This is a genomic window from Bacillus sp. XT-4 (assembly GCF_050864245.1).
GTDB classification, from domain to species: Bacteria; Bacillota; Bacilli; order Bacillales; family Bacillaceae; genus Bacillus; species Bacillus altitudinis.
In genome coordinates this window covers 782602-840272 of sequence record NZ_JBPAFI010000001.1, presented here as the reverse complement: position 1 = coordinate 840272, position 57671 = coordinate 782602, and the positions used below count along the sequence as shown (strand labels likewise).

The 57671-nt window shown below is 41.4% G+C and carries 56 protein-coding genes and 2 other annotated features; of the genes, 46 read left to right on the top strand and 10 right to left on the bottom strand.

All coding sequences use genetic code 11. From position 1 onward, the window contains the following. Positions 1-85: 85 nt before the first annotated feature. Together ACRRMM_RS04400 and ACRRMM_RS04395 are read right to left on the bottom strand one after the other, a co-directional pair. Positions 86-1528 (bottom strand): DEAD/DEAH box helicase, encoded by a 1443-nt coding sequence (locus ACRRMM_RS04400; protein WP_428828556.1) that lies wholly within the window; start codon positions 1526-1528, stop codon positions 86-88. 116 nt (positions 1529-1644) lie between these two features. After that, a complete protein-coding gene (locus ACRRMM_RS04395; protein ID WP_017358281.1) occupies positions 1645-2448 on the bottom strand; it encodes an NAD kinase in 804 nt (267 codons plus the stop codon). 447 nt (positions 2449-2895) lie between these two features. Between ACRRMM_RS04395 and sppA the strand changes: the two genes are divergently transcribed. The 14 genes from sppA to ACRRMM_RS04325 all read left to right on the top strand — a co-directional run bounded on the left by sppA (position 2896) and on the right by ACRRMM_RS04325 (position 16263). Further along, positions 2896-3897 carry a signal peptide peptidase SppA gene (gene sppA, locus ACRRMM_RS04390; RefSeq protein ID WP_008343134.1) on the top strand — a complete coding sequence of 334 codons (1002 nt, stop codon included), beginning with the start codon at positions 2896-2898 and terminating at the stop codon, positions 3895-3897. 14 nt (positions 3898-3911) lie between these two features. Then, complete coding sequence (locus ACRRMM_RS04385; RefSeq protein WP_113747101.1) at positions 3912-4436, top strand: RDD family protein; 525 nt, start codon at positions 3912-3914, stop codon at positions 4434-4436. Between the two features lie 100 nt (positions 4437-4536). Further along, positions 4537-5244, top strand: coding sequence for a DUF2953 domain-containing protein (locus ACRRMM_RS04380; RefSeq protein ID WP_428828555.1), 708 nt, complete (start codon positions 4537-4539; stop codon positions 5242-5244). 14 nt (positions 5245-5258) lie between these two features. Then, positions 5259-5711, top strand: a complete 453-nt coding sequence (ytfJ, locus tag ACRRMM_RS04375) for a GerW family sporulation protein (protein ID WP_007501733.1) — start codon at positions 5259-5261, stop codon at positions 5709-5711. 112 nt (positions 5712-5823) lie between these two features. Beyond that, positions 5824-6324 (top strand): thiol peroxidase, encoded by a 501-nt coding sequence (gene tpx / locus ACRRMM_RS04370; protein WP_007501731.1) that lies wholly within the window; start codon positions 5824-5826, stop codon positions 6322-6324. A gap of 88 nt (positions 6325-6412) precedes the next feature. Beyond that, positions 6413-7387 carry a class I SAM-dependent methyltransferase gene (locus tag ACRRMM_RS04365; RefSeq protein ID WP_007501729.1) on the top strand — a complete coding sequence of 325 codons (975 nt, stop codon included), beginning with the start codon at positions 6413-6415 and terminating at the stop codon, positions 7385-7387. A gap of 229 nt (positions 7388-7616) precedes the next feature. Next, the gene (locus tag ACRRMM_RS04360) at positions 7617-8801 is read left to right on the top strand and encodes an acetate kinase (protein ID WP_007501728.1); all 1185 of its coding nucleotides are present in this window, start codon (positions 7617-7619) and stop codon (positions 8799-8801) included. A gap of 99 nt (positions 8802-8900) precedes the next feature. Next, a complete protein-coding gene (locus ACRRMM_RS04355) occupies positions 8901-9416 on the top strand; it encodes a MogA/MoaB family molybdenum cofactor biosynthesis protein (protein WP_212356771.1) in 516 nt (171 codons plus the stop codon). A gap of 172 nt (positions 9417-9588) precedes the next feature. Further along, positions 9589-10800: an argininosuccinate synthase gene (locus ACRRMM_RS04350; RefSeq protein WP_008343148.1), complete on the top strand. Its 1212-nt coding sequence runs from the start codon at positions 9589-9591 to the stop codon at positions 10798-10800. Beyond that, the gene (argH, locus tag ACRRMM_RS04345; RefSeq protein ID WP_272511778.1) at positions 10797-12170 is read left to right on the top strand and encodes an argininosuccinate lyase; all 1374 of its coding nucleotides are present in this window, start codon (positions 10797-10799) and stop codon (positions 12168-12170) included. The genes ACRRMM_RS04350 and argH overlap by 4 nt, the downstream gene beginning before the upstream one ends. Before the next feature lie 118 nt (positions 12171-12288). Next, on the top strand, positions 12289-13194 hold the full coding sequence (locus ACRRMM_RS04340) for a phosphotransferase (RefSeq protein WP_432450792.1): 906 nt from the start codon (positions 12289-12291) through the stop codon (positions 13192-13194). A gap of 95 nt (positions 13195-13289) precedes the next feature. Beyond that, positions 13290-14045: an SDR family oxidoreductase gene (locus ACRRMM_RS04335; RefSeq protein ID WP_283931043.1), complete on the top strand. Its 756-nt coding sequence runs from the start codon at positions 13290-13292 to the stop codon at positions 14043-14045. Between the two features lie 67 nt (positions 14046-14112). Then, positions 14113-14796, top strand: coding sequence for a metal-dependent hydrolase (locus tag ACRRMM_RS04330; protein WP_035391153.1), 684 nt, complete (start codon positions 14113-14115; stop codon positions 14794-14796). A 144-nt stretch (positions 14797-14940) separates the two neighbouring features. Beyond that, a complete protein-coding gene (locus tag ACRRMM_RS04325) occupies positions 14941-16263 on the top strand; it encodes a CBS domain-containing protein (protein WP_060781274.1) in 1323 nt (440 codons plus the stop codon). A gap of 201 nt (positions 16264-16464) precedes the next feature. Here ACRRMM_RS04325 and ACRRMM_RS04320 read toward each other — a convergent pair whose 3' ends face one another. After that, positions 16465-16767, bottom strand: coding sequence for a YtpI family protein (locus tag ACRRMM_RS04320; protein WP_008343164.1), 303 nt, complete (start codon positions 16765-16767; stop codon positions 16465-16467). 147 nt (positions 16768-16914) lie between these two features. Here ACRRMM_RS04320 and ACRRMM_RS04315 point away from each other — a divergent pair, with 147 nt between their 5' ends. Then, positions 16915-17856: a DHH family phosphoesterase gene (locus ACRRMM_RS04315; protein ID WP_432450791.1), complete on the top strand. Its 942-nt coding sequence runs from the start codon at positions 16915-16917 to the stop codon at positions 17854-17856. Positions 17857-17905: 49 nt separating this feature from the next. Here the strand turns inward: ACRRMM_RS04315 and ACRRMM_RS04310 are convergent, their stop codons facing one another. The 3 genes from ACRRMM_RS04310 to ACRRMM_RS04300 form a co-directional block, all read right to left on the bottom strand. Then, entirely contained in the window at positions 17906-18091 is a 186-nt protein-coding gene (locus tag ACRRMM_RS04310; protein WP_008346082.1) for a hypothetical protein, read from the bottom strand. A gap of 109 nt (positions 18092-18200) precedes the next feature. Further along, positions 18201-18704, bottom strand: coding sequence for a sporulation membrane protein YtrI (ytrI, locus tag ACRRMM_RS04305; protein WP_007501718.1), 504 nt, complete (start codon positions 18702-18704; stop codon positions 18201-18203). Next, a complete protein-coding gene (locus tag ACRRMM_RS04300; RefSeq protein ID WP_007501717.1) occupies positions 18701-19042 on the bottom strand; it encodes a YtrH family sporulation protein in 342 nt (113 codons plus the stop codon). The genes ytrI and ACRRMM_RS04300 overlap by 4 nt, the downstream gene beginning before the upstream one ends. Before the next feature lie 137 nt (positions 19043-19179). Here ACRRMM_RS04300 and dnaE point away from each other — a divergent pair, with 137 nt between their 5' ends. The 7 genes from dnaE to ACRRMM_RS04265 all read left to right on the top strand — a co-directional run bounded on the left by dnaE (position 19180) and on the right by ACRRMM_RS04265 (position 29609). Continuing rightward, positions 19180-22515: a DNA polymerase III subunit alpha gene (gene dnaE, locus ACRRMM_RS04295; RefSeq protein ID WP_428828552.1), complete on the top strand. Its 3336-nt coding sequence runs from the start codon at positions 19180-19182 to the stop codon at positions 22513-22515. A gap of 141 nt (positions 22516-22656) precedes the next feature. Continuing rightward, on the top strand, positions 22657-23889 hold the full coding sequence (locus ACRRMM_RS04290) for an NAD(P)-dependent malic enzyme (RefSeq protein WP_007501712.1): 1233 nt from the start codon (positions 22657-22659) through the stop codon (positions 23887-23889). 305 nt (positions 23890-24194) lie between these two features. Continuing rightward, positions 24195-25070, top strand: coding sequence for an acetyl-CoA carboxylase, carboxyltransferase subunit beta (gene accD, locus ACRRMM_RS04285; protein ID WP_008346077.1), 876 nt, complete (start codon positions 24195-24197; stop codon positions 25068-25070). Further along, positions 25055-26032, top strand: coding sequence for an acetyl-CoA carboxylase carboxyl transferase subunit alpha (gene accA / locus ACRRMM_RS04280; protein ID WP_017358272.1), 978 nt, complete (start codon positions 25055-25057; stop codon positions 26030-26032). The genes accD and accA overlap by 16 nt, the downstream gene beginning before the upstream one ends. 339 nt (positions 26033-26371) lie before the next feature. Next, positions 26372-27331, top strand: coding sequence for a 6-phosphofructokinase (gene pfkA / locus ACRRMM_RS04275; RefSeq protein WP_017358271.1), 960 nt, complete (start codon positions 26372-26374; stop codon positions 27329-27331). A 27-nt stretch (positions 27332-27358) separates the two neighbouring features. Beyond that, positions 27359-29119 carry a pyruvate kinase gene (gene pyk, locus ACRRMM_RS04270; protein ID WP_008346071.1) on the top strand — a complete coding sequence of 587 codons (1761 nt, stop codon included), beginning with the start codon at positions 27359-27361 and terminating at the stop codon, positions 29117-29119. Between the two features lie 100 nt (positions 29120-29219). Beyond that, the gene (locus ACRRMM_RS04265; protein WP_268438398.1) at positions 29220-29609 is read left to right on the top strand and encodes an FxsA family protein; all 390 of its coding nucleotides are present in this window, start codon (positions 29220-29222) and stop codon (positions 29607-29609) included. Between the two features lie 24 nt (positions 29610-29633). On the opposite strand, the gene ytvI is transcribed toward ACRRMM_RS04265, so the two are convergent. Continuing rightward, entirely contained in the window at positions 29634-30752 is a 1119-nt protein-coding gene (gene ytvI, locus ACRRMM_RS04260; RefSeq protein ID WP_217816497.1) for a sporulation integral membrane protein YtvI, read from the bottom strand. Positions 30753-30852: 100 nt separating this feature from the next. Between ytvI and ACRRMM_RS04255 the strand changes: the two genes are divergently transcribed. The 20 genes from ACRRMM_RS04255 to ACRRMM_RS04160 all read left to right on the top strand — a co-directional run bounded on the left by ACRRMM_RS04255 (position 30853) and on the right by ACRRMM_RS04160 (position 53521). After that, positions 30853-31317 (top strand): DUF441 domain-containing protein, encoded by a 465-nt coding sequence (locus ACRRMM_RS04255; protein ID WP_007501699.1) that lies wholly within the window; start codon positions 30853-30855, stop codon positions 31315-31317. A gap of 375 nt (positions 31318-31692) precedes the next feature. Next, on the top strand, positions 31693-32811 hold the full coding sequence (gene citZ / locus ACRRMM_RS04250; protein ID WP_050943591.1) for a citrate synthase: 1119 nt from the start codon (positions 31693-31695) through the stop codon (positions 32809-32811). Positions 32812-32957: 146 nt separating this feature from the next. After that, the gene (gene icd, locus ACRRMM_RS04245; RefSeq protein ID WP_008346060.1) at positions 32958-34229 is read left to right on the top strand and encodes an NADP-dependent isocitrate dehydrogenase; all 1272 of its coding nucleotides are present in this window, start codon (positions 32958-32960) and stop codon (positions 34227-34229) included. A 34-nt stretch (positions 34230-34263) separates the two neighbouring features. Beyond that, positions 34264-35202 (top strand): malate dehydrogenase, encoded by a 939-nt coding sequence (mdh, locus tag ACRRMM_RS04240; protein ID WP_008346058.1) that lies wholly within the window; start codon positions 34264-34266, stop codon positions 35200-35202. A gap of 392 nt (positions 35203-35594) precedes the next feature. Next, positions 35595-36323, top strand: coding sequence for a response regulator transcription factor (locus ACRRMM_RS04235; RefSeq protein WP_007501691.1), 729 nt, complete (start codon positions 35595-35597; stop codon positions 36321-36323). Next, the gene (gene pnpS / locus ACRRMM_RS04230; protein ID WP_217816498.1) at positions 36316-38058 is read left to right on the top strand and encodes a two-component system histidine kinase PnpS; all 1743 of its coding nucleotides are present in this window, start codon (positions 36316-36318) and stop codon (positions 38056-38058) included. Before ACRRMM_RS04235 ends, pnpS begins: the two co-directional genes overlap by 8 nt. Before the next feature lie 254 nt (positions 38059-38312). After that, on the top strand, positions 38313-40952 hold the full coding sequence (polA, locus tag ACRRMM_RS04225; protein WP_342493053.1) for a DNA polymerase I: 2640 nt from the start codon (positions 38313-38315) through the stop codon (positions 40950-40952). Between the two features lie 25 nt (positions 40953-40977). Further along, positions 40978-41811, top strand: a complete 834-nt coding sequence (mutM, locus tag ACRRMM_RS04220) for a DNA-formamidopyrimidine glycosylase (RefSeq protein ID WP_007501686.1) — start codon at positions 40978-40980, stop codon at positions 41809-41811. Between the two features lie 174 nt (positions 41812-41985). Then, a complete protein-coding gene (ytaF, locus tag ACRRMM_RS04215) occupies positions 41986-42618 on the top strand; it encodes a sporulation membrane protein YtaF (protein WP_007501684.1) in 633 nt (210 codons plus the stop codon). Between the two features lie 13 nt (positions 42619-42631). Further along, complete coding sequence (coaE, locus tag ACRRMM_RS04210; protein WP_428828551.1) at positions 42632-43237, top strand: dephospho-CoA kinase; 606 nt, start codon at positions 42632-42634, stop codon at positions 43235-43237. A 172-nt stretch (positions 43238-43409) separates the two neighbouring features. Then, entirely contained in the window at positions 43410-44432 is a 1023-nt protein-coding gene (locus ACRRMM_RS04205; protein WP_008346043.1) for a glyceraldehyde-3-phosphate dehydrogenase, read from the top strand. Between the two features lie 235 nt (positions 44433-44667). Then, a complete protein-coding gene (gene speD / locus ACRRMM_RS04200; RefSeq protein ID WP_003216492.1) occupies positions 44668-45048 on the top strand; it encodes an adenosylmethionine decarboxylase in 381 nt (126 codons plus the stop codon). 185 nt (positions 45049-45233) lie between these two features. Next, a complete protein-coding gene (locus ACRRMM_RS04195) occupies positions 45234-45620 on the top strand; it encodes a cytosolic protein (protein WP_052320465.1) in 387 nt (128 codons plus the stop codon). 4 nt (positions 45621-45624) lie between these two features. Continuing rightward, positions 45625-46083 carry a transcriptional regulator NrdR gene (gene nrdR / locus ACRRMM_RS04190; RefSeq protein WP_003216720.1) on the top strand — a complete coding sequence of 153 codons (459 nt, stop codon included), beginning with the start codon at positions 45625-45627 and terminating at the stop codon, positions 46081-46083. A 99-nt stretch (positions 46084-46182) separates the two neighbouring features. Beyond that, complete coding sequence (locus ACRRMM_RS04185; RefSeq protein ID WP_250026752.1) at positions 46183-47604, top strand: replication initiation and membrane attachment family protein; 1422 nt, start codon at positions 46183-46185, stop codon at positions 47602-47604. A gap of 17 nt (positions 47605-47621) precedes the next feature. Next, positions 47622-48551, top strand: a complete 930-nt coding sequence (gene dnaI, locus ACRRMM_RS04180) for a primosomal protein DnaI (protein ID WP_008346034.1) — start codon at positions 47622-47624, stop codon at positions 48549-48551. Positions 48552-48583: 32 nt separating this feature from the next. Next, on the top strand, positions 48584-49222 hold the full coding sequence (locus ACRRMM_RS04175) for a TVP38/TMEM64 family protein (protein ID WP_268439221.1): 639 nt from the start codon (positions 48584-48586) through the stop codon (positions 49220-49222). 60 nt (positions 49223-49282) lie between these two features. Continuing rightward, positions 49283-50152 carry a putative sporulation protein YtxC gene (gene ytxC, locus ACRRMM_RS04170; RefSeq protein WP_039168873.1) on the top strand — a complete coding sequence of 290 codons (870 nt, stop codon included), beginning with the start codon at positions 49283-49285 and terminating at the stop codon, positions 50150-50152. A gap of 43 nt (positions 50153-50195) precedes the next feature. Beyond that, positions 50196-50443 (top strand) — a binding site (T-box leader). Between the two features lie 45 nt (positions 50444-50488). Further along, a complete protein-coding gene (gene thrS / locus ACRRMM_RS04165) occupies positions 50489-52429 on the top strand; it encodes a threonine--tRNA ligase (RefSeq protein WP_007501674.1) in 1941 nt (646 codons plus the stop codon). A gap of 171 nt (positions 52430-52600) precedes the next feature. Then, positions 52601-53521 carry a methyl-accepting chemotaxis protein gene (locus ACRRMM_RS04160; RefSeq protein ID WP_008346027.1) on the top strand — a complete coding sequence of 307 codons (921 nt, stop codon included), beginning with the start codon at positions 52601-52603 and terminating at the stop codon, positions 53519-53521. 55 nt (positions 53522-53576) lie between these two features. Here ACRRMM_RS04160 and ACRRMM_RS04155 read toward each other — a convergent pair whose 3' ends face one another. Together ACRRMM_RS04155 and ACRRMM_RS04150 are read right to left on the bottom strand one after the other, a co-directional pair. Next, positions 53577-54356, bottom strand: a complete 780-nt coding sequence (locus tag ACRRMM_RS04155; RefSeq protein WP_076822409.1) for an HAD family hydrolase — start codon at positions 54354-54356, stop codon at positions 53577-53579. A 136-nt stretch (positions 54357-54492) separates the two neighbouring features. Then, positions 54493-55068, bottom strand: coding sequence for a DUF4352 domain-containing protein (locus tag ACRRMM_RS04150; RefSeq protein WP_017358258.1), 576 nt, complete (start codon positions 55066-55068; stop codon positions 54493-54495). A gap of 336 nt (positions 55069-55404) precedes the next feature. Further along, positions 55405-55536: a sequence feature (ribosomal protein L20 leader region), on the top strand. Positions 55537-55607: 71 nt separating this feature from the next. On the opposite strand from ACRRMM_RS04150, the gene infC reads away from it, so the two are divergent. From infC to ACRRMM_RS04130, 4 genes are all read left to right on the top strand, one after another. Then, positions 55608-56123, top strand: a complete 516-nt coding sequence (gene infC / locus ACRRMM_RS04145; protein WP_024718649.1) for a translation initiation factor IF-3 — start codon at positions 55608-55610, stop codon at positions 56121-56123. Between the two features lie 25 nt (positions 56124-56148). Next, positions 56149-56349 (top strand): 50S ribosomal protein L35, encoded by a 201-nt coding sequence (gene rpmI, locus ACRRMM_RS04140; RefSeq protein ID WP_003216324.1) that lies wholly within the window; start codon positions 56149-56151, stop codon positions 56347-56349. 31 nt (positions 56350-56380) lie between these two features. Then, complete coding sequence (rplT, locus tag ACRRMM_RS04135) at positions 56381-56740, top strand: 50S ribosomal protein L20 (protein ID WP_007501659.1); 360 nt, start codon at positions 56381-56383, stop codon at positions 56738-56740. Between the two features lie 63 nt (positions 56741-56803). Then, positions 56804-57070, top strand: coding sequence for a DUF1294 domain-containing protein (locus ACRRMM_RS04130; protein WP_113747103.1), 267 nt, complete (start codon positions 56804-56806; stop codon positions 57068-57070). Positions 57071-57087: 17 nt separating this feature from the next. Here the strand turns inward: ACRRMM_RS04130 and ACRRMM_RS04125 are convergent, their stop codons facing one another. Beyond that, positions 57088-57492: a hypothetical protein gene (locus ACRRMM_RS04125; RefSeq protein WP_008346017.1), complete on the bottom strand. Its 405-nt coding sequence runs from the start codon at positions 57490-57492 to the stop codon at positions 57088-57090. Between the last annotated feature and the right edge of the window lie 179 nt (positions 57493-57671).

Genomic DNA, 57671 nt, shown 5'->3' with positions numbered 1-57671 from the left:
GAGTATCAAAAAAGCAGGTGGCAGAAGGGTTTGTAAGTTGTGATGATAATCAATAAAAAAAGTAAAGGCGCTTAGCCTTCACTTTTTATGCACGTGCTTCATGTACTTTTAACTGCTTGCCTTTAATCGTTGTGTGGCGCATGGCATTTAGCACAAGAGGGCCTTTGCCATTTAAAATATCTACATATGTTTTCGTTTCCTGAATGGTAATAATCCCAATGTCATCAAACGCAACGCCGTCTATTTTGGCGATCGTTCCAACGAAATCAACTGCCCGGAGTTTCTTTTTCTTCCCGCCGTTAAAATACAGCTTCATAATATCTTTCTCTATGCCGGCCTGCTTATTTTCCTTTTGAATCGGTGTTTCAATTTTTTCTTCAAAGTTTGCCACATGCTGTTCTGCTTCTTCTTTTGTAGGATAAGGCTGAATCTGAAAATGAATACCAGCTTCCTCTTTTAATTCTTCAATAAGCGGCTGCCCGTGCCTTGTCATAAACGCAATCGTTTTTCCGCTTTTACCCGCTCTGCCAGTTCTTCCGGTCCGGTGAATATAGCGTTCTTTTTCATATGGCAAGTCGTAATGAATGACATGTGTCATATCACTGACATCAATTCCTCGGGCTGCAATATCTGTTGCGATCAAATAACGGAATTCCCCGTTTTTGAATTCATCCATGACGGCAAAGCGATCTTCCTGCCTCATCCCGCCATGAATCTTATCGCAAGGAACATCCCACTCATCCAGCTTCATCGTCAGCTCATTCACTCGCTCCTGCGTATTGCAAAAAATGATACAGCTATCTGGATTTTCAATGACAATCGTTCGTTGAAGTAATGAAAACTTGCCTTCTTCCTCGGTTTCAATCAACGTGTGGGTGATTTGCTGCTTCGTCGTTTCCTCCCGAGCAATCTCTATCACTTTTGGCGATTGTAAAAACTGCTCACTCAAATCCTTCATTTCATCAGACATCGTCGCTGAAAATAACATCGACATCCGCTTTGGCGGCAGATGCTGAATAATAGAAGAGACTTGATCAATAAATCCCATGTTCAGCATTTCGTCTGCTTCATCTAACACGAAAAATGACAGATTGTCTAAAGAAAGTGTCCCTTTTTCAAGGTGATCCAATATTCGTCCTGGCGTTCCGCACACAATGTGGTTCTTTTGTGCAAGCTCTATTTTTTGTGCTTGAAATGGAGCTTTCCCGTAAATGGCGGCCGCTTTGATTCGTTTAAATCGTCCGAGGCTGGTCAGATCCTGTTTGACCTGCATGGCAAGTTCTCTTGTTGGGACGAGGATGAGGGCTTGAGGTTTATTCTCAGCCCAATCCACCATTTCACAAATTGGCAGACCGTAGGCTGCTGTTTTGCCACTGCCTGTCTGAGATTTGACAATGAGGTCCTGCTTTGAAAAAGCAACGGATAATGTCTCGTGCTGGACGGGTGTAGGTGTATGGAAATGAAGCGCTTCTAGCGCTTGTTTCAATTCATTGCTTAATGGATATTGATCAAAATGTTGTAATGGCATCGTGTTCTCCTTTTCGTACATGTATACTTGTGACATCATACCATATCTTTTCAAAGACACCATGACCTTGAATGAAAAGGCATGAAAAAAAGCCCCATAAAGGAGCTTTTCAATGATTAAAGGAATCTGCGTTTTACTTTTTCCCAATAGGAGTTATCTTTTAATTTGACCGTTTTGATCACTTTACCAGAAAGGCCGATATCAATTTGTTTGACATGTTTTGTACCTAGCGCTTCGTTATCAAGACCGATAATCGGATGGTCGTTACCGTCCTGAACAACCTTTAGTGTCAGCTTGCGGTCACTGCTTAAAATGAAAGGAGCTCCAAGTGTACGGTATGAGTTGTTATTCAGTGATGCCAGCTCGGTTACTTGCATACACGGAAGCATCGGATCCACCACGGCGCCGTTGACAGATTTATTGTAGGCCGTTGAACCGGTCGGAGTGGAAATAATCATCCCGTCGCCTCTAAAGGTTTCAAAATGGAAATCATCTATATACACATCGATGACAAATGTTTTAATGATGCTAGAGCGGATCGACAGTTCGTTTAAACAATGGAACTGGTTTGTACTGTCAACGCTTACATCGATGATCGGATATTTTCTCACTTCAATTTGTTCAGTGTTCATGGCATCAATCATTTGATCAAAATGTTCTAACGAAAAATCGCAGTATAGGTGCGAATTCTCTGTTTTTGATACCCCTACATACAAGCAGTCATCCCGGAAGTTCGTTTTGCGAACCGCTTGAAGAAATGTACCATCTCCACCAATTGAAGCAATGATATGGGCATCTTCTGCACGCTTTACGACGTGAAAGCCTTGATCGGTAGCGAGCTTCTCCAGAGAAGAAATGTGTCCATCCAATTCATGATCTTTTTTGTAAAAGAAAAATACATTGCGACGATTGTCTGTCATTGACGTTCTCCCCTTTGTTGTCAAAAATAGATTTCGAGTAGTAAAGGGCTTACATAAAAACCCTTGTTCACATTTTACACTTTTTTCATATGAAAGTAAAAATATTAGAAAGACGCTTCATCATGATAGAGGCTTCCATTTAAGAAATGAGTCATTGTAAGTGATTAGACGACGCTGACTTTGAGCATAATTTAATAGCTCATTTTGGAAGAAAGAGAGGTCTGGGCGTTTCGTTGTAAAGATGGTCTGAGCTATTAGATATAGGGAGAGGATAAAATAACCAATTTTTCGTCATGATGAGCAAATGATAGAAGATGTAAAGTTGATCGTCATTTCACATCGGTGCTATCATATGTTGAAATGAAATGTAAAAAAACCACAGTTCCTGTGAAACATTTCATGTGTGTATTCGTATGAACGAAGTGAGACAAAAAGGAGGAGAAAGAAATGAATGCGAAAAGATGGGTAGCCTTAATCATTGCACTTGGTGTTTTTGGCTTTTCGATTGTGATTAGTATCACGACGGCCTTGTATGAAAGCTTCAATGATAATAAGATGAGCTATCAATTCGGGGACGAAATCGAAGAAAAGGTACTAGAGGATGGCAGCGGAGCGAGTAAAATTGCTGTACTTGAGATTAATGGTACGATTCAAGATAACGGTGGTGCATCCAGCCTTTTAGGCGGGGAAGCATATGATCATCGTGCGTTCTTAAAAGAATTAGATAAAGCAAAAGACGATGCGTCTGTGAAAGGTGTCTTGCTGCGTGTCAACTCTCCTGGCGGCGGTGTCTATGAAAGTGCTGAAATACATAAAAAATTAGAAGAAGTAAAGAAAGCGAAGAAGCCAATTTATGTTTCCATGGGTTCAATGGCGGCTTCTGGCGGCTATTATGTATCCACTCCAGCGAAAAAAATCTTTGCTTCACCTGAAACGTTAACAGGCTCTCTAGGGGTCATCATGCAAAGTTTGAATTATGCAAAGCTGGCAGATAATTTAGGCATCAAATATGAAACCATTAAAAGTGGAAAATTCAAAGACATCATGTCTCCAAATCGTGATATGACAAAAGATGAGCGTGCTATCATGCAAAGCATGGTTGACAACTCTTATGAAGGCTTTGTGAAAGTCATTTCTGAAGGACGCGGCATGTCTAAGCAGGACGTCAAGAAAATTGCTGACGGCCGGGTCTATGACGGAACACAGGCGAAATCGAACGGATTAGTGGATGAGCTTGGGTACTATGAAGATGCACTAAAAGCAATGAAGAAAAATGAAAAAGGCCTAAAAGGAGCAAAGGTTATCAGCTATTCACAAAGCTTTGGCTGGAACTCTCTTTTCAATATGAGTGCAAGCAAGCTCTTTAAAAGCGAAATTGATTTTCTGAACTTAAAAGAAACACTGGCTGGCTCAAATGGGTCTAAACCGATGTATCTCTATTCAAAATAAAGGAGGGATCATAGATGGATTCTACATTCGATGAAGTAACGGAAAGTCGCAGCCAAGAGGAAGAATCAAGGCCGACTCTTGCGAAGCGCACTTCAATTGAAGCGCAAGCCTTTGCAGGTTTCTGGATTAGATTTTGGGCATTTATCCTAGATTGGCTCGTCGTATGGGGTGTTAACCATTTGACGGTTTCTCCAATCTTTAGTCTCTTTGGCTGGTCAAAAGGTGGAGGCTGGTTTTCCCCATTTTCCGTCACAACCACAATTGTCTTTCTGCTTTATTTTGCGATCATGACGAAGATTTTCCAACAAACACTTGGAAAGATGGTGTTTGGAATCAAAGTCGTCTCACTTCAGCCGGAGAAGAAGCTGTCATGGGATGTCATTTTCTTTAGAGAAATTGTGGGGCGATATATTAATACGCTTTTTGTTCTCTATGCTGTGGTTGGGTTCACGCCGAAAAAGCAAGGGGTTCATGACTACTTTGCAGATACGGTGGTTGTTCATGAACATTTATATGAAAAAACAGAATCAAACGCATAACCAAAGAGAGTTTGGCCGATACCGGTCAAACTCTTTTTTTGGGTGATTGGGTATAAAATCCAGAAGGAGAGCCATAATCGTAGAGGAAGCATCATTTGTTATGGAGGAAGTGAGCACAGTGCTGTACGTTTGGATTGCCGCTTTTTTGTTCCTTGTGATCTTATTGATCTTTATGAAAGTGACCATTTCACTGGACTATTCACATGCAAATGACAATGACCATATTGCGGTGAAGATCATCACCTTATATGGAATTGTCAGACTGAAGAAAGACATTCCGATGGTGAAAGTGAATACGGAAGATCAAACGATTGATATTCGTGAAAAGAAAATGGCCAGCACCAAAACGCCGAGTCAAGAAAAAGAAACCATGCATAAAAAAGTGGGAAAACGTGATGTAAAGGAAATCCTTCATCAAATGGAGCGTATTACAAAAGAGATTGTCGATCTAAACCGGATCATGCGAAAGTTCTTCATTCATATAAAAATCGTCTCATTTCACTGGTCCACCTGGATTGGTTTTCATGACGCAGCTTTAACAGGTGTAGCAGCCGGTGGTGTGTGGTCAGTCAAAGGAGCACTTCTTGCCTTTATGCAGGAGCATCTCACCTTTAAGCACAAACCCGTCTATGAAGTGATTCCCGCTTTTCAGCACAATGTGTCACAGACACACTTTGTATGTATAGCTTATTTTCGGATTGGACATGCTATGCTTGCAGCCATTCGATTACTTGTCCATTGGTTAAAAGGGAGAAAGGCGAGAAAAAATGCCTCTCTTCAAGCAACGAAGAATGAATCATCTGTTTAAGGAGGAACCCGAAAATGGCAGATCATCCAATCCAAGGTCTGATGAAGACAGCGATGGAAAACTTAAAAGAAATGATCGATGTGAACACGATCATCGGCGATCCAGTCGAAACCCCTGACGGCAGTGTCATTCTCACTGTGTCAAAGGTTGGTTTTGGATTTGCAGCCGGCGGCAGTGAATTCAACGGTAACCAAAAGAAAGAAAAACGGTCTGATGAACAAGAACGAAAAGAACCGAGACTCCCATTTGGAGGCGGAAGCGGTGGGGGAGTATCGATTACACCAATCGCCTTTTTAATTGTGGGAACAAATGGCGTACGAATGCTTCATTTGGATGAACACACACATCTGCTCGATAAAATATTGGATTCTGCTCCTCAAGCAATTGAACGTCTTCAGCACATGTTTAAGAAGGATGAACGGGAGCATCGTCACAAAGAACGAAAACTAGATGACATAGACCTTTAAAAAGTTAGCTGCCCTGCAGTTAACTTTTTTTTCAAAATGGACGATTAGGCTTTGCAGTTTTTTGCTTTCTCTACTATGATAGAACCATACATTTGATAAGGGAGGAATTGTTTTGGCATCGATCACATTTAAAGGGAGCCCAGTAACGCTTGTAGGAAATGAAGTGAAAGTAGGCGAGCAGGCTCCAGATTTCACGGTATTAACGAACTCACTAGGGGAAGTTTCACTTTCTGATTTAACAGGAAAAGTGACGATTATCTCAGTGATTCCTTCTATTGATACAGGTGTGTGTGACGCACAAACAAGACGTTTCAATGAAGAGGCAGCCGGTTTAGGTCCGGTCAATATCTATACCATTAGTGCAGACCTACCATTTGCACAAGCACGCTGGTGCGGAGCAAACGGAATTGAAAATGTCGAAACATTATCTGATCATAGAGATATGTCATTTGGTGAAGCGTTTGGTTTATATATGAAAGAATTGCGTTTATTGGCGCGTGCGGTCTTCGTATTAGACCCAAGCGGAAAAGTGGTTTACACTGAGTACGTAAGCGAAGCAACCAATCATCCAAATTATGAAAAAGCCATTGAGGCTGCGAAATCACTGTTATAAAAGCAGCATCGACAAGAGCTCCGGCTTCATACTGGGGCTCTTTTCAATGAGAACATCTAGCTTTTAACAAAGCGAGGAGAGAAAAGCATTGCAGAAAGATCAAGTGAGTACGATTTTTGAGCTGCTCGATACAGCTTCAATTCGTTTAAAAAAGGAACAGAACATTTCCTATATTGAAGCATTGGCAGAAGCAGGAGAAGCCTTTTTCCAGGCAAATGATCGAAACGGTTTACTAAAAGATTTAATAGAGAAAGCAGATTTCGCCTCTTATGATCATGAGCAGATTCGTAAAGCGTTTCAGCTCGCCGTATTAAAAGGACAAAAGGATATTTCACATCCAAACCGTCAGATGACACCTGATACAATTGGTCTGTTTGTCAGCTATTTGGTCAATAAATTTTTAGAAGGACAAAAAGAGCTGGTTGTCTTTGATCCAGCAGCAGGAACAGGGAATTTACTGCTTGCGGTCCTCAACAATGTAACAGCAGAAACAACACGCGGTTTTGCCTCTGAAATTGATGACGTGCTCATTAAAATTGCGTGGGCACAAGCGAACTTAGAAGAAAAAGAAGTAGAGCTTTTTCACCAGGACAGCCTTGAGCCGCTTCTTATCTCACCAGCAGATGTTGCTGTATGTAGTCTTCCTGTCGGGTTTTATCCAAACGATGAGCGCGCTAAAGACTATGAATTAAAGGCAAAAGAAGGTCATTCCTTTGCGCATTATTTATTCATTGAGCAAAGTCTTCGTTACACGAAAGAAGGCGGCTTCTTATTCTTCATCATTCCAAACGATTTGTTTGAAGGAAAAGAAAGCGTACAATTAAAGGATTTCATCAAAGAACATGCATATATGAATGCGTTAATTCAGCTGCCAGTCTCTATGTTCAAAGACAAAAAGCATGCCAAAAGCTTATTTGTGATGCAAAAGAAAAAAGAGGGGCTCGAAGCACCGAAACGTATGCTATTTGCCAATCTGCCATCTTTCTCACAGAAGGAAGCAATGGTTGGCGTCATGAGAAAATTAGACCAATGGTTTATAGAAGAAAAAGAAACGAAAGAATAGCCAGAGTGATGTCTGGCTATTTTATTATTCAGAAAATAACGACTTATTGATGTAAGCGGTAACAGTTCGAAGGTGTACTTGAAATGCAAAGTTTTCAATGTTTAAATGAAAAAGTCAGATATTTTTCGGACTTATCGTTAAACTATAAAAGACCCGTTCAAACAGGTTGAATATAGCACCGAAAAAACGTGAAACCTTATATAACAACTGAGTAAAAGGAGCGACAGTAATGTCCAAAATTATTGCAATCAACGCAGGAAGCTCATCTCTTAAATTCCAATTGTTCGACATGCCAGAAGAAACCGTTTTAACAAAAGGTCTTGTTGAAAGAATCGGAATGGACAACAGTATCTTCACGATTTCTGTAGATGGAGAAAAGAAAACAGAAGTCACAGATATTCCAGATCATGCAGTAGCGGTTAAAATGCTGCTTGAAAAACTAATTGAATTTAACATCATCAAAGACTTTAATGAAATTGATGGCGTAGGACACCGCGTCGTTCACGGCGGAGAAAAATTCAGCGATTCTGTTGTTTTAACAGATGAAGTCATCAATGACATTGATCAGCTTTCAGAGCTTGCACCACTTCACAACCCTGCAAACGTTGTAGGAATCAAAGCATTTAAACAAATTCTGCCTGACGTACCAGCGATTGCTGTGTTCGATACAGCGTTCCACCAAACAATGCCAGAGCAGTCTTACCTATACAGCCTTCCGTACGACTACTACAAAAACTTTGGTATTCGTAAATACGGATTCCACGGGACAAGCCATAAGTTCGTAACAGAGCGTGCAGCAGAGCTATTAGGCCGTCCTCTTGAAGAGCTTCGTTTGATTTCTTGCCACCTTGGAAATGGTGCAAGTATCGCAGCAGTTGAAGGCGGAAAATCAATCGATACGTCAATGGGGTTCACACCACTTGCGGGTGTTGCAATGGGAACACGTTCAGGTAACATTGACCCTGCCCTTATTCCATTTATTATGGAGAAAACAGGACATACAGCGGAAGAAGTACTTTCTACTTTGAATAAGAAGAGTGGTCTTTTAGGTGTGTCTGGTCTTTCAAGTGATCTTCGTGATATCGAAGAAGCGACAGAAGAAGGAAACGACCGTGCAGAAGTAGCACTAGATATTTTTGCAAGCCGTATTCATAAATACATCGGTTCTTATGCAGCGAGAATGAATGGTGTAGATGCCATCATCTTCACAGCTGGAATCGGTGAAAACAGCTCAGAAGTGAGAGCACGTGTACTTCGTGGTCTAGAATTCATGGGCGTATACTGGGATCCATCTCTTAACAACATGAGAGGCGAAGAAGCATTCATCAGCTACCCTCACTCTCCTGTAAAAGTCATCGTGATTCCAACGAACGAAGAAGTCATGATTGCAAGAGACGTTATGCGTTTAGCGTAACATCCTTTTTAAGCTCTTTTCCTCAGCGGAAAAGGGCTTTTTTCTATTGAAATCAGCATGCTATAATGTGAGGCAATATGAAAGGAGCGGTGTGAAGAGATGAGCGCCCAAGAACATAAACGCGAAGCGAGAACGAGGCTTCATGTAAAAGTCATTACCGTCAGTGATACAAGGACAAAAGAAACAGATAAAAGCGGCCGTCTGATGATTGATTTGCTCAAAGAACAAGGGCATCTTATTCTTGCATACGATATTGTGAAAGATCACATTGGAGCGATTCAAGACGCCGTTTTAGAAGGAACAAGTGAAGCGAAGATTGATGCCGTCTTGTTAAACGGGGGAACTGGTATTGCAGCAAGGGACGTCACGATTGAATCCATTACCCCTCTTTTCTCAAAAGAGCTGCTGGGCTTTGGAGAAATTTTTCGCATGCTGAGCTATACAGAAGATATTGGATCAGCCGCTATCTTATCTAGAGCGACGGCAGGGGTGATTAACCAAAAAGCCGTTTTTGCCACACCAGGTTCTACCGGAGCAGTTCGGTTAGCCATGACCAAACTCATTATTCCAGAGCTTCCTCATGTCTTGCGAGAGCTTGAAAAAGATCAAAAATAGCCCAAAATGACTCTGCCAAGAAAATTTGGCAGAGTTTTTTTCATAAAGGGGTTGAAAAAACAATTTTTCCTTGTTACAGTGTATACATACTAAATGCATGTTTATAAATTAAAACTTATTTTTATGCAAAAACATTCACAGAATCAAAACAAGCGAGAGGAGCTTTTCAAACATGTCACAAAATAAAAAAGTCGTATTAGCATATTCCGGAGGTCTTGATACCTCTGTTGCAGTTAAATGGTTACAGGAGCAAGGTTACGAAGTTGTTGCTTGCTGCCTGGACGTAGGTGAAGGAAAAGATTTAGCATTCGTTCAACAAAAAGCACTTCAAGTCGGAGCTGTTCAATCTTACATGATCGACGCAAAAGAAGAGTTTGCTGAAGAATTTGCACTTGCTGCACTGCAAGCACACACGATGTATGAAGGAAAATACCCACTCGTGTCTGCACTATCTCGTCCGCTCATTGCCAAAAAGTTAGTGGAAGTCGCAGAGAAAGAAAATGCCGTAGCCGTTGCACACGGATGTACAGGGAAAGGAAACGACCAAGTTCGTTTTGAAGTATCAATCAAAGCATTGAATCCAGACTTAGAAGTTCTTGCACCAGTGCGTGAATGGAAATGGTCTCGTGATGAAGAAATCGACTATGCACAAAAGCACGGTATTCCAATTCCGATTAACTTAGACAGCCCATATTCAATTGACCAAAACCTTTGGGGCAGAAGTAACGAATGTGGTATTTTAGAAGATCCTTGGGCAGCGCCGCCAGAAGGTGCTTATGATCTGACAAATCCACTTGAAAAAACACCTGACACACCTGAAATCATTGAAATCACGTTTGAAAAAGGAAAACCAACAGCCATTGACGGAATCCAGTATTCATTATCTGATCTCATCCTTCATTTAAATGAAGTTGCTGGCCAGCATGGTGTAGGCAGAATCGATCATGTTGAAAACCGTCTTGTTGGAATCAAATCTCGTGAAGTATATGAGTGCCCAGGTGCAGTTACCCTATTAAAAGCACACAAAGAACTTGAAGACTTAACGCTTGTCAAAGAAGTAGCACACTTTAAGCCAATCGTTGAACAAAAAATGGCTGAATTAATATACAACGGCTTATGGTTCTCACCACTTAAATCAGCACTAGATGCATTCTTACAAGAAACGCAAAAGAACGTAACAGGTGTTGTACGTGTGAAACTATTTAAAGGCCATGCCATTGTAGAAGGACGTAAATCACCATACTCACTTTATGATGAAAATCTAGCAACTTACACAAAAGCAGATGAATTCGATCATGATGCAGCTGTAGGATTTATTAACCTTTGGGGTTTACCAACAAAAGTAAACAGCATCGTGAACAAAAAGGAGCAGGTTAAAGCATGAAAAAGCTTTGGGGAGGCCGATTTCAAAAAACACCAGAAAAATGGGTCGATGAGTTTGGTGCATCCATTCATTTCGACAAACAATTAGTCAAAGAAGATCTGACCGGCTCCCTTGCCCATGCAAGTATGCTGAATAAATGCGGTATCATCGGTGATGAGGAGGCCGCTGCGATCAAAGACGGACTGAATACGCTCATGAAAAAGGCGGAGGCGGATGAACTTGAATTCTCAGTAGATTATGAGGACATTCATTTAAACCTTGAAAAAATGCTCATTGATGAGATTGGTCCGCTTGGCGGCAAATTGCACACAGCGAGAAGCCGGAATGATCAGGTCGCAACCGATATGCATTTATATTTGAATAACCAAGTAGAGCATATCATTGAGCTGATCTCTTCTTTTCAAAAAGTGCTTGTAGAAAAAGCTGAACAGCACGTTGAAACAATTTTTCCGGGATATACGCACTTACAGCGTGCACAGCCTATTTCCTTTGCCCATCATATGCTTGCCTACTTTTGGATGCTTGAGCGGGACAAAGCGCGTTTTCAAGATTCATTGAAGCGGATTAATGTGTCACCACTTGGATGCGGGGCGTTAGCAGGAACGACATTCCCAATTGATCGTGAATATACAGCAGAGCTTCTTGGCTTTGACCATATTTACGAGAACAGCCTTGATGGCGTGAGTGATCGTGATTTCATTTTAGAGTTCTTGTCCAATAGCAGCCTTGTGATGATGCATCTCTCACGTCTTTGTGAGGAAATCATTTTATGGTGCTCTCAAGAATTCAAATTCATTGAGCTTGATGACACGTACGCAACAGGCAGCAGCATGATGCCGCAAAAGAAAAACCCGGATATGGCTGAATTGATCCGCGGAAAAACAGGCAGGGTATATGGCAACCTGATGGGGCTGCTCACGATTATGAAAGGCTTGCCGCTTACGTATAACAAAGACTTGCAAGAAGATAAAGAAGGCATGTTTGATACGGTGAAAACGATCGCTGGCAGCCTGCAAATCTTCACAGGCATGATTCAAACAATGACAGTCAACGAAGATGTCATGAAAAAAGCAACAAAAGAAGATTTCTCAAATGCGACCGAAGTGGCAGACTACCTTGCGAAAAAAGGTATGCCATTCCGTGAAGCACACGAAATCGTAGGGAAGCTTGTGTATACATGCATTCAAAAAGGCATCTATTTAAGTGACCTTCCATTTGAAACATTTACAGAAGCAAGCGGCCTCTTTGAACAAGATATTTACACTGTTCTTGATCCATATGTTGCTGTTGAAAAAAGAACAAGTGCAGGTGGAACTGGATTTAAACAAATTCAGCTCGCTTTAGAAAAAGCAAAAGCCTGCCTAGCATAATTCGCCAAAACCATTCGTTTATACGGATGGTTTTTTTCATGGGAAAAAGGAGATTGATCTTCACTGGAGAAAAGGAAAGTATACCAGTGTCAAGCTGAATAAGGAGTGACAACAGTTCATGAAGAAAACGCTTCAGGCTTTGTTTGATCAGCCTATCGTATTAGTGAAAACGTTAGGAGAACCATACGACGGCAGGGCTAATGATGTGTGGCTGATTTCCTTACAAGACCAAACGGAATATGTAGTGAAATCTCCAAAAACTGCAAGAGAAGAAAGTGAATTTGTGTATGGGATCAACATGATTTATGGAGTAGATGCCCGTACTGTACAAGAGCATCTTGATGAAATCAATGAAAAGCTGGCTCATACGAATTCCTTTCATATTCCGAAAGTTGTTCGTAAAGTGAAGAAGGCGGGGAAACACTTTTATGTCATGGAAAAAGTAGAAGGAATCCCTTTAACATCTTTTGAGGGCCGTTCAGCACAATTCTATAGGGATTACGGGAGGAAACTAGCGCATCTTCATTCATATCAAACAAACTTTTTCGGAGCAGTATACGGGGGAGAAAAGAGACATTTGAGAGAATTCCATGCGCTGTTAAAAAAGGCAGTTTCCAAACTTATCAGCCGCTATTACGCTGATCAGCCTGAATATCAGGATTATGCAGAAAAGGTGCAGCAAAAGCTTGAAACGCTAAGTCCTCCTGATTCAGCCAGTCTCATTTTAATTGATTTAGACCCATCGCAATATATTGAAGACGGTGATCAAGTGGCGAGTCTAGTTGATACGGAATATGTCGTATTTGGACCAGCTGCGTTTGATTTGATTGCACTCGAATACCTTTTGACGAAAGAAGCTGCACAAGCGGTTCAATTAGGATATGAAGAGATTTGCCCGCTTCCTCGCCAGCTTCATGAGGTGAGAGAATGCTACCGGTTTGTTTCGCTGCTTCTCGATATCCATGGTTCATGGGATATGAAAAAGTGGATGAATCACCCTATACGGTTTTCCCCTCATTGTTAAAGGGTTCAAAAGTGCGAAGGGAGCCGGTTTATAGTAAAGTAAAGATAATAAAAGAAACACATGAACTTGCAACCTTTGCTTTAGGAGGAGATTGTGTGCGACACGCATTAATAACAGCGGGTTCTAAAGGACTTGGCAGGAAAGTCACCGAGTCTTTACTGAATATGGGGTATTCTGTGACAGTGAATTATCGAAGTGATGATGAAGCTGTCCGGCAGATGAAAGAAGAACTGCAAGAATACGAAGAAAAGCTTCAATTTGTCCAAGGCGATGTGACAAACAAAGAAGATTTAAAAAACATGGTCGAGCTGGCAGCAGAGAGATTTGGGCGGATTGATGCCTTGATCAATAATGCTGGACCTTATATTTTTGAACGAAAAAAACTCGCGGATTACTCTGAAGACGAATGGTATCAAATGATGGAAGGCAACCTATCCGCAGTGTTCCATTTGTTCAGAATGGTGATCCCTATGATGAGAAAACAAGGCTTTGGCCGGATTATCACATATGGCTTCCAAGGAGCAGACCATGCGCCAGGCTGGATGCACAGATCAGCCTTCGGAGCGGCAAAAGTGGGCCTTGCGTCATTGACGAAAACCATTGCGATTGAAGAAGCCGAAAACGGCATCACCGCTAATATGGTGTGTCCAGGCAAAATCGTTGGAGACATGAAAGAATCGACAATAGAGGAAGCCCGCCAAATCAAAGACGTTGAAACGCCAATAGGCAGGTCTGGTACTGGAGAGGATATAGGGCGTATCATTTCATTTCTATGTGATGACCGTTCAGACCTCATTACAGGAACCGTCATTGAAGCAACAGGTGGTCTTAATGTCATTCATAGGCACTAAGTTTTTCAGCTTTTTATAGAGGGAATAGAAAAAAATGAGATCAAATTCGAAAGGTGGATATATTTACATGAAAGCTACATATCATGGACATTCAGTCGTACACATTGAAACAAACGGATACCATATTTGGATTGATCCATTTTTAAATGGAAATAAGCACACGGATATCAAACCGCAAGATGTCAAAGCAGATGTGATTTTGCTCACGCACGGGCATGGAGATCACGTCGGAGACACGATTGAAATCGCTAAAAACAATGACGCACTCGTGATTGCGCCATTCGAACTTGCCACTTATTTAGGCTGGCAAGGGGTGAAAACACACCCGCTTTCTATTGGCGGCGGCCGTGAATTTGAATTTGGTAAAGTCAAGCTGACGCAAGCGTTCCATGGCTCAGCGGTCATTGATGAAGAATCCAAAACGATTACGTATACAGGTATGCCATCCGGTATTTTATTTACTGCTGAAGGCAAAACAATTTATCATGCTGGAGACACGGCTCTCTTCTCGGATATGAAACTCATTGGGGAACTGAATCATATTGAGCTCGCCTTCCTGCCAATAGGTGATAACTTCACAATGGGACCAGACGATGCGAGAATCGCAGCAGAGTGGCTTCGTGCGAAACAAGTCGTACCGATTCATTACAGTACATTCCCGCCGATTGAGCAAGATCCTCATGCGTTTGCAGACAGCTTGCATGGCGGCGTGGGTCACGTATTAAACAGTGGAGAATCCATCGATATATAATTAATAGAAAGAAAAGCCGGCACCCTACCGGCTTTTTTATTTGCCTGTATCGTGCTCGTGTAAAAGACAAATTGCTATTAAAAGCCTCCTGCCTTTATAATGAAATATAGATGAAAACGCTGAAAACAAAAAGGGTGAACGGGATTGGCGACAAAGCATGAGCAAATTTTATCGTATATTGATTCATTGGATGTCGGAGAGAAAATTTCTGTCCGGCGTATAGCGAAAGAAATGAAAGTCAGTGAAGGCACGGCTTACCGGGCTATTAAGGATGCTGAAAATAAAGGGTTCGTGAGCACCATTGAACGAGTCGGTACCATTCGAATTGAACAGAAGAAAAAAGAAAATATTGAAAAGCTGACATATGCGGAAGTGGTCAATGTCATTGATGGTCAGGTGCTTGGTGGACGAGCTGGCTTACATAAAACGTTAAATAAATTTGTCATCGGTGCAATGGAACTGGATGCAATGATGCGTTACACAGCAGCAGGCAACCTGTTGATCGTCGGAAACCGAATCAATGCTCACCGGCAAGCATTAGAGGCGGGAGCGGCTGTGCTGGTCACGGGCGGATTCTCAACAGATGATGAAATTATTCAGCTCGCAGATGAGCTTGAGCTGCCCATTTTATCAACAAGCTACGATACATTTACCGTAGCGGCTCTCATTAACCGGGCCATTTATGACCAGTTGATTAAAAAAGAAATTGTGCTTGTGGAGGATATTTTAACGCCGATTGAACGGACAGTCTATTTATCGCCAGAAGACAAACTTGAGAAATGGTATGAAAAGAATTATGAAACCGGGCACGGCCGGTTCCCGGTAGCAGACGATCAAATGAAAATTCACGGCATTTTGACCTCAAAGGATATTGCAGGCCATGACCGTTCTACACCGATTGAAAAGGTGATGACAAAAAATCCGCTGACCGTTATTGGCAAAACATCTGTCGCTTCAGCTGCACAAATGATGGTGTGGGAAGGTATTGAGGTACTGCCAGTTGTAAATGATCATGCGAAGCTGATTGGGATGATTAGCCGTCAGGACGTGCTGAAGGCGCTGCAAATGATTCAAAAGCAGCCGCAGGTCGGTGAAAAGCTGGATGATGTCGTGTCTAGAGGATTTAAGGAAGCCGAGACAGAAAAACCAAAAACAGATGCGGTGTACCAATATGAAGTTTCACCACAAATGACAAATCAACTCGGTAATATTTCGTACGGTGTGTTTACACAAATTTTAATCGAATCAGCCAACCGCTTCTTAAAGTCTCATAAAAAAGGCGAACTAATTGTAGAAAGTCTTTCTGTCTATTTCTTAAAACCGGTTCAAATGGAATCCACGATACAGATCAAACCGAATATTTTAGAAGTTGGGCGCAAGTTTGGAAAGCTGGAAGTGGAAGTTTACCATCAGTCAAATATTGTAGGCAAAGCGATGTTGATGGTGCAACTGATGGAGAGAGGATAATAGGCAAAAAAGGGCGGCATGAATTCGCTCTTTCAGCGTGTAAACAAACCCTCGCATTCGCCCGCAGTCCTGCGTGCTGGTGCTCACGAATGTGACATTCGCTCCGCGCCAGTACTCGTCCTTCCTAGTCTGCAAAGGTTTTCTATCACGCTGAAAAGAAGAAAAAGGGCTAAAATCAAGTTCATTTTAGCCCTTTCTCTATTATGCGTGGTCTTTTTCGCCTTCCTTTAAAAAGAGCGGAAGATAGTGCTTATAGGCTTTGTATCCGGCCCATGTACTGCCGATACCAACTGCAACAAAAACAAACCCAATGACAAATGCGAGTGACGAGCGGTTTAAAAATAATTGATTCACACCGAAGAGCAGGACAAAGCAGCCAAGTGCCATACTTGATTTAGCAGACCAGAATTTCTTTTCGACCGGCCGGTTCGTACGGACATTCTTTGCTTTGTAGTATAAATAAAACATGGCAGAACAAATAATAAACACAATCAAAACAAGCATGTGCCAAGCCTCCATTGTAAGTGGTTACAACCCTATTTTAAACGTAAATAGGCTTGCTTACTAGAATAAATTGTCTATTCCTCACTTTTCTGTCTGGGTAGATTATGATTTAATAATAAAAAGAGTATCGCATAAGAAGGAGTATTTATGAAAAAAGAACTGATTAGAACCATATCATTATATGACACCATCATCATTCATAGACATGTAAGACCTGATCCAGACGCCTATGGATCGCAGTGCGGCCTTACGGAAATCTTGCGTGCCACCTATCCAGAAAAAAATATTTATGCGACAGGAACCCCTGAGCCATCCCTTTCATTTTTATATGAATTAGATGACGTGCCGGATGAAGTGTACAAAGGTGCTCTTGTCATTGTCTGTGACACTGCGAATCAAGCTAGAATTGATGATCAGCGCTATTCAATGGGCGATAAGCTGATGAAAATTGATCATCATCCGAATGAAGATCCGTATGGTGATTTGCTTTGGGTTGATACAGAAGCAAGCTCTGTCAGTGAAATGATTTATGAGCTGTATTTAGAGGGGAAAGAAGAAGGATATCAGCTGAATACAAAGGCGGCAGAACTCATTTATGCCGGCATTGTAGGAGACACAGGCCGTTTCCTTTTCCCAAACACAACGAAAAAGACACTCAAATATGCGGGTGAACTCATCGAATATCCGTTTTCATCATCAGACCTTTTCAATCAATTGTATGAGACAGATTTGAATGTGGTGAAATTAAATGGCTATATTTTTCAACATATCTCTTTATCAGAGAATGGTGTAGCCTCTGTTTTTATTAAACGTGACATTTTGGAGTCATTCCAAACAACAGCGCAGCAAGCCTCACAGCTTGTTGGGACACTTGGAAATATTGCAGGGATTAAGGCATGGGTCTTTTTTGTGGAAGAGAACGATCAGATTCGTGTGAGATTCCGCTCAAAAGGCGTTGTCATTAACACCATTGCTAAAAAATATCATGGCGGAGGTCACACGCTTGCAGCCGGTGCGTCCATATATGATTGGGCAGTTGCAGATGAGATTTTGCGTGATTTAGAAGAAGTATGTAAATCATCATCGTGAGAGAGGGGCTTCAAGTCCCCCTCTCTTTTTTTGAGCTTTGAGAAAAGGGTTACTTGGATACAGGGATAAACCAGCAGCCGATGTCAGTTGAATCTTCATAGGCTTGGAGATTTTGATGCTTTAATTCTTTTTTAATTAAATGGGCCATCATTTCTGTCTCGGCATAAGCACACATGCCGTCTTTAATCCGGCTTGCTTTGTCTCGTGCCATTTGACGATAGCTGTAAACCTCCATTGTTCTCACCTCTTTCTTGTGATGATCTCGTTCTTCTTTTAGTGTATAAAAATAACAAGTGAAAAGCGATCATTGAGTGCAGAAATTCATAAAAATTCCACATCATCTATTATTCAGCAAAGGAAATACGCACTTCAAGCGATAGCTTTGTATAAATGGTCAGCTCAGTGACTTTGGCGCGGTATGCCTTTTCTCTAATCGTATATTCTTTATTTTCCACGGTCCGTTTTAAGAGCTCTTTTGTTTTATAGACACTTTCAATATCCTTTGTGATCACCTCTGAGATATCCTCTTTCACCTGATCTTCAAATTTCAAGGTATCTGGCTCCGGGATTTTGTACTGCTCACGGTTGACGAGGTGAACATCTACGCTCTGAATAAGCAGACGCTGCTTATTGTCTTCATTTAATTTATGCAAATCTTCCCGATAGAGTGTGATTTGTTCTTTCAGACTGTCCATATGGTGCTGCTGGCTTCTGAGCAGTGTCACTTGCTTCTCTTGAAAGGTGCCATATGTAAAGAGAAAAATCAGCCAGCTGATAATTGCGCCGAACATCATCCCAGCAAAAAAACGCTGCCAGCCTGGACGTTTATACAGCTCAGGCACCCTCATGATGACACATGCTCCTGAGTGAGCCACGTAATCAGGAGATACCCCGTTTGCGCACCGCCCATAGCAGAAATAATTAACAAGATCTGCTTGAAAATATCACGTGTGTTCCCTTCGAAAATCCCTCTTTCAAAACTATAGACCGCATCAAAAGTTCCACCGATTGCCGCAACAAGTGCCCAAATTTTTAAGCGGTTGGCAAGACTTGAAATAATTGATAGCGGTGGCTGACCAGATAAATATGCACCTACCCCGCCTATAATGGCACCGCCCAAAATAACCCCCAGTGCGATAAAATAACAACTAATAAAGTTTGGAATAAAGGCTTCCTTCACATCCATTTTTCCCACCTCACTCTATTCAATATATGGCGTGTGCTGGACAAGTATGAACGAGCGGAAAAGAAAGAACATTTGTTTCTCACCGCATCGCGTTTTATAATGAAAGAATGAATTTAGACGAAAGGAGTGGATTAAGCATGTCCTATGTTCATCTTCAGGTCCACAGTGGATACAGCTTGTTGAGCAGTGCAGCGAAGGTCAAGGAGCTCGTATTAAAGGCGAAAGAACTTGGCTATCAAGCGCTCGCTCTTACCGATGACCATGTGATGTATGGAACGGTTGAATTTTATAAGGAATGTAAAACACATGGCATCAAGCCGATTATCGGTTTAACAGCTTCTGTCTTCATAGATGAACAAGAGACAGAGGCTTATCCTTTGATCCTCCTTGCCAAAAATAATGAAGGCTATCAAAACTTGATCAAAATTAGCAGTGTCTTGAAATCAAAGTCAAAAACCGGCCTGAAAGAGAAATGGCTGAAAGCCTATCATCATGGCCTTATTGCCATCACACCAGGCGTATCCGGCTATATTGAAACGCTGCTGCAACATGATCAGCTAGATGAAGCAAGGGATGCAGCGAGCCATTTAAAAGATCTTTTTGGTGAGGAACATGTGTATTTAGCCGTTCAGCCGTTTCAGCAGGACGAAGAGCTGTCTCATAAGCTCAGGGAACTCTCAAAAAAGGCGAACATCCCGCTTGTGGCAACAGGTGACGTCCACTATATCCATCAAGAGGACAAAACCGCATATACATGTTTAAAGGCCATTAAAGCAGGCCAGCAGTTATCAGAAATAGAGGAAGACCAAGGAGACAAGCATTTCAGATCGACCGAAGAAATGATGAAGTGGTTTGGTGATGATCCAGAATTGCTGGCAAGAACGGTTGAGATTGCAAACCGCTGCGAGGTCGATTTAAATCTTGGTCAGACGAAACTGCCAACTTATCCGACGCCTGATCAATCAACAGCTGATCAGTTTTTACGAAGAGTGTGCCAAGAAGGCATGAAACGAAGACAGATTGCTTCAAATGACACATATATCAAAAGGCTTGAGTATGAGCTGAGCATCATTCAAAAAATGAATTTCAGTGATTATTTCCTCATCGTGTGGGATTTTATGAAGTATGCTCATGATCATGGCATTGTCACAGGTCCTGGCCGGGGATCAGCAGCAGGCTCTTTAGTTGCGTATGTTCTGTTTATTACAGATGTCGATCCGATCCGTCACGGGCTTTTATTTGAGCGTTTTTTAAATCCTGAACGCATCAGCATGCCAGATATAGATATCGATTTTCCTGACACGAGAAGAGATGAAATCATTTCATATGTAAAAGACAAATATGGGGATATGCATGTGGCGCAAATTGTCACGTTTGGAACACTTGCCGCAAAGGCAGCTTTAAGAGATGTCGGACGTGTGATGGGAATTGATTCAAAAGCAGCAGACCGCCTTGCAAAAGTCATCCCATCAAAGCCAGGGACGACACTGAAAGAAGCGGTGACAGTCTCCTCAGAATTAAAAACATTGCTCCAGCAATCTGAAGAGCTGCAAAGAGTGTTTCAAACCGCTTTAAAGGTAGAAGGATTACCAAGACATACATCAACACATGCAGCCGGCGTTGTCCTAAGTGAGGAGCCGCTCACACAAGTCGTGCCTATTCAAGAAGGCCATGATGGAGTGTATTTGACGCAATATGCGATGAATTATTTAGAAGATCTCGGTCTTTTAAAAATGGATTTTTTAGGTTTGAGAAACTTAACATTAATTGAATCCATTAAAAACCAGATTGAAAGACAGGAAAACGTCCACATTAACTTTAGTGACATTTCATATGAAGATCAGAAAACGTTTGATTTGTTATCAGCGGGAGATACAACGGGGATTTTCCAGCTCGAATCACAAGGTATGCGTCAGGTGCTGAGACGACTGAAACCTTCTAGTCTAGAAGATATCGTGGCTGTCAATGCCTTATACCGCCCGGGTCCGATGGAGAATATCCCGCTCTTTATCGACCGAAAGCATGGCAGAGTGAAAGTCTCCTACCCGCATCCAGATTTGTATGACATCTTAAAGGATACATATGGGGTTATCGTCTATCAGGAGCAAATCATGCTGATTGCAGCAAAGATGGCAGGCTTTAAGCTGGGCGAGGCTGATTTACTAAGAAGAGCCGTTTCAAAGAAAGATAAAAAGGTGCTTGATGAAGAGCGAAGCCATTTTGTTGAAGGATGCCTAAAAAAGGAGTATCCTGTTAACATTGCAAATGACGTTTATGACCTAATCGTCAAATTTGCAAACTATGGTTTTAATAGAAGCCATGCTGTTGCATATAGCATGATCGGCTTTCAGCTTGCTTATTTAAAAGCGCATTATCCGTTATATTTTATGTGCGGTCTTTTAACGAGTGTGATTGGAAATGAAGACAAAGTGGCTCAATATTTCTATGAGGCAAAGGAAAAAGGGATATCTGTGTTGAAGCCTTCTATTAATAAGAGCGAATTTCCATTCACGGTTGAAAAAGGGGAGATCCGCTACAGCTTAAGAGCGATCAAAAATGTCGGAGTGTCAGCTGTAAAGGATATATACAGAGCAAGACAGGAAAAGCCATTTGAAGATTTATTTGATTTTTGCGCAAGGGTATCAACAAAGAGTGTCAACCGAAAAACGATTGAAGCCCTTATTTTCTCAGGGGCAATGGATGAGCTTCATCCAAATCGTGCTTCGTTATTAGCATCGATAGATATTGCGTTAGACCATGTGTCATTTTTAACACCTGAGGATCAGCTGGACTTTCTTGGGGATACAACCTTCCCACTTGAGTTAAAATATGCGGAGATAGAAGAAATGCCGCTTGTCGATCTCTTGCAATTTGAGAAAGAAGCACTCGGGTTATATTTATCAAATCACCCAGTACAAGCGTATCGAGATCGTTTGAGAGAGAATGGTGCAGTGGAAATCATCAGACTTTCTTCCTATATAAAGCGAAAGATCTCAATGGGTGGTCTTTTGACAAAGGTGAAATCGATTCGGACAAAAAATGGACAATCGATGGCATTTGTCACATTCGGGGATGAAACGGGAGAAATGGAAGGTGTCGTCTTTCCAGAGCAATTTAGAAAGCTGTCCCCCTTACTTGAGGAGGGCGCAATGCTTTATGTTGAAGGCAGAATAGATGTCAGAAATGAGAGCAGTCAAATCATCGTGCAAGAAGCTGTTCTACTGGAAGAGATGGGCTCTAAAAGAAAAGAATCTGTCTACATTCGAGTCAAAGAAGAGAACCATACGCAGGAGCTGCTAGAACAAGTGAAGCGAGTAATCTCCATGCACAGGGGAGAAGCAGATGTCTATTTGTATTATGAAAAGCAAAAAAAGACGATGAGACTTCCAGATGCATACAAAGTTCATGCAGATCATGCGGTCATTTTCCAGTTAAAAGAGCTGCTAGGTGAACAAAACGTTGTGATTAAATGATGACAAATCGTCTGAATATGTTTTACAATTTCACCTATTGTGTTATCATTTTAAAGATTCTGTGTATTTAATCTGCCAAGTATGTGCTTATCAACTTAGCAATTCATTAAATCATTTTCCACTTGAAGGAGTGTTCATCACATGTCATTAAGAGAAGAAGCATTACATATGCACAAAGAGAATCAAGGCAAACTCGAATCAAAATCAAAGGTACAAGTGAAAAATGCGAAAGACTTGAGCTTGGCTTACTCACCAGGTGTGGCAGAGCCATGTAAAGATATTTATGACGACACAAGCAAAGTGTATGATTATACAATGAAAGGCAATATGGTCGCTGTTGTCACAGATGGAAGTGCTGTGTTAGGGCTTGGAAACATTGGGGCTGAAGCATCTCTTCCAGTAATGGAAGGAAAAGCTGTCTTATTCAAAAGCTTTGCAGGTGTTGATGCATTCCCAATCGCACTTGCAACAAACGATGTAGACAAAATCGTTGAAACAGTGAAGCTTCTTGAGCCGACGTTTGGCGGCGTGAACCTTGAAGATATTGCAGCACCAAACTGCTTTATCATTGAAGAGCGTTTGAAAAAAGAGACAAACATTCCTGTTTTCCACGATGATCAGCACGGGACAGCGATTGTAACAGTGGCAGGACTTGTGAATGCACTGAAGCTGTCTGGAAAATCAATGTCTTCAATTAAAGTGGTTGCAAACGGCGCTGGAGCAGCAGGAATTGCGATTATCAAACTTCTTTATCATTTCGGTGTACGTGATATCATCATGTGTGATACAAAAGGCGCTATTTATGAAGGCCGTCCGAATGGTATGAATGCAGTGAAAAATGAAGTAGCTAAATTCACGAACCAAGATCGTAAAGAAGGTTCTTTAGAAGAAGTGATTGAAGGCGCAGATGTCTTTATCGGCGTTTCAGTAGCAGGTGCTTTAACTAAAGAAATGGTTGGAAAAATGGCAAAAGATCCTGTCATCTTCGCAATGGCGAATCCAAACCCAGAGATCATGCCAGAAGATGCACATGCAGCAGGTGCAAGTGTTGTAGGAACTGGCCGTTCTGACTTCCCGAACCAAGTGAACAACGTCCTTGCATTCCCTGGTATTTTCCGCGGAGCGCTTGATGTACGTGCGACACATATTAACGAAGAAATGAAAATTGCAGCTGTTGAAGCGATTGCTTCCCTTGTATCAGATGAAGAATTGTCAGCGGAATACGTTATTCCTGCGCCATTTGATGCACGAGTAGCGCCAGCGGTAGCCAAAGCAGTGGCAAAAGCAGCAATGGAAACGGGCGTTTCAAGAATCAAAGTAGACCCAGAAGCTGTTGCAGAAAAAACAAGAAAATTAACGATTATCGGCGAGTAATCGAATTGGAAAAGTGTGCACGTTTTTTCTGAATTTGGAGGAAAAACGTGCACCATTTCCTCTCTTTCACGAAATTTTTTTCATCCTAAATGAGATTTTTTTGTAGACGTTCACAATTCACATATACCAACTACTCAGCGCCCCAAACCTATACTCATTTCTCATCAATTCCCCACTGAAAAAATTGAATGAAGGATGACAGCGTTTGACAAAAAAAGTACAATAGTTTCGGTACAGTTATGACATGTCCTATAATAGTGGATGTGCGTGTAAAGAAAAAACCCTTCAAAAAGGGAGGTAGTCATTTGTCAATCAAGAATATTTTCAGTAAAAAGAAAAAATATGCATCTGTACCCTCTGAACAGGCAAGTCAAGATGTGCCTGAAGGCATCATGACCAAATGTCCGCAATGTAAAAAAATAATGCTCACCAAAGAACTAGATAAAAATTTACGTGTTTGCATGAATTGCGGCAGACATTTGCAAATGAATGCAAAACAACGTATTGAAAGCCTTGTAGACGAAGGCACATTTGAAGAATTTAACGGTCACCTCATTTCTGAGAACCCGCTCGGTTTCCCAGGCTACGAAGAAAAGCTTCAGAAAGACAGAGAAAAAACATCTTTGAATGAAGCCATCGTGACAGGAAAAGGTGAAATTAAAGGTCAAAGTGCTGTCATTGCTGTCATGGATGCCACGTTCCGTATGGGCAGCATGGGCTCGGTCGTTGGTGAAAAGATTACACTAGCTATTGAGAAAGCAAAAGCGGACAAGGTGCCATTTATCATCTTCACTGCATCTGGAGGAGCAAGAATGCAAGAGGGGATTCTTAGTCTGATGCAGATGGCAAAAACAAGTTCAGCATTAAAGCTGTTCAGCGAGGATCAAGGTCTGATTATTTCTGTGATGACCAATCCGACAACTGGCGGTGTATCAGCTAGTTTCGCGTCTCTCGGTGATTACAACTTTGCAGAGCCTGGTGCATTAATTGGTTTTGCTGGTCGCAGAATCATTGAACAAACCATTCGTGAAGACCTACCAGAGGACTTCCAAACGGCTGAATTTTTAATGAAGCATGGTCAGCTAGATGCTGTGATTCACCGTGCAGAAATGAAAGAAACATTAGGCCAAATCTTAGCATTACACAGCACAGGAGGTGAACGAGAGTGGCTGGAGAACTAGAATTTGAAAAACCTGTCATTGAACTTCGAGCGAAAATTGATGAATTGAAAAAGTTCACACAAAACTCAGAGATGGATTTAAGTGCGGAAATTGAGCGCCTTGAAACGCGACTGAGTAAGCTTGAAACAGACATTTATACAAATTTAAAGCCGTGGGACAGAGTACAAATTGCTCGTCATGCGATGCGCCCAACAACTCTCGATTACATTCAAGAGCTGTTTGATCACTTTTTCGAATGTCACGGTGATCGTTTTTATGGCGACGATGAAGCCATCGTTGGAGGAATTGCCACGTTTAAAGGACTTCCTGTCACAGTCATTGGTCATCAGCGCGGAAAAGACACAAAAGAAAACTTGCGCCGTAATTTCGGGATGCCGCATCCAGAAGGTTACCGTAAAGCATTGCGCTTGATGAAACAAGCAGATAAATTTAATCGTCCAATCATTTGCTTTATTGATACAAAAGGAGCTTATCCTGGTAAAGCAGCTGAAGAACGCGGGCAAAGTGAAGCAATTGCGAAAAACCTTTTCGAAATGGCAGGACTTCGTGTACCGGTTGTCTGTATTGTCATTGGAGAAGGCGGAAGTGGCGGAGCACTAGGCTTAGGCGTAGGAAACCACCTATTTATGCTAGAGAACTCAACATATTCAGTGATTTCACCTGAAGGTGCAGCAGCACTGCTCTGGAAGGACTCATCACTTGCAAAAAAAGCTGCAGAATCAATGAAAATTACCGCTCCAGACCTAAAAGAATTAGATATTATAGATGATGTTATTAAAGAAGTGCAAGGTGGAGCACACCGAGACGTGAAACAACAAGCAGCCTACATTGAAAAAACATTAAAACAGTCACTTACATCTTTGCTCAAACAATCGCCTGAAGAATTAGTCGAACAAAGATATCAAAAATACAAAGCAATCGGCAAAGTATCGATTGAAAATCAATATATTGGGGTAAACTAAATAAACGTACAGCCTTTTGGCTGGCGTTTATTTTTTTCGTCTTTTTTCATCAAAACGATCTGATGTAAGCGCTATTTGAAAATAATTTTCTTTTGTTTTCATAAAATTTGAAACGTCTGAAAACGTTGATTTGACAAGGTTTAGAGCACTTGAATCAACTGTTTTTTGAACAAAGTGCTTTCATGACTTTCTTAACTTTTGTTTAAAAACATTTTATTTAATTGTATAATAAGTACGGTTTTAGAAATTCGTATTGAAAACATCCGGTTTTGCTCATGATTGTTTTCAAGCAGTGGAAATGGTATGTTTAATTCATATATGGTCTCTGAGGTGAAAAAGATGAAGCGTATAGGAGTTTTAACGAGCGGTGGGGATTCCCCAGGAATGAATGCAGCTGTGCGCGCAGTTGTAAGGAAAGCAATTTACCATAATGTAGAAGTTTACGGTATTTATAATGGATATTCAGGTCTAATTAACGGTAAAATTGAGAAACTCGAAATAGGTTCAGTAGGCGATATCATTCATCGTGGAGGAACAAAACTTTACACGGCAAGATGTCCTGAATTCAAGACAGTTGAAGGTCGTGAAAAAGGGATTGAGAACTTAAAAAAATTCGGTATTGAAGGACTTGTTGTCATCGGTGGAGATGGCTCATTCATGGGAGCGAAAAAATTAACAGAGCTCGGTTTTCCATGTGTAGGTGTTCCCGGCACGATTGACAATGACATTCCAGGTACTGATTTCACTATTGGCTTTGATACAGCACTAAATACAGTCATTGATGCCATTGATAAAATTCGTGATACAGCCACATCTCATGAACGTACATACGTAGTGGAAGTAATGGGAAGACATGCGGGGGATATTGCCCTTTGGTCAGGTCTTGCAGGCGGAGCTGAATCGATTTTGATTCCTGAAGCAGACTATGACATGGACGAAATTATTGCCAGATTGAGAAGAGGACATGAGCGCGGCAAGAAGCACAGTATCATCATCGTCGCAGAAGGCGTAGGCAGCGGTGTCGAATTTGGTAAGAGAATTGAAGAGGAGACAAGCCTTGAAACGCGTGTATCTGTCTTAGGACATATTCAGCGTGGAGGTTCTCCAAGTGCGTTTGACCGAGTGCTCGCAAGTCGCCTAGGAGCGTATGCAGTAGAACTTCTTCTTGAAGGAAGAGGCGGACGCTGTGTAGGCATACAAAGCAACGAACTCGTTCATCACGATATTTTAGACATCTTAGATAAAAAGCATACAGTCGATCAAAATATGTACCGACTTTCACAAGAGCTCTCTATATAAAACGAGAAGACCTTAGGAGGAACAGTAATGAGAAAGACAAAAATCGTTTGTACAATCGGTCCAGCAAGTGAAAGCATTGAAAAGCTGACTGAATTGATTGAAGCAGGAATGAATGTAGCCAGACTAAACTTCTCTCATGGAGATTTTGAAGAGCATGGTGCACGTATTGAAAACATTCGCAAAGCAGGTAAAACTTTAGGCAAGGACATTGCGATCCTTCTTGATACAAAAGGTCCAGAGATCCGTACACGTACAGTTGAAAACGGCTCAATTGAGTTAGTTGCTGGTGCTGATCTTATCGTGAGTATGGAAGACATTGTGGGAAACACTGAAAAAATCAGTGTGACGTACGAAGATTTAATTCATGATGTAGAAGTGGGCTCAACCATTTTATTAGATGATGGTCTGATTGGTCTAGAAGTAAAAGAATTAAATAAGGACCGAAAAGAAATCGTCACAAAAGTAATGAATACAGGCACACTGAAAAACAAAAAAGGTGTCAACGTACCGGGTGTGAGTGTGAACTTGCCAGGTATTACAGAAAAGGATGCCAATGATATTCTGTTTGGAATTGAACAAGGTGTCGATTTCATCGCAGCTTCTTTTGTGAGACGAGCTTCTGATGTTCTTGAAATTCGTGAGCTACTTGAAAAGAACAACGCAGCTGACATTCAAATCATTCCTAAGATTGAAAACCAAGAGGGCGTTGATAACATCGATGAAATCCTTGAGGTATCAGATGGACTGATGGTCGCGCGTGGAGATCTTGGTGTAGAGATTCCGGCAGAAGAAGTACCACTTGTTCAAAAAATGCTAATCAAAAAATGCAACCGTTTAGGCAAGCCTGTCATCACAGCAACTCAAATGCTGGACAGCATGCAGCGTAACCCGCGTCCAACTCGTGCAGAAGCAAGTGATGTGGCAAATGCTATTTTTGACGGTACAGATGCGATCATGCTATCTGGTGAAACAGCAGCAGGAACATATCCAGTTGAAGCTGTGCAAACAATGCACAACATTGCCTCACGTTCAGAGGAAGCACTTAACTATAAAGCAATCCTTTCTCGCAGAAGCGAAGAAGTAGAGGTCAGCATTACAGATGCGATCGGTCAATCTGTTGCGCACACAGCTATGAAGCTTGATGTGGCAGCGATTGTGACACCTACTGAGAGTGGTCATACTGCAAGAATGATTTCAAAATATAGACCAAAAGCACCAATCGTAGCAGTCACAGCAAACGAATCAGTGGCAAGAAAACTTTCACTCGTATTCGGTGTATTTGCAAAGAGCGGTTCAAAAACGACATCTACTGATGAAATGCTTGAGAATGCAGTAGAAAAGTCAATTGAAACAGGCTATGTAAGACATGGTGATTTAATCGTGATTACAGCTGGTGTGCCAGTTGGTGAAACAGGTACAACCAACTTAATGAAAGTGTATGTTGTCGGTGACATCATTGCGAAGGGTCAAGGAATTGGCCGCAAATCTGCATTTGGACCGGTTGTTATTGCACAAAGCGGAAAAGAAGCAGAGGAAAAAATGTACGATGGTGCGATTCTTGTCGCAAACTGCACAGATCGTGATATGATGGGTGCTTTAGAAAAAGCGTCTGCCCTTATCACGGAAGAAGGCGGTTTAACAAGCCATGCAGCAGTCGTTGGGCTCAGTCTTGGCATTCCAGTCATTGTTGGTCTCGACAGTGCCACAACACTTCTAAAAGAAGGCGAAGAGATTACAGTAGATCCAGCACGCGGAGCGATCTACAAAGGCCGTGCAAGCGTCCTTTAAATCACACACGAGGGGAGTTATCTGACTCCTCTCTTTTTTTATGTTACACTAAAAAAAGTAAACAGCTTTCGATGAAAGAGACCCCATGAGGTGATATGGCTTGAAAAAATATTTTCTACTATTATTGATTCTGTTCCCAGCAGTTGAAATTAGTTTATTTTTAATCTCAAGTAACATCATTGGTATTTTACCAACGATGCTAGTCATTGTGCTGACAAGTGCACTAGGTGCTTACTATGCAAGAAAACAAGGAATAGAAGCATTTCAGAAAGTACAGCGAGATTTACAATATGGCAAAATGCCAGGGGCCACCATTGTCGATGGCTTCTGCATTCTGATCGGTGGTTTGCTGCTGCTCATACCTGGATTCCTTTCTGATCTGATTGGGGCTGTTCTGCTCATTCCCATGACAAGAAAACGGATCAAACCGCTCTTTGAGCGCTGGCTTAGAAACATGTCCAATCGCAAACGCTATACGATTATACGCTAAAGAGACCTTCTCATCAGGTCTCTTTTACTTTTGCGCACCATACCGAATGTACTGATAAAGGTCTCTGAAAACCCCTGCATTACGAAACGCCTGCCAAACGACAAGAGAAGCGGGACCGAGTGCAAGTCCAAGAAAACCAAAGCATTTTAACCCGACAAACAATGCCACGAGTGTTGCTAAAGGATTAAGACCGATTGATTTACTTAAGACTTTTGGCTCTGATATTTGTCTTTGAATGAGCACCACAATATACAAAATGCCCAGTCCAATGGCGAGTGAAAGATTTCCTGTCATGGTGGAGTAAATGATCCACGGAAGAAAAACGGTGCCACTCCCGATGTAAGGAAGTAAATCAACTAGACCAATACATAGAGCGATCACGATCGCATGCTCGACCTTTAAGATGAAAAGTCCAATCAGCACGATCCCAATGGTCATGGCAACAAGGAGAAGCTGGGCTTTCATAAAGCCAGAAATGGCTTTTTTGATTTCAGATAAAATGGCACGTGTATGAAGCATCCATTTGGCGGGAAAGATACGAGAACCATATTTTTTTAATGTAAACCAATCTTTTGTGATAAAAAAAGTCGCTAGTGCGGAAAATAAAAGTGTCGCTGCTGCATCAGGCAAAAGACCTAAAAAAGCTGGAATGAATTCAAGAGTTTTTGAAAGGAAAGTCCCGATTTTTGCCGCTGCTTCATCACCAAGTGCTTGGATTTGTCCTAAAATCGACTCCTTTTGACCTGCTTGAAGTGTATTAAATTGAGCAGTCAAATCATGATATAAAGGCAAAATCTGATCTGTGAAAAAACGTTCCACAATCCCAATCATTTGATCAAGATGACCTGGCAGTACCTTTGCTAAATAAGCACTTCCTGAAATGATTTCCGCCACTAAAAGTGTCATGAATCCAGCTGCTACCACTAAAAAGAGTAATAACACAATGATAACAACAAAACCTCTTGGCATCCCGGTCATGTTTTCGATTTTGCATACGGCTGGATGAATCAAACACGACACGGCAAATGCAATCCAAAATGGATATAAAAACGGAAAAGACTGATATAAAAAAACAACCGCACAAACGGCGATGCTGAAAATCATCAAACTTCGCAAAAAAATGGCCACATACGTGTGATTCACACAATCCCCTCCAAAAAACAAGCATGTCCGATACTTCATTTTATTCAAAAAGATTAGTAATATGAAAAGGTCGCAATAAAAAGAAAGAAAGGAGCGGCGTATGTTTACTCAAGCAAATTTGTTTTTGGTTCTTTTACTCGTTATTGCACTTATTGCAAAAAACAATTCGTTAATTTTAGCGGTCTCTGTGCTGATTGCCATTAAGCTGATTGGCCTGGATCAAAAAATATTCCCGGTTCTGCAATCAAAAGGTATCAATTGGGGTGTGACGGTCATCACGATCGCTGTGCTTGTACCGATCGCAACAGGGGACATTGGATTTAAACAGCTTGGAGAAGCGATGAAATCTTCCTATGCTTGGATAGCTCTTGGAGCGGGTATATTAGTAGCATTAATTGCAAAAAACGGCATTGTGCTACTCGAAAACGATCCGCATATTACCGCGGCACTTGTATTTGGTACGATTTTGGCAGTCAGCTTATTCAAAGGTGTGGCTGTTGGCCCGCTGATTGGTGCTGGAATTGCCTATTTAGCGATGCAAGCAGTGAAATTTTTCAGCGGTTAAAAAGAGAGTGGCTCATGCCACTTTCTTTTGATATTTTTTCTGACGTGAGCTTTTGCAAAAAAACATAATTAAATATATTAAAAGAAGCAAAATCCCTTTATTCCATGCCCGAACCGGAAGGCTGGAAAAAAAAATATCAAAAAAAATTATAGTTAAACATTTAACAAATGTCTGATTATTGTTTATAATGGGAATAGGCTTAATTTTGAACTCATTGATCAAACAAGAGATATGAGGCTAAAAGCGCTCTAACCGTATAGGTAAATGTAAGCATTTTCTTTTCTAAACCTGCCAGCCTATTTTGGTTGGATAGCGCTTTCAAAAAGCGAGAATTTTGCAACGAAGGGGAATCTTTTTAAAAAGGGGAGATTGAACATGACAGCAACAAGAGGTCTTGAAGGTATCGTGGCAACAACTTCATCCGTAAGCTCAATTATTGATGATACTCTTACTTATGTAGGGTACAATATCGATGATTTAACTGAAAAAGCTACTTTCGAAGAAATTGTCTACCTGTTATGGCACTTAAAGCTGCCGAATGAGCAGGAGCTAAGCGAGTTAAAGCAGCAGCTCAATGAAAATGCTCATATTCCGCAAGAGATCATTGAGCACTTTAAATCTTATTCGCTGGATGGGGTTCATCCAATGTCTGCGATTCGTACAGCGGTATCCTTATTAGGTTTACTTGATGACGAATCAGAGATTATGGACAAAGAAGCGAATTACAGAAAAGCCATTCGCTTACAAGCGAAAATTTCTGGACTTGTCGCTGCATTCTCACGTATTCGAAAGGGGCTTGAGCCTGTACAGCCAAAAGAAGAATACAGCTATGCTGCAAACTTCTTATATATGCTAAATGGCGAAGAGCCTTCACCAGTAGAAATTGAAGCGATTGATAAAGCGCTCATTCTACATGCGGATCACGAATTAAACGCATCGACATTTACAGCACGTGTATGTGTTGCTACACTATCAGATATCTACTCTGGTGTAACAGCGGCTATCGGCGCATTGAAAGGACCACTTCATGGCGGCGCGAATGAAGGCGTAATGAAGATGCTGTCAGAAATTGGCGAAGTTGAAAACGTAGATTCCTATATTCATGGTAAGCTAGAGAAGAAAGAGAAAATTATGGGCTTTGGCCACCGCGTTTACCGCCAGGGTGACCCGCGTGCAAAACATTTAAAAGAAATGAGCCAGCGCTTAACAAATCTCACAGGCGAGCCAAAATGGTATGAAATGTCTGTACGCGCAGAGAAAATCGTGACATCAGAGAAAAATCTTCCACCAAATGTTGATTTTTATTCTGCTTCTGTCTATCACAGTCTTGGGATTGATCATGACTTGTTTACACCAATTTTCGTGATCAGCCGATTCTCTGGATGGATTGCTCACATTTTAGAGCAATATGACAACAACCGTCTGATCCGTCCAAGAGCTGACTATATTGGACCTGATCTTCAAACGTTTGTTCCGATCAGTGAAAGAGACTAATGTTTATAGAATAGTGGAGGCTGATCCATCTAAACCAATCAGCCTCCATATCAACAAAAAACGAATCATGTGAAAAACTTCTTGGCTTGCAGACATCAAGCTTGGAAGTTTCAAATATTCACTACATAACCTGGGAGGTAATATCATTGTCACAAGGCGAAAAAATTACAGTTACTGGCGGCGTATTGAATGTACCAAATAATCCAATTATCCCGTTTATCGAAGGGGACGGAATCGGTCCTGACATTTGGAAAGCAGCATCAAGAGTTCTTGAAGCAGCTGTAGAAAAAGCATATAAAGGTGAAAAGCAAATCACTTGGAAAGAAGTATATGCAGGTGAAAAAGCTTATAATAAAACGGGCGAATGGCTTCCAGAGCAAACACTTGAAGACATTCGTGAATATTTAATCGCGATCAAAGGACCACTGACAACACCAATTGGCGGAGGAATCCGTTCATTGAACGTGGCACTAAGACAAGAGCTTGATTTATTCACATGCTTACGTCCAGTTCGCTGGTTCCAAGGCGTACCATCTCCTGTGAAACGTCCAGAAGACACAGACATGGTCATCTTCCGTGAAAACACTGAAGATATCTATGCAGGAATCGAGTATGCAAAAGGATCAGACGAAGTGAAGAAGTTAATCGACTTCTTGAAAAACGAATTAGGTGTGAATAAAATCCGTTTCCCAGAAACATCAGGTATCGGAATCAAACCAGTTTCTGAAGAAGGAACATCTCGTCTTGTCAGAGCAGCGATCCAATATGCGATTGACCAAGGCCGTAAATCTGTGACACTTGTTCACAAAGGAAACATCATGAAATTTACAGAAGGAGCCTTCAAAAACTGGGGCTACGAAGTGGCTGAAAAAGAGTTTGGCGACAAAGTCTTTACATGGGCACAATATGATCGTATTGTAGAACAAGATGGAAAAGATGCGGCAAACAAAGCGCAAAGTGAAGCAGAAGCTGCTGGCAAAATCATTGTCAAAGACAGCATTGCAGATATTTTCCTTCAACAAATTTTAACTCGTCCAGCTGAGTTCGATGTTGTCGCAACAATGAACTTAAACGGAGACTACATCTCTGATGCACTTGCAGCACAAGTTGGTGGAATTGGTATCGCACCTGGTGCAAACATCAACTACGAAACAGGACACGCTATTTTTGAAGCGACTCACGGAACAGCACCGAAATATGCTGGTCTTGATAAAGTGAATCCATCTTCTGTTCTTCTATCAGGCGTGCTTTTACTTGAGCACCTTGGATGGCAAGAAGCTGCTGATCTAGTGATTCAATCTGTTGAAAAAACAATTGCATCTAAAGTCGTCACGTACGATTTTGCTAGATTAATGGACGGTGCAACAGAAGTGAAATGTTCTGAGTTTGCTGACGAGCTCATCAAAAACTTGTCTTGATTCTTAAACTTTAAAGTTAAAGGGGAAAAAGGAAATGGCAAACAAGCGTAAAAAAGTATCTGTCATCGGAGCAGGCTTTACTGGAGCAACTACAGCATTTCTAACAGCTCAAAAAGAATTAGCGGATGTCGTATTAGTGGATATCCCTCAGCTTGAGAACCCGACAAAAGGGAAAGCACTTGACATGCTGGAAGCAAGTCCTGTTCAAGGCTTCGATGCGAATATTACAGGAACTTCTAACTACGAAGATACAGCCGGTTCTGATGTCGTGGTCATTACGGCAGGAATTGCAAGAAAGCCGGGAATGAGCCGTGACGACCTCGTGTCAACAAATGAAAAAATCATGCGCAGTGTGACACGTGAAATCGTTAAATATTCTCCAGAAGCGATCATTGTTGTGTTAACAAACCCTGTTGATGCAATGACATATGCAGTTTATAAAGAATCAGGATTACCAAAAGAAAGAGTCATCGGACAATCAGGAATTCTTGATACAGCACGTTTCCGTACGTTCGTTGCTCAAGAATTAAACCTATCTGTGAAAGATGTGACGGGCTTTGTTCTTGGCGGACATGGGGACGACATGGTTCCTCTTGTACGTTACTCTTATGCAGGCGGTATCCCGCTGGAAACATTAATTCCTAAAGAGCGAATTGATGCAATTGTTGAAAGAACAAGAAAAGGCGGCGGTGAAATCGTCAACCTATTAGGTAACGGTAGTGCATATTATGCACCTGCTGCTTCACTCGTTGAAATGGTTGAGGCGATCTTAAAAGATCAACGCCGCGTCATGCCGACGATTGCATACCTTGAAGGTGAATATGGCTACGAAGGCATTTACCTTGGAGTTCCAACAATCGTAGGTGGAAACGGCCTTGAGCAGATCATCGAGCTTGAGCTGACAGAAGAAGAAAGAAGTCAGCTTGACCGTTCTGTTGAATCTGTAAAGAACGTCATGAAAGTATTGTCTTAATATGAATAAAAAAGAAGGCTTCTCGTAAGAGAAGTCTTCTTTCAGATTGTTGACAAAGGGCTAAAATGTTGTTTATTTTAGCCCTTTGTCTTCTTTTCAGCGTGATAGAAAACCTTTGCAGTCTAGGAAGGGCGAGTACTGGCGCGGAGCGAATTTGACATTCGTGAGCACCAGCGCGCAGGACTGACACCGAATGCGAGGGTTTGTCTACACGCTGAGAAGGCTTCTCGTATGAGGAGTCTTCTTTTTGTTTACAAAACCAATCTTGTCGAAATTTTAAATTGTTCTCTTGTTAAGCTTTCGTTAAAATGAAAGAGAAAGCATGACTTCTCGCTTTTCACATAAGATACAAAAAACCGGATGCAGGGGAAATCACTAATTGGAGGCACAACATGAATAAAAAAATATTAGTTGTGGATGATGAAGAATCAATTGTAACACTTCTAAGCTATAACCTTGAAAGGGCGGGCTACGATGTCGTCACAGCAAGAGACGGAGAAGAAGCGCTTGAAAAAGCAGCAAGTGAACAGCCTGATCTGATTGTGCTTGATTTAATGCTTCCGAAAATGGACGGCATTGAAGTGTGCAAACAACTGAGAATTCAAAAAATGATGTTCCCTATTTTAATGCTGACAGCAAAGGACGATGAATTTGATAAGGTGCTCGGTCTTGAACTTGGAGCCGATGATTACATGACAAAACCTTTCAGTCCTAGAGAAGTGGGTGCTCGGGTAAAAGCCATTTTGAGAAGAGCACAGCAATCTCAGCCGGCTCCCGTGCAAGAAGAGAAGGAAGAGATCATTGCAGACCAAATCAAAATTGGAGACCTGCGCATTTTACCTGAACATTACGAAGTCTATTTCCAAGAAGAACGTCTAGAGCTCACGCCAAAGGAATTTGAACTGCTTCTTTATTTGGCTAAGCATAAAGGCCGTGTCCTTACGCGTGATCTATTGTTAAGTGCGGTTTGGAATTATGACTTTGCAGGTGATACTCGTATTGTGGATGTGCATATCAGCCACTTGCGGGACAAAATTGAAAAGAACACGAAAAAACCAACATATATTAAAACCATTCGAGGCTTAGGCTACAAATTGGAGGAACCAAAGCCAAATGAGTAAAGTGAGAACCCGCCTTTTTTCTGGGCTCATTTTTCTCCTGTTTATTGTGTTTGTTGCGCTTGGTCTTTTCTTGGATCATATGTTTCATATTTTCTATGAAACAAAATTAACCGAACGAATGGAAAAGGAATCGAGTTTTCTCCTTTCTTCAATGAATGTTGAAGATTTGAACGCGGAGCAAAACAAGAAGATTCTCAATCAAGCAAAGCAGCATCTCGATATGAATGCGTCGATTGTGGACGTGAAGGGGAATATCATACATACAACGGGTCAAGCAGAACAAAGAGCCGTCATTTTAAACATGCTGGAAAATGAGCAGCTCCAAACAAAAGGAACGTTCATTGAGGATGAGAAAGATGCGCTGTTTCATTATGCAGTTCCAATGATGAAACAAAACGAACCGGCGGGATATTTATTTCTTCATGCTTCATTCCAGCCTTTGAATGAGATTGACGGCCAGCTCTGGCTTGCATTAGCCTTTTGTCTTGGTTCAGCCATCATTATCATCGTCTTTTTTGGCTATCGCATGTCGATGAAGTATGTAAAGCCGATTGATTATGCCACAAAGGTGGCCAAACAGCTTGAACGAGGGAACTATGATACAAATAACTATGAAGAGCTGATCATTGAAACAAGTGAACTCAATACATCAATGAAGCGTCTGGCAGAAAGTCTTCAAGACATGACAAGCGCTGGCGAAATGCAGCGAGATCGTCTGCAAACAGTCATTGAAAACATTGGAGCGGGGATTATTTTGATTGATAAAATGGGCTATATCCACTTAGTCAATCGAACATTCCGCAAGCAATTCAAAGTGCAAAAACACATTTACATGCACAAGCTGTATCATGAAGCCTTTACCCATGAAGAGATTATTGAATTAATAGACGAAATTTTCATGACAGAAACCAAGGTCCGAAAGTTCTTACGTCTCGCTGTTGACATCGAGCGGCGTTATTTCCAAGTCGATGGTGTTCCGATCTTAAGTACGGACGATGAATGGAAAGGAATTGTTCTTGTCTTTCATGATGTGACAGAAACAAAGCAGCTAGAACAGATGCGAAAAGACTTTGTCGCTAACGTGTCACATGAATTAAAGACACCGATCACGTCAATTAAAGGCTTTTCTGAAACACTTCTTGATGGTGCCATTGACGACAAAGAAGCGCTGACACAATTTTTGTCTATCATCCTAAAAGAGAGTATTCGTTTAGAAACGCTCATCCAAGACTTACTTGATCTCTCGAAAATTGAACAGCAGCATTTTAAGCTGAATATTCAAGAAGCCAATGCGACAGAAATCATTCAAGAGATTGAAGTGCTGCTAAAACAAAAGGCTGCTGAAAAAGGCATTGACCTACAAGTGCGTGTCCCGAAAGAGCCGGTCTATGTCATGGCAGATCCGCTGAGATTAAAACAAATTTTCCTCAACCTGATCAATAATGCTCTCACCTATACACCAGAGGGAGGAAGTGTCACGATCACAGCAAGACAGAGGAAAGACAGCTATGAATTTGATGTAGCAGATACAGGGATCGGTATGAAAAAGAGTGAGATTCCAAGAATATTCGAGAGATTTTATCGAATTGATAAAGATCGAAGTAGAAACTCAGGCGGTACAGGGCTTGGTCTTGCCATTGTCAAACACCTTGTCGAAGCACATGAAGGAACGATTTCTGTTCATAGCAAACAAGGCAAAGGGACGACGTTTACCGTGAGTTTAAAGTCAAAATAGAGAAGAATGGAAAGTGGCGTTAAAATTTACATGATCTTTACAATGAATTCATGTTTTGTTAATCAATCATTGGTAGGATGAATAGGAACCCCTTCATCCAAGGAGCCAATTTTGGAAGGACGAAAACACTTGTTGTTTTCGTCCCTTTTTTATGCAGGCTCGTCTATTTTCTTTTCAAAATAAACTTTGATAAAATGAACATACAATGTGCGAAAGAGACGGCTGAGCCGGCTCAGTCGATGGAGGATTAAAAGATGACAGATCAAAAGAAATTAGTACTTGTGGATGGAAACAGCCTCGCTTATCGAGCTTTTTTTGCTTTACCGCTATTATCCAATGATAAAGGCGTACATACAAATGCCATTTATGGCTTTGCGATGATCTTAATGAAGATGCTGGAAGACGAGAAGCCGACTCATATGCTCGTAGCATTTGATGCGGGTAAAACCACCTTCCGTCACGAGACCTTTAAGGAATATAAAGGCGGAAGACAAAAAACTCCGCCAGAACTATCAGAACAAATGCCGTTCATCCGTGAGCTATTAGATGCTTATCAAGTGAAAAGGTACGAGCTTCCGCAATACGAGGCGGATGACATTATCGGCACACTGGCTGTAGAGGCAGAAAAGGACGGCTTTGAGGTCAAGATCTTCTCAGGAGATAAAGACTTAACGCAGCTTTCAACAAACCATACAACAGTAGCCATTACGAAAAAAGGGATCACAGAAGTAGAATATTACACACCGGCACATATTGAAGAGAAATACGGACTCAGGCCAGATCAAATCATCGACATGAAAGGGCTGATGGGAGACTCATCAGACAATATTCCTGGCGTGCCTGGTGTTGGTGAAAAAACAGCGATCAAATTACTAAAACAGTTTGAAACGCTTGAAAATCTGCTTGATCATATTGACGAAGTCAGCGGGAAAAAGCTAAAAGAAAAGCTTGAAGAATATAAAGAACAAGCGGTGATGAGTAAAAAGCTGGCGACGATTCTCGTAGAAGCACCAATAGATGTATCAAGCAAAGAGCTCGCCTATGAAGGTCCTCACATGGAGCAGGTCATCTCGCTTTATAAAGAACTGGGCTTTCAAACGCTGCTAGAGCGTTTAGGAGAAGCGCCAGAATCAGATGAACCAGTAGAAATAGACGAACTAGACGTGAAGAAAATGACAGATGTCACGGAGGACATGCTGACAGATCACGCTGCACTTGTGGTAGAACAGCTAGGAGACAATTATCACGAAGCCGATTTGATAGGGTTTGCGATCCATAATGAGAACGGTGCATTTTTTATGACAAAAGAAGATGCTCTGCAATCTGAAGCATTTAAACAATGGGTACAGGATGAAACGAAGAAGAAATGGGTCTTTGATTCCAAAAGAGCGGTTGTTGCCCTCAGATGGCATGATGTCGATCTTAAAGGTGTCGATAACGATGTCCTGCTCGCTTCCTATGTGGTCAATCCGCAGAAATCCTATGAGGACGTTGCAAGTGTGGCGAAGGAATATGGCCTGAACATTGCCCTTTCCGATGAAAAAATTTACGGAAAAGGAGCGAAACAGGCGATTCCACCTGAAGAAGAGCTAAAAGACCATCTTGGAAGAAAAGCAGCAGCGATCTCTGCGCTGCATGATTTGACCCTTGAAGCGTTAGAAAAAAATGACCAGCATGAGCTGTATGAAGATTTAGAGTTGCCACTTGCCCTCATCTTAGGTGAAATGGAATCTCTTGGGGTAAAAGTGGATGTTGAACGTCTTCAGAAAATGGGTGAAGAACTCACGAAGAAGCTGAAGGAATATGAAGAAACCATTCATCGGTTAGCAGGAGAAACATTTAACATCAATTCACCGAAGCAACTTGGTGTGATTTTATTTGAAAAATTAGGACTGCCTGTTATCAAAAAGACCAAAACCGGCTACTCTACGTCTGCGGATGTCCTTGAAAAGCTTGAAGACAAGCACGAAATTATTCGGTCCATTCTGCATTACCGTCAAATAGGAAAGCTGCAATCTACTTATGTGGAAGGCTTAATGAAAGTGACGCGCAAAGATACGCATAAAGTGCACACAAGATTTAATCAGGCACTTACACAAACAGGAAGACTAAGCTCAACAGATCCAAACCTTCAAAACATCCCGATTCGTTTAGAAGAAGGCCGAAAGATTCGTCAAGCATTCGTTCCGTCAAAAGAAGGCTGGCTCATGTTTGCAGCTGACTATTCTCAAATTGAGCTGCGTGTACTCGCGCACATTTCTCAAGATGAGAACTTGATTGAAGCCTTTACGCAAGATATGGATATTCACACGAAAACAGCCATGGATGTGTTCCATGTCTCAGAAGAAGAAGTGACTTCCTCTATGAGAAGACAGGCCAAAGCTGTCAACTTCGGAATCGTATATGGAATTAGTGATTATGGACTGTCTCAAAATCTTGGGATTACAAGAAAAGAAGCAGCGGCCTTCATTGACCGTTATTTAACAAGCTTTAAAGGCGTGAAAACCTATATGGAGGACATCGTGCAGGAAGCAAAACAAAAAGGATATGTGACCACGCTTCTTAAACGTAGACGATATATCCCAGATATCACAAGCCGTAATTTTAATGTGAAAAGCTTTGCGGAAAGAACGGCAATGAACACACCGATCCAAGGCAGTGCCGCCGATATCATCAAAAAAGCGATGATTGATATGGCACGAAAGTTAAAAGAAGAGAATCTGCAGGCAAATCTGTTATTGCAAGTGCACGATGAACTGATCTTTGAAGCGCCAAAAGAAGAAATCGCCATATTAGAAAAAATCGTCCCTGAAGTCATGGAAAGCGCACTTCAGCTCGATGTGCCGCTAAAAGTCGATTTCGCTTCAGGCCCATCTTGGTACGACGCAAAATAAAGAGAGAGAAAAAGGAGCGAGGAGCATGCCGGAATTACCAGAGGTTGAGACCGTCCGGCGCACTCTTCAGCGGTTAGTCAAAGGAAAAACGATTGAAACGGTCGATATCAAATGGCCAAATATCATCAAACGTCCTGGGGAACCGGAAGAGTTCGCTAGAAGGATGGTAGGAGAAACCATTCAAACCATTGAAAGAAGAGGGAAGTTTCTACTCTTTCATTTAGACCACTATGTGATGGTCTCCCATTTAAGAATGGAAGGGAAATACCGTGTACATGAAACTGGTGAGCCTTATGATAAACATGTACACGTCGTCTTTACGTTCACAGATGGTACCGAACTTCGGTATCATGATGTCCGTAAATTTGGGACGATGCATCTATTTCAGCCAGGCGAAGAAGAAAAAGAACTTCCGCTATCACAGCTGGGATATGAACCTTTTTCAGACTCATTTACACCAGACTATTTATGGGAGCAATTAAAGAAAACCTCCCGCGTGGTCAAAACGGCTTTACTTGATCAAAAGATTGTGGTTGGCCTTGGTAATATTTATGTAGATGAAGTGCTGTTTAAATCAGGCATTCATCCAGAAACAAAAGCGAATCAGCTAAGTCTTGCATCTTGTAAGGTGCTCCACAAACATATTATTGACACGCTTCAAGTGGCTGTTGATGCAGGAGGTAGCACCATTCGTTCCTACATCAATTCACAAGGTGATATTGGGACTTTTCAATTACAGCTTCTTGTATATGACCGGCGGGGAGAACCTTGCCAGACGTGCGGAAGTATCATAGAAAAAACAGTGGTTGGAGGGCGCGGCACTCATTTTTGTGTGACCTGCCAAAAACGCCCTTCATAAAAGTAAGCCGTCAGCATGCTTCCTTTTTGCCATGCATACGATAAAAAACATTCTTTTTTCAGCAAGGTGTAGACTGACACACAGCCCACCTGCTCTTCATATAGTGAAGAAGAGTCTAAGGACGCCTAGAGACTCTTGATCATCGTTGCATGAACAGAAAGGAAGAGTACAGGTATGATTTCGTTTTCGCTTCTGTTTTTAGCTATTGCCGTCAGCATTGACAGCTTTTCTGTAGGTTTTACGTATGGTCTTCGCAAGATGAGAATTCCATTTAAAGCCATCGTTATTATTGCTTGCTGTTCAGGAATTGTGTTGCTCATTTCCATGCTGATTGGCAGCCTGCTCACGACATTCCTCCCTGTCTCAGTGACAGATAAACTGGGTGGAGGCATTTTAATTGCCATCGGACTTTGGGTTCTGTATCAATTTTATAAACCAGCGAAAGAGCGTGATTTGCTCCTTCATGAAAAAACACTTCTCAATGTAGAAGTGCAGTCTCTTGGGCTTGTCATTCATATTTTGCGAAAGCCTACAAGTGCAGATATTGACCGCTCTGGCACCATTAATGGAATGGAAGCGGTGCTTCTTGGAATTGCTTTATCCATCGATGCATTTGGTGCAGGGATTGGTGCAGCGATTCTTGGTTTTTCTCCAATTGTCATGAGCATCACGGTCGCTGTGATGAGTTCTCTTTTTGTATGCATCGGACTGCGTGCAGGTCATTATTTGGCCAATTGGCGCTGGATCGATAAACTCGCATGCTTACCAGGGCTGTTGCTCATTTTAATTGGGGTGTGGAAGCTGTAAAGGAGGAAACGAATTGACGCTCGTCATTGGATTAACAGGCGGGATTGCTAGCGGAAAAAGCACAGTCTCGCAGATGATAAAAGAGAAAGGCATTCGGGTGGTGGATGCTGATATCATTGCAAAAGAAGCGGTTTCTAAAGGATCGGCTGCCCTTCATCAAATCGTTCAAACTTTTGGTGAAGAGGTTCTTCTGCCAAATGGTGAACTGAACCGGCAGCAGCTTGGAGCGATCATTTTTTCTGATGAAGAGAAAAGAAAACAGCTCAATGCCATCGTTCATCCTGAAGTCAGAAAGGAAATGCTCGAGCAGCGTGATGAAGGGGTGAGCAACAATGAAGCATTTGTTGTGCTTGATATCCCGCTCCTATTCGAGAGCAAGCTGGAAGGGCTAGTCGACCGCATCATCGTTGTGTACACGACGCCTGAATTGCAGCTGTCGCGGCTCATGAATCGAAACGACCTGAGCGAGGAAGAAGCACTGAATCGCATTCACTCCCAGCAGTCTCTTGAGGAAAAATGCCAAAAAGCAGACCGTGTGATAGAAAACACAAAAGATCTTGCTTTTATGAGAAAGCAATTAGAGAACATATTAAACGAATGGGAACATACAGATAAGTAAGAGTACATACAGTACTCTTCTTTTTTTATGCTTTTTTCGTCAATTTCATTGCAAAGAACAGCCCTTTTTTGAAAATATACGTTTATATACTGGAAATTACATTCTAATGTGATATACTAATTTCATAAATAAATTTATTGAGTATAACACATAATAGAGGAGTGACCTGTTCATGAAGGTAAAAGCAGCGATCAATGGGTTTGGCAGAATTGGACGCATGGTCTTCAGAAAAGCAATGCTTGATGATCAAATTCAAATTGTAGCGGTGAACGCAAGCTATCCTGCCGAAACGCTAGCACATTTAATTAAATATGACACAAATCATGGACGTTACGAATGCGATGTGACAGCAGAAGATGACGCGTTGATTGTCAACGGCAAAAGAGTGCTTTTGCTCAATAATAGAGACCCAAAGCAGCTTCCATGGGGAGAGCTTGGGATTGATATCGTGATCGAAGCAACAGGGAAATTTAATTCAAAAGATCAAGCGATGGGCCATATAGATGCCGGAGCGAAAAAGGTCGTACTTACAGCTCCAGGTAAAAATGAAGACGTTACAATTGTAATGGGTGTCAATGAGGATGATCTTGATCCTGAAAAGCACGTCGTTATTTCAAACGCATCTTGTACAACAAACTGCTTAGCGCCAGTTGTCAAGCTGTTAGATGATGAATTTGGCATCGACAACGGCTTAATGACAACGGTTCACGCTTATACAAATGATCAAAAAAATATCGACAACCCCCACAAGGATTTGCGCCGGGCAAGAGCATGTGCCCAGTCCATCATTCCAACAACGACGGGTGCCGCTAAAGCGCTTTCTTTAGTGCTGCCGCACATGAAAGGGAAATTACATGGACTTGCACTTCGCGTACCGGTTTCAAATGTGTCGATGGTTGATCTTGTGGTCGACTTGAAAAAAGATGTCACAGCAGAAGAGGTCAATGCTGCCTTTGCAACGGCTTCAAAAACATCTCTTGCTGGCATATTAGACTACACAGATGAACCACTTGTCTCCACAGACTTTAACACAAACCCTTATTCTGCTGTCGTTGATGGACTTACAACGATGGTGATGGAAGGCAGAAAAGTAAAAGTTCTTGCATGGTATGACAATGAATGGGGCTATTCTTGCAGAGTGGTTGATCTTGTAAAGTTTGTTGGTTCCCAGATGAAAGAGCTTTCAGCTGTTTGAAATGAAGAAGACTGAACGTCCCTTTTCAAGAAATGAGAGAAAATCCCACTAAAAACACAGCTTGCAAAATGGGTCTAAACAAAGTATACTATTTTTCGTGAACTTCTTGTTCGCAGACTCATTCGGGTATACTTAAAGGGTTAGGACCTCTTTGGACTAACTTTCCCCCGTGGTATATGTCCGGTCCGGCTGCTTAGAACTTCACTCTTTCATTCTTGTTTAAGGGGGGTCCATGATGGAAACAATCGGACGTCACGTTATCTCCGAGTTATGGGGATGCGACTGTGATAAACTGAACGACATGGATTTTATTGAAAAAACGTTTGTAAATGCAGCTTTGAAATCAGGAGCTGAAGTAAGAGAGGTTGCTTTTCACAAATTTGCACCTCAAGGAGTAAGTGGAGTTGTCATTATTTCTGAATCTCATCTGACAATTCACAGCTTTCCTGAACATGGTTATGCGAGCATAGATGTTTATACTTGCGGCGATCTAGATCCGAATATTGCAGCAGATCATATCGGAGATGAACTAGGTGCTGAAACAAGAGAAAACATCGAAATTCCTCGAGGCATGGGACCTGTACAAGTGAAACAGGCGCAAGCCAAAGCACTGTAAACATAAAAAAGATTGCAATGGGAGCTGGCCAAAAGCATTAAATGCCTTTGTGTTATGCTCCTTTTTATATTTGTTCCATACACGGGCATCCAGCATGATCCAACCTGTCTATACTTTTGTTCTAGGAAAACAAAGGTTTTTTTTATAAAATAAAGAAGAGGGTTTATGACAAAGGGGATACGTGTATGACTTTAGGACAAAAGCTCAAACGATTCATTTCAAATCATACAGAAACATCTGACCATCATCCAGTGTCAGAGCTGAAAAGCCAATACTACAAATCGACACAAACTCAAGTTTTCCAAGCGGTAGAAGCCGTTCTTTCAAGAAACGATTCCTATCAAGTGACATCTGTTTCAGCAGAACGAGGTGAAATCAGCGCAAACATACGAACGCCGAAAAAAGCTTTTCTCGTGGCGACTGTCATTTCAATTCGTCCTTTTGAAACAGCTGTCGATTTTAATGTGACAACAGAAACAGCACTGCCAACAGACTTTGGCTACAGTCAAAAGGCTGTTTTGTCCCTCTATAAAGAACTAGACAAACAACTTCCAAGAAGAGATCGGAGCTGATGAAATGAAATGTCCCACATGTCAGCACCTTGGCACAAGGGTGCTTGATTCAAGACCAGTAGATGAAGGGAAGTCCATCCGTCGGAGAAGAGAGTGTGAAAGCTGTCAATATCGCTTCACGACGTTTGAAAAATTAGAAGAATTGCCATTGATTGTGGTGAAAAAAGAAGGAATTCGAGAAGAATTCAGCCGGGAAAAGATGCTGAGAGGCCTCATTAAAGCGTGTGAAAAGCGTCCTGTCGCTTTAAAACAGCTCGAGGATGTCTGCTTTAACATCGAGAAGGAATTGCGTAACCAAGGCATGTCAGAGGTGAAAAGCGAGCTTGTAGGGGAAATGGTGATGGACGAGCTGGCGAAAATTGATGAAGTGTCTTACGTCAGGTTTGCCTCGGTATACCGTCAATTTAAAGATATCAATGTATTTATTGATGAATTAAAAGATTTATTAAAGAAAGAACGCTAAAAAAGAGCTGAAGATTCTTCATGCTCTTTTTCCTGCGTAAAGCGTAAAACGCAAAAAGAGTGTACAATGAAGACAACCGTATTAAGGGAGGATCAGCATATGACAGAGCATTGGAAGGAAGTGCTAGCCGTCGATCCGTATGTCGTCAAAAGCGCTTCATTGCTCGGTGACATCGATAGACAGCTTATTACTCTTTTATATCAGCCGCTTATTGGCATGTCCGCTTTCAGTTTATACATGACGCTGTGGGGAGAGCTGGAACAAAATCGAATGTGGGGGAAACCCGCACCTCACCGTCAGCTGATGGTGATGCTGCAAACGAATTTAAATGATATTTTTGAGGAGCGCTTAAAGCTTGAAGCGATCGGATTACTCCGCACATATGAACAGGAAACGGAAGAAGGCAGACTGTTTACATATGAGCTCGTGCCGCCGCTGAGACCGGATGAATTTTTCCAAGACGGTATGCTGAATGTCCTTTTGTATCATCGGGTAGAGAAAGCAAAATATATGCAGCTTCGTGATTATTTTTCTTATCCAGGAGTTCCTGCTGATGCAAAGAACATCTCCCGATCGTTTGAAGAAGTGTTTCACGTCTTGCAGCCAGGAGAGCGCAAGATGACAGAGGAAATTAATCAGGCGTCATCGCTTGACGAGGGCTACGAATATGTGACAGTTGGCTCAAGTCAGCCTGCACCGCTTTCAGATGAATCTTTTGATTTTGATCTCCTGTTAGCAGGCATGTCGGACATGATGATTCCAAGAAAAGCTTTGACAAAGCAAGTGAAAGAGACAATTAAGAAGTTAGCGGTCGTCTATGGCATCACCCCGCTGCAAATGCAAAATATTGTCGCAGGTGCCTGTGGCTCAGATCAGATGATATCAACTGAGGATCTGCGAAAAGCAGCGAGAGACTGGTATCAAATTGAATACAGAGGCGAACAGCCGAAGCTGATTGATCAAAAACAGCCAAGACATTTACGTCACAATGTCACGCAGAATTCAAGTGCAGATGCACCTGATGCGAAATTGATTGAAAAGCTTGATCATATTTCGCCTAGAGAGCTTCTAAAAGATATGGCAGATGGCATTGAGCCGACGTATGCAGACTTAAGAATTGTTGAAGATATTATGCTTGAGCAGCAGCTAGAGCCTGGGGTCATGAATGTCCTGATCTACTATACACTGCTAAAAACCGATATGAAGCTGTCCAAAACATATATGCAGAAAATCGCCGCCCACTGGGTGCGAAAGAAAATTAAAACCGTGGCAGCTGCTATGAAAATTGCCAAAGAAGAGAATAGGCAAATGACAGAATGGGCGCAGCAAAAAAATAAACGTCAATCATATGGATCAGGAAAAGTGATCCGCGAGGAGAAACTGCCTGACTGGATGAAGGAAGCTGAAACGAAAGAACAGCCAAAAGAACAGACAGATAACTTGTCTACAGAGGACCTCGAACGAGAAAAAGAAAAATTGTTAGATCAGTTTAATAATATGAAAAAGTATAATGCACATTAATGTGAGGTGAGATGGAGATGAAACCGATCGGTCGTTCATTTGATCAGCTAAAAGGGCGGGTAGATTTTCGCGTGAGATACAATCAGATTAAAGAAAGTGTCCTAGCTGATGAAGATGTAAAAGCTTTTTTAAAGGAGCATCAAGAGGACATCCAAGAAGACATGATCAATCGCAGCTTGAACAGGCTCTTTGAATATGTACAACAATCAAAGGGCTGTTCTTACTGCTTAGAGGAAGAGAATGTAAATGTCATTTTAGACGGGTATCACCCGAAGCTTGTGATCAAAGGTCAAAGCATTGATATTGAATATTCCCCTTGTCCTGTCAAACTGCGGCTTGATAGACAGAAAAAACAGCAAGAACTCATGAAAAGCATGTACATTCCGCAGAATGTTCTTCAAGCGACGTTTGCTGATTTAAATGTGGTTGGAAGACAAGAAGTCATTCAAAAAGTAGGTCAATTCCTGCAAAGTTATGATGAAACAGGTAAGGGAAAAGGCCTCTATTTACATGGAAAGTTTGGGGTCGGAAAAACATTTATTCTGGCAGCAATTGCGCAGCAGCTAGCGGTAAAAGAGTATCCATCTCTCCTTGTATACGTGCCTGAATTTGTGAGAGAGTTAAAAAATTCATTAGCCGATCATACACTCGAAGAAAAGCTGAATATGGTCAAATCTACACCAATTTTAATGCTTGATGATATCGGAGCAGAGTCGATGACAAGCTGGGTACGAGATGAACTTTTAGGAACAATCTTGCAATACCGCATGGCAGAGCAGCTGCCGACTTTTTTCTCTTCTAATTTCTCACCGAATGAGTTAAAGCATCACTTTACGTACTCACAGCGCGGGGAAAAAGAAGAGGTGAAGGCAGCTCGATTAATGGAACGTATTCTCTACCTAGCTGAACCAGTTCTGCTTGAAGGGGAAAATCGCCGTCATTTATAAAAAGATAGGTCACGTGAAGGGGAGCGGATGCAATGAATAAAAGAAAATGGCTGCTTTTCCTCGTGATTGGGGTTGTAGCTGCTGTGCTATGGTGGCTCAACAAACAGCATTTTCAACTGTCGCCGAAAGATGTGAAGAATTGGATTCTTCAATTTGGGATGCTAGCTCCCTTTGTCTTTCTTTTCTTATCACTTTTTCGTCCATTTGTGCTTGTCCCTCTCACCGTCTTTTCGCTAGCAGCAGGTTTGGCATTCGGCAGTGTCCTTGGGACCATTTATGCCTTAGCTGGTGCGACAGCAGGTGCAACAGGATCTTTCCTGCTTGCCTCAACCTTCCGTTCAAACAAGCAAGAAACCGAATCAAGCAATCGGAAGCTAAAAGCGGTGACGTCCCGTATTCAAGAGCATGGATTTCTTTATATCCTCTTATTACGCATTGCGCCCATTCACTTTGATTTTGTCAGTTATGCCGCAGCAGCTTCACGTGCGAATTATCGTGCATTTGCGGCAGCGACTTTTTTAGGGTTAATACCTGGTACTGTGGCGTTAAATGTCCTTGGATCAAGCTTTGTAAGCGGAAATTATGCCGCCTTAGCGATTGTTTGTTTGATTTATTTGATCTTTATCTCAGTGCCACTGATTTTAAAAAGAAAGATGCCTGATTTATTTTAGGCGTCTATTTTTTATGTTCCCCCCATATATATGTAACAGATGTCGTTAGGGGGGACAAACATGCTTGAAATAATCTTTGAAGATGAATATGATACCGCCGCTTTTTTACATCTTGCTGAACACTTGGACAGTCGGCATCACATTTCGATTCAACAAGGGAAAGATCGGCTTCTCATAGAAGCAAAAAAATCAGGAGAAGCCATAGAGCACATTGTGCGGACATTACTGATTCACTTTTTTTTGGAATGCAAAGAAAATGAACGCATGCGCAGCATCCTTGAAAACACATACTTATTTAAAGATCCAGAAGAGCAACATCAAATTCTTTCAATCGCCCATAGCATCATGAAAGGGGATCTAGATGATATCCCTGGAATTCATCAAGACCCGCCGAGGGAGGATCTGTTAAAAAAAGAGCTTGAGACGATTTCTTTACAGAAAGGTGTTTTTTCCATTGGTTCATTTATGACATTTAGGCTCTCAGCATATGACAGAAGGCTGAAGAACTATGTTGAAGTATCCATCGAAGAATATAAGATGGAACAAGAATATCAAAACTTTATTCAATCCCTTCGAGACTATGTGATGTCAAGAGAACCTAAGCTTGAAAAAGTACATGTTGTGCATCAGGACCGCCTGATGATTTGGGAATTTCGGTACGCTTCTGAGCGTGATCAAAAACAATACATAGACAGACAGTTTGTAAGAGAGCATCCAATGTATATTGATTCGCAGTTGATTGCACCGCTTGTATCCATTGCGCCACAAAAGATTGACCTATTTACAGATGATACAGGTCACTCGATGGTGCAAACCATTCAAAATATTTTTCAAGAAAGAGTTGAGGTATTCCCTTCTCATTCGTTTCAGGAACAGCATGTTCAATTTGTTCCTAGTCATTTGGAAAAGAAAAGTGAAAAGCTTTCTTGATTTTCACGAAAAAACGTTTTATAATACGGTGTAACTTCATACAGAGACCGTATTGATAAGGACATGAACAAATGAACACCCGCTTAAAGAGAGGGAAGCCGTGGCTGAAAGCTTCCTAGCAGAGGACCATTTGCTTTACCACCTTTGAACATCAGCTGTGAACTGTTTAGTAATAGCTGACGGGAATTCCCGTTATTGAACCACAAGCCGTATTTGCTTTTGACAAAGCAAGCTGCAAATACGGGAAAAAGGGTGGAACCACGATTCCGTTTATTCAACCTCGTCCCTTTCCAGGGGGCGGGGTTTTTATATTGCCAAAAAAAGGAGTGACTAGAGATGTCAGAACAAATTCAACTTACATTTCCCGATGGAGCAGTCAAGGAGTTTGACAAAACAGCTACAACAGAAGACATCGCGGCATCAATCAGCCCAGGCCTAAAGAAAAAAGCGCTTGCCGGTAAATTGAACGGCAAAGAAATAGATCTACGTACGCCGCTGTTAGAAAGTGGAACAATCGAGATCATCACAGATAAGAGTGAAGAAGCGCTCGATATTATGCGACACAGCACAGCGCATTTGCTTGCACAGGCAATCAAACGCATTTATGGAAAAGAGCATCACGTCCAGTTTGGCGTAGGCCCTGTCATCGAAAATGGCTTTTACTATGATGTCGACATCGATGTAGCGATTACACCTGAAGATTTACCAAAGATTGAAAAAGAAATGAAAAAAATCATTAACAGCAATTTGCCGATTGAGCGCATTGAAGTTTCAAGAGAAGAAGCGAAAGCACGCTTTGAAGCAATTGGCGATGAATTGAAGCTAGAGCTGTTAGAAGCAATCCCAGAAGGCGAAGCGGTCACAATTTATGAGCAAGGTGAATTCTTCGATCTATGCCGCGGTATTCACTTGCCGTCTACAGGGAAAATCAAAGAATTCAAGCTGTTAAGCCTTGCAGGTGCTTACTGGAGAGGCGACAGTAACAACCAAATGCTTCAGCGTATTTACGGAACAGCTTTCTTCAGCAAAGAAGAATTAAACGAGCATTTACGTCTGCTTGAAGAAGCAAAAGAGCGCGATCACCGTAAACTAGGAAAAGAATTAAAACTGTTTGCGAACTCTCAAAAGGTGGGTCAAGGTCTTCCACTCTGGCTGCCAAAAGGGGCAACAATCCGCCGCGTCATTGAGCGTTATATTGTTGATAAAGAAGTACGCCTTGGTTATGAGCATGTGTATACACCCGTTCTTGCGAGTGTGGAATTGTATAAAACATCAGGCCACTGGGCGCATTATCAAGAAGATATGTTCCCAGTCATGGAAATGGACAACGAAGATCTTGTTCTCCGTCCAATGAACTGTCCGCACCATATGATGATTTATAAAAATGAACCGCATAGCTATCGTGAACTGCCAATTCGGATTGCAGAGCTTGGTACAATGCACCGCTATGAAATGTCAGGTGCTTTATCCGGCCTTCAGCGTGTTCGCGGGATGACATTAAACGATGCCCATATCTTTGTTCGTCCAGATCAAATCAAAGACGAATTCATTCGTACAGTTCGCCTAATTGAAGAAGTGTATCAAGACTTTGGCTTGAATGACTACACATTCCGCTTATCTTACCGTGATCCAGAAGATACTGAGAAGTATTTCGACGATGATGCAATGTGGAATAAAGCGCAGTCTATGCTGAAAGATGCAATGGACGAGCTTGGACATGACTACTATGAAGCAGAAGGCGAAGCGGCATTTTATGGTCCGAAGCTTGACGTCCAAGTAAAGACAGCTCTTGGAAAAGAAGAGACTTTGTCTACTGTACAGCTAGACTTCTTACTTCCAGAGCGTTTCGATCTCACATATATCGGAGAAGATGGAAAACACCATCGTCCAGTTGTCATTCATAGAGGAGTTGTGTCCACAATGGAACGCTTCGTTGCCTTCTTAATTGAAGAATACAAAGGAGCTCTTCCAACATGGCTGGCACCTGTACAATTCCAAGTCATCCCGGTTTCACCATCTGTCCATCTAGATTACGCGAAAAAAGTGCAAGAACGTTTGCAGCTTGAAGGACTGCGTGTAGAACTAGACAGTCGTGATGAAAAAATAGGATACAAAATTAGAGAAGCGCAAATGCAAAAGATTCCGTACATGCTAGTTGTCGGTGATCAAGAAGCAGAAAATGGCGCGGTCAATGTAAGAAAATATGGGGAACAAGATTCAGAAACAATGGACCTCGAAGCTTTTGTGAAACATGCAGTCGCAGAAGCAAAAAAATAATGAAGGCGCACGAAACAGTCAGTGATCTCATCTATTGAGGTTGCTGGCTTTTTTCTTATGGAAAAAAATTCTCCACTAGTGATCCATTTGCGCAAATGATACGTTTAGATAGTACGAAAGTATGGGTAAGTATGTACTATTAGAGAGAGGCAAATTGGGGGAATGAAAGCGATGATTCAAACAACAAACACTTCATCAACACAAGTATTGGAGCAATCAGCTGTGCTTCGTGCGCTAGAGCACTCACTGGCGATGATTGAATTTGATGTCACAGGTAAGGTCCTATGGGTCAATGATATTTTTGCAAAAGCCATGAGATATTCAAAGGAAGAAATGATTGGTTTAAAGCATAGACAGTTTTGTCCTCCGCATATTGCAGAAGACGCAAGTTATCAAATGTTTTGGAAGCGTTTGAAGAATGGTCAAGTGTTTCAGGAAAAGGTGCAGCGGATCACGAAGTACGGTGACACCTTATGGCTTGAAGCGACGTATACACCAGTGCTCAATGAAGAGGGGAATGTAGTGGCTGTCGTGAAAGTGGCAACAGATATTACGGAGAGAGAAAACACAATGAAGCAGGTAGTAGAAGACCTAAAGGATATGTCTGCAAAATTAATGGAGCGAGCGGAAATCGGCATCCAGCATAGTCAAAGTGTAAATGCTTCTTTTGAACATATCGCGAATGAAACGGATCAAAATATGAGTTTGCTAGAAGGGTTAACAGAGCAGGTGGAGTCGATCAGCTCAATTGCTACAACGATTAACAGTATCGCTTCCCAAACGCAGCTGCTCGCATTGAACGCGGCCATAGAAGCTGCGCATGCGGGTTCCTATGGAAATGGCTTTAGTGTCGTCGCGGCAGAAATCCGTAAGCTTGCGACAGATTCAAAGGAAGCGATCGTAAAGGTGGATCGTTATGTGAAGGCGATCCATTTAGAAGTTGAAAAGGTCAGCAACGGAACAAGCCGTGCAAAGACAAGTGTGTTTACAAACCGGGATCTTGTCAAGCAGGCAAGCGAGGAATTCATGAATGTAGGAGAAGCAGCACGCGGCTTAGATCGTCAAGCACAAAGTTTAGCAGCAATTGTATAGCCGAAAACGAAAAAACACCCAATCTTGATCAGGAGAAGGGTGTTTTTCCTATGGTTTATTTTAAAATATCAAACAATTCGTGTAAGTCTTTAATTTCATAATCTGGTGTCACATCTGTTTCATTTTTCTTGCCATGACGATTGATCCAAACGGTTTGGATGCCAGCGCGAGAAGCGCCGAGAATATCTGTTTTTGGATTATCTCCTACCATGATGACGTCACCTTTTGTGAGATTTAACAGCTGAAGGCAGTGCTCAAAGATGCCAGGATCAGGCTTTCCTTTCCCATAATCTCCTGAAATCACAATTTCATTAAAGTAAGGGGCAAGTTCCGGGACACCTGCAAGTTTTTCTTTTTGCAGACTAGGATCTCCATTTGTTAAAAGAAGTAATTCATAGTTGCCCTTCAGGCGCTCTAAAACAGGATACGTTTCTTCATAGACATACGGGCGTTTTCTGCGCTCTGCTGCAAAGAAATCTGCTAAGTATTGACCAAATGCTTCATCGTCAATTCCTGCCTCTTTTAAGCCGTTTGTCCAAGCGTTTTTGCGATACTCTGGTGCAAGGGCGTTCAGCTTTTGAAAGCCTTCGCTAATCGGCTCACTAAAATTGGACCACAGTCCTTCAAAAGGATTAATGCCAATCATGACAGTATAATCATATGTTTCATAAGAAGAGTACAGCTTTCTTGCTTCTTCACGCACAATCTGTTCAAACGATTCTGGATCAAGTCCATATTTCTTTTCCGCTTCCCTGCATGTTTCCTGAAAAGTGGTATGAATGCTTTTTTCATCCCAAAGCAAAGTATCATCTAAATCGAAAAATACGGCTTTCATGATCTTCTCCCTTGTTATGTATGTAGTTACCCTCAATTGCATGTGACAGGCTCATGTTCATTTTACAATAGAAGTTTTAGAGTTTAAATAGATTATTTAGTAATAAAAAAAGTGCACAAAAATGTGCACTCTTACATTATTTTGATAAATCAATGGTCTTATACTTACCGCCAGTCCATCCTAATCCTGATGAGACTTGAAGCGAGAATTTCTTTTCGTTTGGAACTTCAAAAGCAATTCTGCCTTTTTTAGATAATTTAGGATTTATTTGTTTTAAGAAGAAACTTGAATCGGTATCATTTACATACATATTATTTGTTGCAAGTGATTTGTATTCTGTGCCGTCTTTGCCAATTAACCTGAACATCTCAGTATCTACCATTCTGCCTTTTTTACCTGTATTTTTGACCGTTACTTCAACAATCACAAATTTGCCGTCTGTCGTTACATCGCTCATATACTGTTTTTGTAAAGATTTTGCTTCTGTTACGCTGTTTACTTGATAAGTAAAATCTTCGACTGCTACTTTATCTCCAATTTTATGCGTTTTTTCTTTATCATTTTTCTTTTCGCTACTCGTTACTGCATTTTTAGAACCAGTATTTGATGTATTATCTTTTTTGCTGCCGCCCCCAGCCATACAAGATACAAAGATAATAATCAAAATGAGAATAATGATACTAAGACACCCAATCTTAAAAAACTTTTTCAAATAAATCCCCTACTTTTCCTTAATTTATTAAATGAATTTGAATACTTCTCCAATGATAAGTCTAAAGAATTATAAAATCAATCATTTTTTTGAAAAAATAGATATATAATCCTTTTTTATATGGAATATGATTTATATTTTTGTTTATTTATGTATACAACTTGATTTATATCGGTGTGATAATGAAAAATTGAAGGATTTGAAGAGACTTTATTTCTTTTTAAATAAGGCTTGCCCAAATCGTTTCGTCATGCTAAAATGAAAAAGTTGTTTCAAGAGTTCGGTTACTTGACGGACAAATGAAAATTGTGTAGAATAGTTAACGAATTGAATAGATATCACAAGCAGAAGCACCCGCTTCTCACCTGATTGACACATGTTTGTAGTTGACAGGTTGACCGTACATTTATTTTTTCATGCAAATGTTCGCAGTGTGGGTGTTTTATATGCCCACACTTTTTGTTTGCCTGTAAAACATACAACGAAATGGTCAAAATGAATTGTGAACTCAATTCAAAATCTCATGGAGGTGGCTCACTATTAGCAAAGATCAATTAGTTAATGAAGGTATTCGTGCGCGTGAAGTTCGTTTGATCGGACAAAATGGCGATCAGCTTGGGATTAAAACCCGCCAGGAAGCTCTGGAAATTGCTACGAAAGCCAATCTTGACCTTGTGTTAGTTGCTGCAAATGCAAAACCACCTGTTTGCCGAATCATGGACTATGGTAAGTTCCGATTCGAACAACAGAAGAAGGAAAAAGAGGCACGTAAGAATCAAAAAATCATTAGCTTAAAAGAAGTTCGGTTGAGCCCGACAATCGATGAACATGATTTTAACACGAAGCTCCGTAATGCAATCAAATTCCTTGAAAAGGGAGATAAAGTGAAAGCTTCTATCCGCTTTAAAGGCCGTGCGATTACGCATAAAGAAATCGGACAGCGCGTGTTAGACCGTTTCTCTGAAGCTTGCGCTGAAGTAGCAACAGTAGAAACAAAACCTAAGATGGACGGACGCAGCATGTTCCTCATGCTTGCACCAAAAGTCGAAAAGTAAAAGTAACAGAGGGAGGAAACATCCAATGCCAAAAATGAAAACTCACCGCGGATCTGCTAAACGTTTCAAAAAAACAGGTTCTGGTAAACTTAAACGTTCTCATGCGTACACAAGTCACTTGTTCGCTAACAAATCTACAAAGCAAAAACGTAAATTGCGTAAGAGCGCAATCGTAAGTGCTGGAGATTTCAAACGTATCAAACAACAACTTGCAAACATCAAGTAATCTGGAATAGGAAACATAGGAGGGAATTACAATGCCAAGAGTAAAAGGCGGAACTGTGTCGCGTCAGCGTCGTAAAAAGGTTCTTAAATTAGCAAAAGGTTATTTCGGTTCAAAACATAGATTATATAAAGTAGCAAACCAACAGGTGATGAAATCTGGAAACTACGCTTTCCGTGACCGTCGTCAGAAAAAACGTGACTTCCGTAAACTATGGATCACTCGTATCAATGCTGCAGCTCGTATGAACGGTCTTTCTTACAGCCGTTTAATGCATGGCTTAAAGCTTTCTGGTATCGAAGTAAACCGCAAAATGCTTGCTGATCTTGCTGTGAATGACCTAAACGCATTCAACCAGCTTGCTGATGCTGCAAAAGCACAACTAGACAAGTAAGTCATATAAAAGATCATTCCGCCGAGGAGTGATCTTTTTTTCTCATCATGTGAGGTGAAATCAATGAATATCGCTCTGATCGTGCTGCTCATCTTGGTCAATGTCTATGGGTTTTGTCTCATGGGAGAGGATAAACGCCGGGCGAAAGCACACAAATGGAGAATATCAGAAGCGCACTTATGGAGTATCGCAGTACTTTTTGGTGCTGCTGGGTCATTTCTTGGCATGCAGTATTTCCGTCATAAAACGAAGCATCCTGCCTTTCAAATGGGTATGCCTGCTTTAATTGTTGTCCAACTGGTGATATTGGTCTATCTCAATCTCATCTGAAAAGGGAGTAGACGCCGTTAAGTCGGCGTATCTGCTCCCTTTTTTTGTTTGATTTTTTTGATGGGCTGATCCCAATCAATTTTTGTTTGAGGATACCGTTCAATGATGTTTTCCTCAAGTTTTTCAAAGTCTTCTAATGTGAATTCATTTAGCTTCTCAGGTGACTCCGTCCAAACGTAAATGGAGTGGACAAACAGAGGATGATCCTTAGAAGGAACATGCTTCTCCCCTTCAAACAAGACACCTTTATAGACGAAATTAAAATTTTTACGGGCATTTTGCTGTTCGTCCATAAAATAAAAGCCTTCTTTTAATTGTGCTTGTTTCAGCTTTCTTCTCGGGTTTGAGAAGAATTTTACCGCCATGTAGAAAATATAGACAAGCAGTGCAACAAGAGCAAGTCTAATGAGGATGACAAACATGACAGGATGCACCTCCAATACCGTTATCTGATGTACTACGAATGAGAAAGTCAAAAGGTTTCAACTTTTTTTAAAAAAATATTTCGATAAACGAAAAAATATTCATAAAAAGATCGTATTGAACGAAAGAGGTTTTGTATAATAAGAATGCACCATGAAGAAAAAGGAGGATACACAGG

Bases quoted from the DNA above. Each gene is read 5' to 3' on its own strand.
- ACRRMM_RS04400 (WP_428828556.1), bottom strand. From the start codon at position 1,528: ATGCCATTACAACATTTTGATCAATATCCATTAAGCAATGAATTGAAA.
- ACRRMM_RS04395 (WP_017358281.1), bottom strand. From the start codon at position 2,448: ATGACAGACAATCGTCGCAATGTATTTTTCTTTTACAAAAAAGATCAT.
- sppA (WP_008343134.1), top strand. From the start codon at position 2,896: ATGAATGCGAAAAGATGGGTAGCCTTAATCATTGCACTTGGTGTTTTT.
- ACRRMM_RS04385 (WP_113747101.1), top strand. From the start codon at position 3,912: ATGGATTCTACATTCGATGAAGTAACGGAAAGTCGCAGCCAAGAGGAA.
- ACRRMM_RS04380 (WP_428828555.1), top strand. From the start codon at position 4,537: ATGGAGGAAGTGAGCACAGTGCTGTACGTTTGGATTGCCGCTTTTTTG.
- ytfJ (WP_007501733.1), top strand. From the start codon at position 5,259: ATGGCAGATCATCCAATCCAAGGTCTGATGAAGACAGCGATGGAAAAC.
- ACRRMM_RS04360 (WP_007501728.1), top strand. From the start codon at position 7,617: ATGTCCAAAATTATTGCAATCAACGCAGGAAGCTCATCTCTTAAATTC.
- ACRRMM_RS04355 (WP_212356771.1), top strand. From the start codon at position 8,901: ATGAGCGCCCAAGAACATAAACGCGAAGCGAGAACGAGGCTTCATGTA.
- ACRRMM_RS04350 (WP_008343148.1), top strand. From the start codon at position 9,589: ATGTCACAAAATAAAAAAGTCGTATTAGCATATTCCGGAGGTCTTGAT.
- argH (WP_272511778.1), top strand. From the start codon at position 10,797: ATGAAAAAGCTTTGGGGAGGCCGATTTCAAAAAACACCAGAAAAATGG.
- ACRRMM_RS04340 (WP_432450792.1), top strand. From the start codon at position 12,289: ATGAAGAAAACGCTTCAGGCTTTGTTTGATCAGCCTATCGTATTAGTG.
- ACRRMM_RS04330 (WP_035391153.1), top strand. From the start codon at position 14,113: ATGAAAGCTACATATCATGGACATTCAGTCGTACACATTGAAACAAAC.
- ACRRMM_RS04320 (WP_008343164.1), bottom strand. From the start codon at position 16,767: ATGCTTGTTTTGATTGTGTTTATTATTTGTTCTGCCATGTTTTATTTA.
- ACRRMM_RS04315 (WP_432450791.1), top strand. From the start codon at position 16,915: ATGAAAAAAGAACTGATTAGAACCATATCATTATATGACACCATCATC.
- ACRRMM_RS04310 (WP_008346082.1), bottom strand. From the start codon at position 18,091: ATGGAGGTTTACAGCTATCGTCAAATGGCACGAGACAAAGCAAGCCGG.
- ytrI (WP_007501718.1), bottom strand. From the start codon at position 18,704: ATGAGGGTGCCTGAGCTGTATAAACGTCCAGGCTGGCAGCGTTTTTTT.
- ACRRMM_RS04300 (WP_007501717.1), bottom strand. From the start codon at position 19,042: ATGGATGTGAAGGAAGCCTTTATTCCAAACTTTATTAGTTGTTATTTT.
- dnaE (WP_428828552.1), top strand. From the start codon at position 19,180: ATGTCCTATGTTCATCTTCAGGTCCACAGTGGATACAGCTTGTTGAGC.
- ACRRMM_RS04290 (WP_007501712.1), top strand. From the start codon at position 22,657: ATGTCATTAAGAGAAGAAGCATTACATATGCACAAAGAGAATCAAGGC.
- pfkA (WP_017358271.1), top strand. From the start codon at position 26,372: ATGAAGCGTATAGGAGTTTTAACGAGCGGTGGGGATTCCCCAGGAATG.
- pyk (WP_008346071.1), top strand. From the start codon at position 27,359: ATGAGAAAGACAAAAATCGTTTGTACAATCGGTCCAGCAAGTGAAAGC.
- ACRRMM_RS04255 (WP_007501699.1), top strand. From the start codon at position 30,853: ATGTTTACTCAAGCAAATTTGTTTTTGGTTCTTTTACTCGTTATTGCA.
- citZ (WP_050943591.1), top strand. From the start codon at position 31,693: ATGACAGCAACAAGAGGTCTTGAAGGTATCGTGGCAACAACTTCATCC.
- mdh (WP_008346058.1), top strand. From the start codon at position 34,264: ATGGCAAACAAGCGTAAAAAAGTATCTGTCATCGGAGCAGGCTTTACT.
- ACRRMM_RS04235 (WP_007501691.1), top strand. From the start codon at position 35,595: ATGAATAAAAAAATATTAGTTGTGGATGATGAAGAATCAATTGTAACA.
- pnpS (WP_217816498.1), top strand. From the start codon at position 36,316: ATGAGTAAAGTGAGAACCCGCCTTTTTTCTGGGCTCATTTTTCTCCTG.
- polA (WP_342493053.1), top strand. From the start codon at position 38,313: ATGACAGATCAAAAGAAATTAGTACTTGTGGATGGAAACAGCCTCGCT.
- mutM (WP_007501686.1), top strand. From the start codon at position 40,978: ATGCCGGAATTACCAGAGGTTGAGACCGTCCGGCGCACTCTTCAGCGG.
- ytaF (WP_007501684.1), top strand. From the start codon at position 41,986: ATGATTTCGTTTTCGCTTCTGTTTTTAGCTATTGCCGTCAGCATTGAC.
- ACRRMM_RS04205 (WP_008346043.1), top strand. From the start codon at position 43,410: ATGAAGGTAAAAGCAGCGATCAATGGGTTTGGCAGAATTGGACGCATG.
- speD (WP_003216492.1), top strand. From the start codon at position 44,668: ATGGAAACAATCGGACGTCACGTTATCTCCGAGTTATGGGGATGCGAC.
- ACRRMM_RS04195 (WP_052320465.1), top strand. From the start codon at position 45,234: ATGACTTTAGGACAAAAGCTCAAACGATTCATTTCAAATCATACAGAA.
- nrdR (WP_003216720.1), top strand. From the start codon at position 45,625: ATGAAATGTCCCACATGTCAGCACCTTGGCACAAGGGTGCTTGATTCA.
- ACRRMM_RS04185 (WP_250026752.1), top strand. From the start codon at position 46,183: ATGACAGAGCATTGGAAGGAAGTGCTAGCCGTCGATCCGTATGTCGTC.
- dnaI (WP_008346034.1), top strand. From the start codon at position 47,622: ATGAAACCGATCGGTCGTTCATTTGATCAGCTAAAAGGGCGGGTAGAT.
- ACRRMM_RS04175 (WP_268439221.1), top strand. From the start codon at position 48,584: ATGAATAAAAGAAAATGGCTGCTTTTCCTCGTGATTGGGGTTGTAGCT.
- ytxC (WP_039168873.1), top strand. From the start codon at position 49,283: ATGCTTGAAATAATCTTTGAAGATGAATATGATACCGCCGCTTTTTTA.
- thrS (WP_007501674.1), top strand. From the start codon at position 50,489: ATGTCAGAACAAATTCAACTTACATTTCCCGATGGAGCAGTCAAGGAG.
- ACRRMM_RS04160 (WP_008346027.1), top strand. From the start codon at position 52,601: ATGATTCAAACAACAAACACTTCATCAACACAAGTATTGGAGCAATCA.
- ACRRMM_RS04155 (WP_076822409.1), bottom strand. From the start codon at position 54,356: ATGAAAGCCGTATTTTTCGATTTAGATGATACTTTGCTTTGGGATGAA.
- rpmI (WP_003216324.1), top strand. From the start codon at position 56,149: ATGCCAAAAATGAAAACTCACCGCGGATCTGCTAAACGTTTCAAAAAA.
- rplT (WP_007501659.1), top strand. From the start codon at position 56,381: ATGCCAAGAGTAAAAGGCGGAACTGTGTCGCGTCAGCGTCGTAAAAAG.
- ACRRMM_RS04130 (WP_113747103.1), top strand. From the start codon at position 56,804: ATGAATATCGCTCTGATCGTGCTGCTCATCTTGGTCAATGTCTATGGG.
- ACRRMM_RS04125 (WP_008346017.1), bottom strand. From the start codon at position 57,492: ATGTTTGTCATCCTCATTAGACTTGCTCTTGTTGCACTGCTTGTCTAT.